At 35.3% G+C, this 57,671-nt stretch carries 55 protein-coding genes, 5 pseudogenes and 3 other annotated features (1 of these 63 only partly in view); of the genes and pseudogenes, 13 read left to right on the forward strand and 47 right to left on the reverse strand.

What is annotated here, in order from left to right; genetic code table 11:
• Positions 1-704: the 5' portion of an aspartate--tRNA(Asn) ligase gene (gene aspS, locus BAQ49_RS10275; RefSeq protein WP_071745231.1), read on the reverse strand. The gene continues 595 nt to the left of window position 1, outside the view; only the first 704 of its 1,299 coding nucleotides appear in the window; the start codon lies at positions 702-704; its stop codon lies beyond the left edge, outside the window.
• Between the two features lie 111 nt (positions 705-815).
• Positions 816-1,027, reverse strand: a binding site (T-box leader).
• Positions 1,028-1,093: 66 nt separating this feature from the next.
• On the reverse strand, positions 1,094-2,458 hold the full coding sequence (locus tag BAQ49_RS10285) for a UDP-N-acetylmuramoyl-tripeptide--D-alanyl-D-alanine ligase (protein WP_071745232.1): 1,365 nt from the start codon (positions 2,456-2,458) through the stop codon (positions 1,094-1,096).
• An 82-nt stretch (positions 2,459-2,540) separates the two neighbouring features.
• Between BAQ49_RS10285 and BAQ49_RS10290 the strand changes: the two genes are divergently transcribed.
• Complete coding sequence (locus BAQ49_RS10290; RefSeq protein WP_071745233.1) at positions 2,541-3,020, forward strand: YozF family protein; 480 nt, start codon at positions 2,541-2,543, stop codon at positions 3,018-3,020.
• A gap of 104 nt (positions 3,021-3,124) precedes the next feature.
• Here the strand turns inward: BAQ49_RS10290 and BAQ49_RS10295 are convergent, their stop codons facing one another.
• On the reverse strand, positions 3,125-4,633 hold the full coding sequence (locus tag BAQ49_RS10295; RefSeq protein WP_071745234.1) for a M36 family metallopeptidase: 1,509 nt from the start codon (positions 4,631-4,633) through the stop codon (positions 3,125-3,127).
• Between the two features lie 224 nt (positions 4,634-4,857).
• Here BAQ49_RS10295 and BAQ49_RS32180 point away from each other — a divergent pair.
• A pseudogene (locus BAQ49_RS32180) lies at positions 4,858-4,994 on the forward strand (DUF418 domain-containing protein); the annotation flags it as partial.
• 155 nt (positions 4,995-5,149) lie between these two features.
• Here BAQ49_RS32180 and ileS read toward each other — a convergent pair.
• The 11 genes from ileS to BAQ49_RS10350 all read right to left on the reverse strand — a co-directional run bounded on the left by ileS (position 5,150) and on the right by BAQ49_RS10350 (position 20,695).
• Positions 5,150-8,251, reverse strand: coding sequence for an isoleucine--tRNA ligase (gene ileS / locus BAQ49_RS10300; protein ID WP_071745235.1), 3,102 nt, complete (start codon positions 8,249-8,251; stop codon positions 5,150-5,152).
• A 54-nt stretch (positions 8,252-8,305) separates the two neighbouring features.
• Positions 8,306-8,544 (reverse strand) — a binding site (T-box leader).
• Positions 8,545-8,642: 98 nt separating this feature from the next.
• The gene (locus BAQ49_RS10305; protein WP_071745236.1) at positions 8,643-12,842 is read right to left on the reverse strand and encodes a C39 family peptidase; all 4,200 of its coding nucleotides are present in this window, start codon (positions 12,840-12,842) and stop codon (positions 8,643-8,645) included.
• Positions 12,843-13,124: 282 nt separating this feature from the next.
• Positions 13,125-13,928 carry an endonuclease/exonuclease/phosphatase family protein gene (locus tag BAQ49_RS10310; RefSeq protein WP_071745237.1) on the reverse strand — a complete coding sequence of 268 codons (804 nt, stop codon included), beginning with the start codon at positions 13,926-13,928 and terminating at the stop codon, positions 13,125-13,127.
• Complete coding sequence (locus BAQ49_RS10315) at positions 13,922-14,800, reverse strand: methyltransferase domain-containing protein (RefSeq protein WP_071745238.1); 879 nt, start codon at positions 14,798-14,800, stop codon at positions 13,922-13,924. Before BAQ49_RS10315 ends, BAQ49_RS10310 begins: the two co-directional genes overlap by 7 nt.
• Before the next feature lie 225 nt (positions 14,801-15,025).
• Positions 15,026-15,244 carry a hypothetical protein gene (locus BAQ49_RS10320; RefSeq protein WP_071745239.1) on the reverse strand — a complete coding sequence of 73 codons (219 nt, stop codon included), beginning with the start codon at positions 15,242-15,244 and terminating at the stop codon, positions 15,026-15,028.
• A gap of 29 nt (positions 15,245-15,273) precedes the next feature.
• A complete protein-coding gene (locus BAQ49_RS10325) occupies positions 15,274-15,603 on the reverse strand; it encodes a DUF2085 domain-containing protein (RefSeq protein ID WP_071745240.1) in 330 nt (109 codons plus the stop codon).
• 244 nt (positions 15,604-15,847) lie between these two features.
• Positions 15,848-17,536 (reverse strand): arginine--tRNA ligase, encoded by a 1,689-nt coding sequence (argS, locus tag BAQ49_RS10330; protein ID WP_071745241.1) that lies wholly within the window; start codon positions 17,534-17,536, stop codon positions 15,848-15,850.
• Between the two features lie 44 nt (positions 17,537-17,580).
• Positions 17,581-17,795: a binding site (T-box leader), on the reverse strand.
• A gap of 40 nt (positions 17,796-17,835) precedes the next feature.
• On the reverse strand, positions 17,836-18,612 hold the full coding sequence (locus tag BAQ49_RS10335; protein ID WP_071745242.1) for a class I SAM-dependent methyltransferase: 777 nt from the start codon (positions 18,610-18,612) through the stop codon (positions 17,836-17,838).
• Positions 18,613-18,662: 50 nt separating this feature from the next.
• Complete coding sequence (locus BAQ49_RS10340) at positions 18,663-19,097, reverse strand: BrxA/BrxB family bacilliredoxin (RefSeq protein WP_000063705.1); 435 nt, start codon at positions 19,095-19,097, stop codon at positions 18,663-18,665.
• Between the two features lie 83 nt (positions 19,098-19,180).
• Positions 19,181-19,564: a thiol-disulfide oxidoreductase DCC family protein gene (locus BAQ49_RS10345; protein ID WP_071745243.1), complete on the reverse strand. Its 384-nt coding sequence runs from the start codon at positions 19,562-19,564 to the stop codon at positions 19,181-19,183.
• 3 nt (positions 19,565-19,567) lie between these two features.
• Positions 19,568-20,695, reverse strand: a complete 1,128-nt coding sequence (locus BAQ49_RS10350; protein ID WP_071745244.1) for a conserved virulence factor C family protein — start codon at positions 20,693-20,695, stop codon at positions 19,568-19,570.
• A 258-nt stretch (positions 20,696-20,953) separates the two neighbouring features.
• On the opposite strand from BAQ49_RS10350, the gene BAQ49_RS10355 reads away from it, so the two are divergent.
• Together BAQ49_RS10355 and BAQ49_RS10360 are read left to right on the forward strand one after the other, a co-directional pair.
• Positions 20,954-22,087 carry an FAD-dependent oxidoreductase gene (locus BAQ49_RS10355; protein WP_071745245.1) on the forward strand — a complete coding sequence of 378 codons (1,134 nt, stop codon included), beginning with the start codon at positions 20,954-20,956 and terminating at the stop codon, positions 22,085-22,087.
• Positions 22,088-22,255: 168 nt separating this feature from the next.
• The gene (locus BAQ49_RS10360) at positions 22,256-22,846 is read left to right on the forward strand and encodes a TetR/AcrR family transcriptional regulator (RefSeq protein ID WP_071745246.1); all 591 of its coding nucleotides are present in this window, start codon (positions 22,256-22,258) and stop codon (positions 22,844-22,846) included.
• A 47-nt stretch (positions 22,847-22,893) separates the two neighbouring features.
• Here the strand turns inward: BAQ49_RS10360 and BAQ49_RS10365 are convergent, their stop codons facing one another.
• The 5 genes from BAQ49_RS10365 to BAQ49_RS10385 all read right to left on the reverse strand — a co-directional run bounded on the left by BAQ49_RS10365 (position 22,894) and on the right by BAQ49_RS10385 (position 27,100).
• On the reverse strand, positions 22,894-23,232 hold the full coding sequence (locus tag BAQ49_RS10365) for a single-stranded DNA-binding protein (protein ID WP_071745247.1): 339 nt from the start codon (positions 23,230-23,232) through the stop codon (positions 22,894-22,896).
• A 161-nt stretch (positions 23,233-23,393) separates the two neighbouring features.
• Positions 23,394-23,648 (reverse strand): DUF4318 domain-containing protein, encoded by a 255-nt coding sequence (locus BAQ49_RS10370; protein ID WP_071745248.1) that lies wholly within the window; start codon positions 23,646-23,648, stop codon positions 23,394-23,396.
• 105 nt (positions 23,649-23,753) lie between these two features.
• Positions 23,754-24,485: a Bax inhibitor-1/YccA family protein gene (locus tag BAQ49_RS10375; protein WP_071745249.1), complete on the reverse strand. Its 732-nt coding sequence runs from the start codon at positions 24,483-24,485 to the stop codon at positions 23,754-23,756.
• A gap of 75 nt (positions 24,486-24,560) precedes the next feature.
• Positions 24,561-26,456, reverse strand: coding sequence for an ABC-F family ATP-binding cassette domain-containing protein (locus tag BAQ49_RS10380; RefSeq protein WP_071745250.1), 1,896 nt, complete (start codon positions 26,454-26,456; stop codon positions 24,561-24,563).
• The gene (locus tag BAQ49_RS10385) at positions 26,453-27,100 is read right to left on the reverse strand and encodes an HD domain-containing protein (RefSeq protein ID WP_071745251.1); all 648 of its coding nucleotides are present in this window, start codon (positions 27,098-27,100) and stop codon (positions 26,453-26,455) included. Before BAQ49_RS10385 ends, BAQ49_RS10380 begins: the two co-directional genes overlap by 4 nt.
• A 109-nt stretch (positions 27,101-27,209) precedes the next feature.
• Between BAQ49_RS10385 and BAQ49_RS10390 the strand changes: the two genes are divergently transcribed.
• The gene (locus BAQ49_RS10390; RefSeq protein WP_071745252.1) at positions 27,210-27,977 is read left to right on the forward strand and encodes a hypothetical protein; all 768 of its coding nucleotides are present in this window, start codon (positions 27,210-27,212) and stop codon (positions 27,975-27,977) included.
• A 195-nt stretch (positions 27,978-28,172) separates the two neighbouring features.
• Here the strand turns inward: BAQ49_RS10390 and BAQ49_RS10395 are convergent, their stop codons facing one another.
• Complete coding sequence (locus BAQ49_RS10395) at positions 28,173-30,035, reverse strand: GMC family oxidoreductase (RefSeq protein ID WP_084667384.1); 1,863 nt, start codon at positions 30,033-30,035, stop codon at positions 28,173-28,175.
• Positions 30,036-30,195: 160 nt separating this feature from the next.
• Between BAQ49_RS10395 and BAQ49_RS10400 the strand changes: the two are divergent.
• The 6 genes and pseudogenes from BAQ49_RS10400 to BAQ49_RS10420 form a co-directional block, all read left to right on the forward strand.
• Positions 30,196-30,375 (forward strand): annotated as a pseudogene (locus BAQ49_RS10400) (SMI1/KNR4 family protein); the annotation flags it as partial.
• 232 nt (positions 30,376-30,607) lie between these two features.
• Positions 30,608-30,745 carry a hypothetical protein gene (locus BAQ49_RS32855; RefSeq protein WP_165616035.1) on the forward strand — a complete coding sequence of 46 codons (138 nt, stop codon included), beginning with the start codon at positions 30,608-30,610 and terminating at the stop codon, positions 30,743-30,745.
• Positions 30,746-30,961: 216 nt separating this feature from the next.
• Positions 30,962-31,309, forward strand: a complete 348-nt coding sequence (locus BAQ49_RS10405) for a hypothetical protein (RefSeq protein WP_016130140.1) — start codon at positions 30,962-30,964, stop codon at positions 31,307-31,309.
• Positions 31,310-31,453: 144 nt separating this feature from the next.
• Positions 31,454-31,648, forward strand: a complete 195-nt coding sequence (locus tag BAQ49_RS10410) for a DNA/RNA non-specific endonuclease (protein WP_244159088.1) — start codon at positions 31,454-31,456, stop codon at positions 31,646-31,648.
• Positions 31,649-31,651: 3 nt separating this feature from the next.
• Positions 31,652-32,134, forward strand: coding sequence for an antitoxin YezG family protein (locus BAQ49_RS10415; RefSeq protein WP_071745254.1), 483 nt, complete (start codon positions 31,652-31,654; stop codon positions 32,132-32,134).
• A gap of 166 nt (positions 32,135-32,300) precedes the next feature.
• The gene (locus BAQ49_RS10420) at positions 32,301-32,792 is read left to right on the forward strand and encodes a hypothetical protein (protein WP_071745255.1); all 492 of its coding nucleotides are present in this window, start codon (positions 32,301-32,303) and stop codon (positions 32,790-32,792) included.
• A 220-nt stretch (positions 32,793-33,012) separates the two neighbouring features.
• Here the strand turns inward: BAQ49_RS10420 and BAQ49_RS10425 are convergent, their stop codons facing one another.
• The 24 genes and pseudogenes from BAQ49_RS10425 to BAQ49_RS10530 form a co-directional block, all read right to left on the reverse strand.
• Positions 33,013-33,783: an N-acetylmuramoyl-L-alanine amidase gene (locus tag BAQ49_RS10425; RefSeq protein WP_071745256.1), complete on the reverse strand. Its 771-nt coding sequence runs from the start codon at positions 33,781-33,783 to the stop codon at positions 33,013-33,015.
• A complete protein-coding gene (locus BAQ49_RS10430; RefSeq protein WP_071745257.1) occupies positions 33,783-34,208 on the reverse strand; it encodes a phage holin family protein in 426 nt (141 codons plus the stop codon). Before BAQ49_RS10430 ends, BAQ49_RS10425 begins: the two co-directional genes overlap by 1 nt.
• Before the next feature lie 38 nt (positions 34,209-34,246).
• Positions 34,247-37,885, reverse strand: a complete 3,639-nt coding sequence (locus BAQ49_RS10435) for a phage tail spike protein (RefSeq protein ID WP_071745258.1) — start codon at positions 37,883-37,885, stop codon at positions 34,247-34,249.
• A complete protein-coding gene (locus BAQ49_RS10440) occupies positions 37,882-39,357 on the reverse strand; it encodes a distal tail protein Dit (protein ID WP_071745259.1) in 1,476 nt (491 codons plus the stop codon). The genes BAQ49_RS10435 and BAQ49_RS10440 overlap by 4 nt, the downstream gene beginning before the upstream one ends.
• Positions 39,358-39,399: 42 nt before the next feature.
• A complete protein-coding gene (locus BAQ49_RS10445; RefSeq protein WP_071745260.1) occupies positions 39,400-42,978 on the reverse strand; it encodes a phage tail tape measure protein in 3,579 nt (1,192 codons plus the stop codon).
• A 231-nt stretch (positions 42,979-43,209) separates the two neighbouring features.
• Positions 43,210-43,572, reverse strand: a complete 363-nt coding sequence (locus BAQ49_RS10450; protein ID WP_071745261.1) for a hypothetical protein — start codon at positions 43,570-43,572, stop codon at positions 43,210-43,212.
• A gap of 18 nt (positions 43,573-43,590) precedes the next feature.
• On the reverse strand, positions 43,591-44,154 hold the full coding sequence (locus tag BAQ49_RS10455) for a major tail protein (protein WP_071745262.1): 564 nt from the start codon (positions 44,152-44,154) through the stop codon (positions 43,591-43,593).
• Complete coding sequence (locus BAQ49_RS10460; protein WP_071745263.1) at positions 44,155-44,484, reverse strand: hypothetical protein; 330 nt, start codon at positions 44,482-44,484, stop codon at positions 44,155-44,157.
• A complete protein-coding gene (locus BAQ49_RS10465) occupies positions 44,481-44,828 on the reverse strand; it encodes an HK97 gp10 family phage protein (protein ID WP_071745264.1) in 348 nt (115 codons plus the stop codon). Before BAQ49_RS10465 ends, BAQ49_RS10460 begins: the two co-directional genes overlap by 4 nt.
• On the reverse strand, positions 44,821-45,186 hold the full coding sequence (locus BAQ49_RS10470; protein ID WP_071745265.1) for a phage head closure protein: 366 nt from the start codon (positions 45,184-45,186) through the stop codon (positions 44,821-44,823). The genes BAQ49_RS10465 and BAQ49_RS10470 overlap by 8 nt, the downstream gene beginning before the upstream one ends.
• A 1-nt stretch (position 45,187) precedes the next feature.
• Complete coding sequence (locus BAQ49_RS10475; protein WP_071745266.1) at positions 45,188-45,484, reverse strand: hypothetical protein; 297 nt, start codon at positions 45,482-45,484, stop codon at positions 45,188-45,190.
• A 5-nt stretch (positions 45,485-45,489) separates the two neighbouring features.
• Entirely contained in the window at positions 45,490-45,672 is a 183-nt protein-coding gene (locus BAQ49_RS10480; RefSeq protein ID WP_071745267.1) for a hypothetical protein, read from the reverse strand.
• 19 nt (positions 45,673-45,691) lie between these two features.
• Positions 45,692-46,849, reverse strand: a complete 1,158-nt coding sequence (locus tag BAQ49_RS10485; protein ID WP_071745268.1) for a phage major capsid protein — start codon at positions 46,847-46,849, stop codon at positions 45,692-45,694.
• A gap of 19 nt (positions 46,850-46,868) precedes the next feature.
• A complete protein-coding gene (locus tag BAQ49_RS10490; protein WP_071745269.1) occupies positions 46,869-47,651 on the reverse strand; it encodes a head maturation protease, ClpP-related in 783 nt (260 codons plus the stop codon).
• Positions 47,635-48,798 carry a phage portal protein gene (locus BAQ49_RS10495; RefSeq protein ID WP_071745270.1) on the reverse strand — a complete coding sequence of 388 codons (1,164 nt, stop codon included), beginning with the start codon at positions 48,796-48,798 and terminating at the stop codon, positions 47,635-47,637. The genes BAQ49_RS10490 and BAQ49_RS10495 overlap by 17 nt, the downstream gene beginning before the upstream one ends.
• A gap of 8 nt (positions 48,799-48,806) precedes the next feature.
• Positions 48,807-50,465, reverse strand: a complete 1,659-nt coding sequence (locus tag BAQ49_RS10500; RefSeq protein WP_071745271.1) for a terminase TerL endonuclease subunit — start codon at positions 50,463-50,465, stop codon at positions 48,807-48,809.
• A complete protein-coding gene (locus tag BAQ49_RS10505) occupies positions 50,462-50,824 on the reverse strand; it encodes a hypothetical protein (RefSeq protein WP_070142289.1) in 363 nt (120 codons plus the stop codon). The genes BAQ49_RS10500 and BAQ49_RS10505 overlap by 4 nt, the downstream gene beginning before the upstream one ends.
• 127 nt (positions 50,825-50,951) lie before the next feature.
• Positions 50,952-51,287 (reverse strand): HNH endonuclease, encoded by a 336-nt coding sequence (locus BAQ49_RS10510; RefSeq protein WP_071745272.1) that lies wholly within the window; start codon positions 51,285-51,287, stop codon positions 50,952-50,954.
• A gap of 299 nt (positions 51,288-51,586) precedes the next feature.
• Positions 51,587-51,817, reverse strand: coding sequence for a hypothetical protein (locus tag BAQ49_RS10515; RefSeq protein WP_071745273.1), 231 nt, complete (start codon positions 51,815-51,817; stop codon positions 51,587-51,589).
• 61 nt (positions 51,818-51,878) lie between these two features.
• Positions 51,879-52,046 carry a hypothetical protein gene (locus BAQ49_RS32860; protein WP_084667385.1) on the reverse strand — a complete coding sequence of 56 codons (168 nt, stop codon included), beginning with the start codon at positions 52,044-52,046 and terminating at the stop codon, positions 51,879-51,881.
• 158 nt (positions 52,047-52,204) lie between these two features.
• On the reverse strand, positions 52,205-52,591 hold the full coding sequence (locus tag BAQ49_RS10520; RefSeq protein WP_071745274.1) for a DUF3942 family protein: 387 nt from the start codon (positions 52,589-52,591) through the stop codon (positions 52,205-52,207).
• A 499-nt stretch (positions 52,592-53,090) separates the two neighbouring features.
• Positions 53,091-53,450 (reverse strand): DUF1259 domain-containing protein, encoded by a 360-nt coding sequence (locus BAQ49_RS34090; protein WP_341865884.1) that lies wholly within the window; start codon positions 53,448-53,450, stop codon positions 53,091-53,093.
• Positions 53,451-53,546: 96 nt separating this feature from the next.
• A pseudogene (locus BAQ49_RS34095) lies at positions 53,547-53,948 on the reverse strand (DUF1259 domain-containing protein); the annotation flags it as partial.
• Between the two features lie 388 nt (positions 53,949-54,336).
• A pseudogene (locus tag BAQ49_RS10530) lies at positions 54,337-54,542 on the reverse strand (IS4 family transposase); the annotation flags it as partial.
• Between the two features lie 69 nt (positions 54,543-54,611).
• On the opposite strand from BAQ49_RS10530, the pseudogene BAQ49_RS34250 reads away from it, so the two are divergent.
• Positions 54,612-54,704, forward strand: a pseudogene (locus BAQ49_RS34250) (ABC transporter ATP-binding protein); the annotation flags it as partial.
• Between the two features lie 146 nt (positions 54,705-54,850).
• Positions 54,851-56,230: an alpha/beta hydrolase family protein gene (locus tag BAQ49_RS10535; protein WP_071745276.1), complete on the forward strand. Its 1,380-nt coding sequence runs from the start codon at positions 54,851-54,853 to the stop codon at positions 56,228-56,230.
• Between the two features lie 133 nt (positions 56,231-56,363).
• Here BAQ49_RS10535 and BAQ49_RS10540 read toward each other — a convergent pair whose 3' ends face one another.
• The 3 genes from BAQ49_RS10540 to BAQ49_RS32865 are packed head-to-tail and all read right to left on the reverse strand — an operon-like array spanning position 56,364 to position 57,587.
• Complete coding sequence (locus tag BAQ49_RS10540; RefSeq protein ID WP_071745277.1) at positions 56,364-56,906, reverse strand: site-specific integrase; 543 nt, start codon at positions 56,904-56,906, stop codon at positions 56,364-56,366.
• A complete protein-coding gene (locus tag BAQ49_RS10545; RefSeq protein WP_071745278.1) occupies positions 56,906-57,388 on the reverse strand; it encodes an ArpU family phage packaging/lysis transcriptional regulator in 483 nt (160 codons plus the stop codon). Before BAQ49_RS10545 ends, BAQ49_RS10540 begins: the two co-directional genes overlap by 1 nt.
• A 28-nt stretch (positions 57,389-57,416) precedes the next feature.
• Positions 57,417-57,587, reverse strand: coding sequence for a hypothetical protein (locus BAQ49_RS32865; RefSeq protein WP_084667387.1), 171 nt, complete (start codon positions 57,585-57,587; stop codon positions 57,417-57,419).
• Between the last annotated feature and the right edge of the window lie 84 nt (positions 57,588-57,671).

A 57,671-nucleotide genomic window follows, 5' to 3' on the forward strand; every position in this document is an offset into this window, starting at 1 on the left:
AAATCATGAATAAATCCAAGCTCTACGTCTAACGATATATATTCATTCAAATGACGGGAAGAGTTGTGATGTTCCGCTCTGTAAACAGGTGCAATTTCAAAAACACGTTCAAGTCCTCCCGCTACCATCATTTGTTTATAAAACTGTGGTGATTGAGCTAAATAGGCTTCTTTTTGGAAATATGAAAGCTTAAAAACATTCGCTCCTCCTTCTGCCCCTTGCGAAACAATTTTCGGAGTAAATATACGTGTGAAATTGTTCTCTATCAGAAATTCACTAAAGCTCTGAACGAGTATGGATTTCACTTTAAATATCGCCGCGATTCGCTCATGTCTTAACGATAATACCCGCTCATTCAATAATTGATCTAATCCAACTTGTAACTTTTTTTTATTTATTTCAAATGGGAGTGATTCTGCTCCATTTAGTACTTTCACTTCATGTGCAAGTACTTCAACACCTAATTCTGTTTTCGGTGTCTCTACTATTTCTCCAATTATTTGGACCACACTTTCAACATCAACTTTGTATCCGGCTAACTCGTTTTCTAATACACATTGAATAACACCCGTTCGGTCCCTTAATAATAAAAAACTAACATTCCCTAGATGACGAATTTTTTTTACCCATCCTTGTAGTAATACAGCCCTTCCTACATACTCCGTACATTCTCGTGTGAGTGAACGCTTCATTATTTGATCCATTACATTTCCCTCCATTAATTTTATTTTTATTTACGTTATTGTTATTGTTGTCGTCGTCATCATCCACGGTCACTCACCTCCTTTCAAAGAATACAAAAATCCGCCCCTATAAATAGGGACGGATTTTTCCGCGGTACCACCCAAATTGTCATAATGACCATCTTAGCCCTGATAACGGTAGGTACCGTTTGCTTTTACTAATTATCACGTTCAAAGCAACACTCACAAGTGTCTTTCCATCATGCGGTATCGCAATCTTCCCAGCAACCGATTGCTCTCTGTAGACCTTTGCATCATGTACTTTTCCTGTTCATCACTTTTTATATTTACAGAGTATTCTATCTCTTCATTCTATAAAATGCAAGCACTTTTAAATATATTTTGATTTTTCACATCCAGTTTTGTACAATCTCCTCTAAAGCCATTCCACGTGAACCTTTCAATAAAACAACATCCTTTTTCGTTATAACTTTCAATACTTCCTTTGCTATCTCGGCTTTATTATCAAATGACTGTACTTTTCCTGTATGATAGTTCTTTCTTGCTTCTTCCGCTACAATTTCAGCTAACTCTCCATAAGTAAATACATAATGAATGCTCTCTTCATTTAACATTTTACCAATTTCTCTATGATATGTTTCAGCTTTCTTCCCTAACTCCAACATATCCCCAATTACTATGATTTTTTTCTGATAAACATTTAACTTCTCTAACGTTTCAATTGCAGCCTTCATTGAAGATGGACTAGCATTCCATGCATCATTAATAATAGTAAAACCTGTTTTAGCAGTTAAAAATTGAAAGCGCATATGAGTAATATTTATTTGCCGCAGTGCTTCCTTTATTTTTTCTGGAGAGACATTGTAAAATTGACCTACAGCGATTCCAACAATCGTATTTAAAATATTATGTTTTCCATGTAAGGGGACATCATACTGTAGTTTGGAATCATTTAATTTAAAATGAACACCATATTCATCTAATTGCACGTTTGTTGGAAACAAATTATTTGTATCCTTTTCACCAAATGACTTACATTTTAGACCTAGCACATTATTATTTCGAGAAAGTAATGTCTCATCACCATTATATAAAAACAGTCCTTCATCTTTTAATCCGTCTATAATTTCTAATTTAGCCCTCGCAATCTCTTCTCGTGATCCAAGTGTTTCTAAGTGAGACTGCCCAATCATTGTAATTATCGATACATCTGGCTGTGCTATTTGTGATAAGTTTCGAATTTGTCCTTTTTCACTCATTCCCATTTCAAGTATTAAAAACTCTGTATCTCGTTTCATTTCTAAAATCGTTAGCGGCAAACCGACTTGACTATTTAAATTCCCCTTTGTTTTATGCACACTATAAGTTGTACTTAAAATGCCTCCTATTATATCTTTCACTGTCGTCTTTCCGTTACTACCTGTAATACCGATTACTTTTACACCTAGCTCATTCCGATAAAATTGTGCCAATTGTTGCAAAGCAAACAAAGTGTCATCTACAAATATAATTGGTATCCCTTTTGGTGGAGTACCGTAAGACTTTTTCCACAAGGAAGCGACCGCTCCATTATCCATTGCCTCTTTCACATATTCATGTCCATCTTTCACCCTGATAATTGGAATAAATAAATTTCCTTCTTTAATGTTTTTTGAATTTATGCAGACACCATGTATTTCTATATGATGAAAAGATTCTTGTAATCCTTCTCCATCTACTACCTCTTCAAGTTTTTTCAAATTCATTTGAATCAAAGTATCACCTTCTTTCCATTTTATTACATAATTCCTATTTCATTTACGCATATTAATAAAAATTTTGTAGCGAGGTGTTTATATGAAAAAAGCGATTAGTTTCTTTCTCCTTTTGTTATGCCTAATTGTAGTGAATGAAACGCATGCTTATTCACCAAAATCTTTACCAATCTCTCAAAACTCTGATCAATGGCAAGTGAATATTGATGAACCGAAAAAAACAAACAAAAATATGCTTCAAGCTAAACAAAATGAATTTCAAACATATCAATTTTCAGTAAAGAATGTTGGAGAAAACGAAGTATATAACGTACAAGTTGAAGTCTTCCGAAATGAACCAAATATGAAAACAAAATATGAACTCTTCTCCCTAATAGAAAGTCGTCTAGCGAGTGGAAAAACTGGATTTAGACACGCTAACTTCCCTGTTTCTACAAAATCAGATGAGGTTGACGTATTAATCACTTGGCAAGAGCATCCTTTCCGATCTATGCGAAACGGCCAAAAAATTGAGTCTAGAAAATTTAAAGAGCATTTTGTTTTTAAAGAAGCAGTAAAGTAAACTTATCGGTATATGTACATTATTACCGATACCAATAATTTTTCCAGTACCAGTCCTTAAGCAAATTAAAAAGTCGTGGCTTATAAACGCCACGACTTTTTATATTAATTCGTACTAATTCCTCTCGCTGCCCAAATACGATCGATTTCAGCAGCATGTTGCCCGCCGTATAAAAGAGCATCTGCTTGCTTAATCGCTTTCGCTCCATCACGGAATTTAGCATTTGGCGTTAATGACCAATGTGATTGTAAAATAATTTTTGTTGCTACATCACGTCCAAAAGACTGCGCCATTTCGTATTGACCTTGAGCCCAAATTTCCCCATCATTATGCACTTCATTCGTTATATCTTTCGGGTATACTTTATTCGTATCTAATCGGCGTAAGCACGTCGGATCTGAACTAGAATAAGCAGTCGCATCCCATTCTCCAACACATGCTTTCCCGTATCCTGTCGTTGATACCGCATCTTCATACGTAGCACCTAAGAAGTCTCCAAACCCTTCTCCCATCGCTCCACCTTCTGGTGAACTTCCGAAGCCTGGTACTTGATTATCTTGAATAGAATGACCATATTCATGCGCGATAATGCCCGCATCTTCTGCGTCATCTACACCGCCAGTACCAAAAGTTAAAGCTTTCGTTGATGGAGAATAGAATGAATTATCGTCAGTTGTACCATTTACATTTACTTTAATCGAACGATTATTAATATTTTTAAAGCCTAATCCTTGAATGTAACGCTGTAATGTATCAATATGATAATATGACATAACATCTTCAAAACTATCATTTGCACGTGTATAGTTAAATTGTAAATTTGTAGATTTCGTCTTCGCTTTTGAAGAAATCGTGACATACTCCCCAATTAAAAATCCGCTACCATCTAAACCTTTTAAAGTAACGGTCTTCAATTGATTCGTTAGAGCTGTAGAATCTGCATCTTTATTATCCTTTAATCCTGCTAAACTACCACTTGATACGACAGGATTAGGTAAAAATACTTTCCCTGTTCCTTCTGCTTTTCGGTTTATATCAACCTTTTTAATTAGCTTTCCATTTTCCGCGTCAATAAATGTTTCCCATGCTCCGAAAGGTTTATTCGAATGGACTAAAACTTTATATACTGGGATAGCTACTCCATCCTCAATAACATATCCAAACTCTTTCTCTGTAGGAGCCCATAGATTTTGCTCACTTTCTCCTCCAACATACGCCATTGATTTTTGTTCAGCATCTTTTTCACTAATCTTATTCGCTATTTCTTTCACACTTTGAACTGCCTGGTAATCAGAAACAGCAAGTAATCCCTGCCCCTGTCCATTAATAGTAACTGTTATTTGTTTTGAAAATACAGGAGCACCATTGACCACTTGTTGGAATCTAACATATGAAGCTACTGGTGTTTCTGTTGTAGAAATATATTGTAAGTCTGAAAGGTCTGCCTTCAATCCATATTCCGTAGCATGTCCTTTTAAATATTCAATTGCTTTTTTCTGTGGTGAATAAGCTTCTACCTTTACTTGCTTTTTTTCCAATGCGGAAACTGTAGAAATCGTCCCCATTACTAATGGTACAGTCATTGCCATTGCCACCATTTTTTTGTTTAACATAAAACCACTCCCCCTAATAAATTGAAACCTTTATCCTGTCCCACCAGACTATTACTGTCCACAAGTATCGGGATAAAAATTGAATCTACGAGTAATTCTATATGAGTAAATACATTCCCTTTTCATTTAGGACAAGTGAAATTTTCTCAATATTTATGTATAAAATGAGAAAAATACTGTAGAAATATATTCCTTTATTCATTTCCTAAATCCTATACTTTTTAATAGAACATCAAACACTATTATTCGTTTTACTATTTGCTACTGGATTTTTCATTTTCAGTGTATTATTAGCGTTTTATGGAGAAATAAATTTTCTAGAGACCCTATCGAATGGAATGTGAGGAAATTGGCCGGATAAAGTAAAGCTTTAATCAATGGGGGTTTTGTCCATCCCCACTAATTATTAGCCCTCACCAATCGGGCTTTTACGGGAAGTCCGACTCCTACAAATAGCGGGATAATTTCCCAATCATACAAAAAGGAAGTTGGAATGATTCCAACTTCCTTTTTTCTTTAATTAGCTGTGCTTAATTTAATTCGGACTTTTGTCTCACCTAAAGAAAGCTCATCATCTTCACTTGTTAAGTGATCAAATGTAAATTGCTTAACGAGTAAGTTTTCTTCCAACAAATCTTTATGATTCGTTAACGTTTTCTGTAATTCTTCCTCTGTATCAAGAATAACATCCACTCTTAAATTAACTGGTAAATTCAACTGCTTACGATATTCTTGAACGGCGCGAATAAATTCACGTGCTACTCCTTCTTGTAACAATTCTTCCGTCACATTCGTATCTAACATAACCGTATATTGTCCGTTTGTCGTATTTGAGAATCCTGATTTCGCAACTTTCTCTACTAATACATCTTCAGCCGTCACAACTACTTCTTCCCCTGATGCAACTTCGTAAACTGCTTTTTCAGTTGATACAAAACTTTGTACTTCCTCTTGTGATAATTGTTTTAGCCAACCATTTACTGCATTCACATTTTTACCAAACTTCGGTCCCGCTGTTTTAAAATTCAACTTTAATTGATATGTTGTATACTTCGTTTCATCCAGTTCAACATGAAACGCTTTTACATTTAGTTCATCCATAACGATATCACGATAAGATTCCCAATCGATATTATTCTCTTTATTCTCAAGTAATACAAGCTCTGCTAACGGCTGTTTTACTTTTAATGAATGCTGATTACGGTTACTCCTTCCAAGTTCAACAACTTGTAAAACTGCATCCATTTCAGCTTCTAATTTCGGCTGAATAAGTGATTCATTTACAACTGGATAATCCTCTAAATGAACGCTACGTCCTTCTAAATTCAGATGAATATCTTCAGCGACAAATGGTGTAAATGGTGCAATTAATTTACTAATTGTTACAAGCACTTCATGAAGTGTTTCATACGCCGCTGCTTTCTCAGTATTCATACCAGATTCCCAAAAACGATTGCGTGAACGTCTTACATACCAGTTACTCACTTCATCTACAAGCGTGGCAATTTCACGAGCTGCATTTGTGAATTGATAATCATCAAGTGCGGTTCTTACCTTTTTCGTTGTACTATGCAATCTTGATAACACCCATTCATCTAATTTCGTACGCTTTACATCATACTTTTCTTTCGGATTATATTCATCTAAATTTGCATATAAAACATAGAAGCTATACACATTGACTAACGTATCTACAAATTTAGATTTCGCTTCTTGTACTGTTCTTTCAGAAAATCGTTTCGCATTCCATGGGGCACTGTCAACGAGTAGAGCCCATCTTAGAGCGTCGGCACCAAACTTCTCTACTAAATCAACTGGATCTAGTGCATTTCCTTTACTTTTAGACATTTTCTGTCCTTCTTCATCTAGAACATGCCCAAGTGATAACACTCGTTTGTATGGAACTTTTCCTGTATATAACGCTGATACTGCCAATAAACTATAAAACCAGCCACGTGTTTGATCAATTCCTTCTGCAATAACATCTGCTGGAAACTGTTCTTCAAATAACTCTTTATTTTCAAACGGGTAATGATATTGTGCAAACGGCATGGAGCCACTATCAAACCAAACATCGATTACTTCTGGTGTACGATTCATTGTACTTCCGCATTTTTCGCAGCAAACTTGTACTTCATCTACATACGGCTTATGCAATTCTAAATCTTCAGGTGTTTCTTTCGTACTATGCTTTCTTAATTCGGCAATACTTTTCGGTGCGAATTGATGATCGCAGCTTTCACATTCCCATACGTTTAAAGGTGTTCCCCAATATCTATTCCGGCTAATATTCCAGTCCACCATGTTTTCTAAAAACTTACCAAACCGTCCGTGCTTCATATGGTCTGGATACCACGTAACAGAATCATTATTTCGTAAAAATGTTTCTTTAATCTCAGTTGTTCGGATTAACCAGCTTTCTCCTGCATAATAAAGTAATGGTGAATCACAGCGCCAGCAATGCGGATAGCTATGTTCATATTTTTCTTTATGATATAGTAACCCTTCCTTCGCTAAATAACGAACGATATCTACGTCACAATCTTTTACAAATTTACCTTTCAAAAATGGTACTGCTTCTGTATACTCACCTTTTCCATCTACAACATGTAAGAACGACAATCCTTCACTTTGAACAACTCTATAATCATCTTCCCCATATGCTGGAGCGATATGAACGATTCCTGTACCACTATCTGCAGTTACAAAATCTGCTGCGATGACGTGGTACCCATTTGTAACTTCCTTCATCGGAAACGGTGCTGTGTAAGATGTATTTACTAATTCTTCACCTTTATGAACAGATAATACTTCATAGTTTTCTTTTAATACTTCTTGTACACGTTCTTTCGCAATAATGTATACATGACCTTCTTGTTTCGCTTTAACGTATTCCATATTTGAATGTACAGCGAGCGCTACATTTGCTGGAAGCGTCCATGGTGTTGTCGTCCAACCTAAGAAATACTCATTTTCACTATTTTCCACTTTAAACTTAACCGTTGCGCTTAAATCTTTAACCGTTTTGTACCCTTGTGCAACTTCATGTGAACTAAGCGATGTTTGACAGCTTGGACAGTATGGTGAAACTCTATGTCCTTTGTATAACAAACCTTTTTCATGAATCGTCCCTAAAATATGCCATACACTTTCGATATATGAATTCTTTAACGTAACGTATGGATCATCCATATCTACCCAATAACCGATACTTTCAGTGAATTCACGCCACTGCTTCTCATATGTGAATACACTCTCTTTACACTTTTGAATAAATGGCTCAATGCCGTACTCTTCGATTTCATGCTTACCTGAAATACCAAGTTGTTTTTCAACGCCTAATTCTACAGGTAATCCATGTGTATCCCATCCGGCTTTTCTTAACACTTTATATCCAGCCATCGTTTTATATCTCGCTACTAAATCTTTAATTGCCCGACCAAGTGCATGGCCGACGTGTGGTAAACCGTTCGCCGTTGGTGGTCCTTCATAAAACACAAACGATTGCGCGCCTTCTCTATTCTGAATTGATTGTTCAAAAATGCTTTGTTCGTTCCACTGCTTACGAATACGTGTTTCTCTCCCTACAGCTGACTCTTTTACATCTACTTTCTTCATCTACAATCACTCCTTTGAATGTTTTAAAAGCACACAAAAAACCCGTCCCCATGAAGTAGGGACGGGTTTACCCGCGTTACCACCCTAATTCTATTAGCTTTTCACTAATAGCACTTAGCAACGTACTAACATACGCGTTCTTTGTAACGGTAGACATCCGTCCGAGCTTACTTTATTCAGCCACGGCTCCTCGGAGATGATTTTCAAATAACGTCTGCACACCGGCTTTCAGCAATACACCGGCTCTCTGGAGAACAGCTCACTATTTTACTCTTTCTCGTCTTCAGATTTGTATACTTTATTAGAAGTTATTTTATGCCATTGGGCAATTAATTGTCAACTAATTCAAAATATATTTTTATTTATATCCTTTTTATCTATTTCTATACAATTACTTTTCAAGTTCTCGTAATCCTGCTAAACCTTCATCTTCCTCTGCAAGTTCAGCAAAGAATCCTGTGTCATCTTCACGAAGCACAATTTCAAGTTCTTCTTTCGCCTCTTCAATTCTGTTTAATAATGCTAAGTAGCAAGCATGATCGTATCTTGCTAACAAGTGTGTAGCATCAATTTCTAATATATCACTTGTTATTTTTTCTGCTTTGGTAGTTCCCCCAGCTCTATGATACGAAGATGCTAAAGCAATAAGAATTGCCGTTTCATTAGGATGATGTACAGAAGCATCTTCTAATAAATGAATCGCATCCTCAAACCTCTCTTGACTTTGGTATATTTCTGCTAAAGTAAGGAATCCTCTACTTACAAACGATGTTTTCTCCGTTAATTGTAAACATATTTTTTCTGCTTTTCTTTCTTCCCCAGCTTTCAAGAATACTTGTGCTTGTAAAAGAAGCGTATCATAATCATCCGGTAGCTCTCGAACCATTTGTTTCGTTAATTCCAACGCATCTCGTAACATGCCTTCTTCATACTCAATGAAAAGATTTACAAGTTGCTTCGCTACATCATAATCCCATTTATTTTCTAGCGATGTTTGCAATACTTCTATTGCTTCTTTATTCATTGCCGCATTCTCGTAAAATAGTGCAAATCGCTGCGCTGCCATACTATTTTTTGGATTTAACTTTAACGAAACTTCATATAAATCAATGATTGTAGTAATCATTGAAATTTCTTTCGCGCGGTTTTTCATACGATAAAAAGCTCTCGTAAATATAGATTTTTTCGGTTGTTCATTTTGTTGACGTTCAATCCATCTTTCTGTAACCGCAGCTGCGGCATACATAAATGCCATACTTCTTTCTGCTTTTTTCACCTTTAACGTATGAAGTGCGTCTCGTATTTGAGATATTTTTTTATGTTGTTCTACTGCTTTTACATATACATCAAATATACGTTCATTATTTAATTCTTTATGCATTACTTTCATTGCAACTTCAATTGCACTCGCATCTCTTTTTTTCACTAATACTTTCGCATAATGATATAGAACTTCTGTGTGTCCCTCATCTAATTGTAGCGCTTCTTCAATTCGCACCTGTTCTTTATCTATTTCATTCATCGCACCATATACATATGCAATCGCATCTAAACGCCATATTTCGGGTACTTCTCCTGCTAATTGATCTAGTTCAGTCAGCAATTCTTCATGAAGATTCAAATCTACTGAAAGCTGTGCCAAATATTCCATATTAATATGCAAAGGCTCTTCTTTCATCGCCTGGACCATATGACTTTGTTCTTTAGAACGATTTTCTTCTTTTTCGTATATTTCTGCTAGTTGCAAATGTACACCTGCGAAGTTTTCATCCAGCTCTAAACATATTTCATACGCTTGCTTTGCTTCTGTCAATTGTCCTAATACCATATATGTTTCGCCGATTCGATAATATGGCAAAGCAGTTCTCTTTTGTTCGATTGCCTTATTGTATCTCTTCATTGCCTGATCATACTGTCCAATAGATTCATATAAAATACCAGCATAACAACCGTATTCAATTACTTCCGTTTTTTCTTTTTGTAGCGTTCTTAAAAACGCTATGCCTCGTTGCACGAAAGCTGTTCCTTTTATTCTATTTACATACTCTTCTAACACGTTCTCTATATTACTATATAACTTACGTATACCGTCCTCTAATTTAGAAAGTGCCGTTTTCAACTCAGCTTCATTCCCGCCTAACGCAATTTCAGCATCCCACAGCACCATGCCAGCATTCATAAGAAAATCTTGATTGTCCTCAAATTGCTGATTGATACTAACAATATAATTTTTTGCATCCTCATATTGTTCCTTTGCCATGTATACTTGAATTAAACCAAAATGAGAATATACATCTTCATTATTTTCTTCTAAAGAGCGCTTATATATAGTTTCCGCTTCTTCAAGTTCATCATTTTGAAAATAAAAATCTCCTAAACGAACATATAAAGACGCCTGATCTTCACAATATCGAATTCCTTGTAATAAAATTTCCTTCGTACTTTTCTCATCATCCAAATCTGATTCATAGATTTCCGAAAGCTTCGTATATAAATAGGCTGCTGTTTTATCTAATTGAATTGCTACTTTAAGTCCTTTTACCGCCAAATACACTTTTCCTAAATGTTGAGCACATCTTGCACGTTCATACCAAATGTGCGCTTCATACTTATATTCTTTTAATAAATCATTAAAGAATCCATATGCTTCTTCATATCGTTCTAAATCTATTAAAATTAAACCGTGATTTACAAGTGTAAACCTTTCTGGGCTACGTTCTATAGCTGTTAGCGAATACTCTAGCCCCTTTTCGGATTGATCCATATACATGTATGATAATGCTAAGAAACTCCACGCAACTGGTTGGTCTGCATCCAGTTGTAATGATGAACGAAAACTAGAAATCGCTTCTGCATAATTATCTTGCTCAAAAGAATAACGTCCATTTATAAAATGATACAACGCTTGATTGCTTTTCTTCTCCACACTTTGAAGCATATGTCCTGCTTTTTCCATATCTTGCAGACGAATAAAACACTGTGCACTATGCAATTTCACAAAGTCAGAGCTTGGAAACTTTTCCATTAATTTTTCTATACAAAATTGAATAAAATCTTTATCTACTTCAGCATCTAAATGTTTAATCGTATATAGCCAAGTGTTTGGATTTTCACTTGTTTCTTTTAAAAATAATACTAACTTTTCAATTCCCTCTTTATCTTGCTCAGCTAAATGATCAGTAAGAGAAAAAATTGATTTATAATAATTATGTTCTTCCTCATCTAAAAATAAAAGTTGTTCCCTTCTATCTTTTGGTGTAAACGTAATAGCTAAACAATCTGTATAACGATATTTTTCTTGCAACTTATCATATTCCACAAGAATCGGTTCTAAGAAATTCGGATCTTGAATATAAAAAGCTTGCAGCACGTCGTCATAACCAGAAAGTACTTGTACATGGGAAGCGTGCTCAATATCTATACTTAATAAAACGGGAATACCTTGATCAAGTAATCTCTTATAATTTTCCTCATTCCCCTGAAAGTAACGATATTCGTAACCTTGCTCTTCTATATATGTAACTGTATCTGAAAACTTAGAACCTGTTACATCAAAAATATGTTGTGCAATTTCATCTTGCGTACGTTTTTCTCCCCATACCCCTAACATCATTTCCAAACTTGTCGGAACGCAATAGTTATCCTTTTGTACAACCGGAACTATTGGTAAACGAACCTTTTTTCCATCAGGATTTTTTTCTATATGATGATATAGAGAATTTTTCAAACTCTTTTCACTTTTCAATAGTGCTTGCAAATCGTGAATATTATTTATTTTATAAAATGCTTCTGCACGTAAATGTATAAAATAAGTTGTATATGCATGATGCGGAAGCATGTGATTGATTTCATCTATTACCGCTAACATTTCTTCATAGCGCTCTAGATCTAATAAATATTTTACTTTTTCAAAATAGAAATATGGTACTTGAGGGAACTTTGCAATCGCATCATTTATGAGTTGTAATGCTCGCTGCTGTTCACCTTTATATGCATATAATTGCGCCAATAAGTACGTAGCTAACTCTTCACAATCTTTATGCTGCTGACCGGATAAAAGTTGTTCCTCTGCTTTCTCCCACTCACCAGTCTGTATATATAAGTAACCCCATTTATCAAAAACTGCACGTGTACTATACTTTTCCGCCTTTTGCATATAGGCATAAGCCTCTTCATTACGCTTCATATCTAACAAACATCTAACTAACGTAAAATATGCTTTCGTTAAAACATCCGCATCAGTTTCCTCTTCATTTACCTCTTCCAAAGAATCTTTTAATAATTGTTCAGCATCAAGGATTTTACGCTCATCAATTAACTCATCACAATATAAAGAGAGCGTTCTCATATTTGGGAATTTTTTATAAGTATAACGAATTAAAAAGGAGCTATATTGATGCATCAAACCTTCATCAGCAAGGCGAATTAATGTATCAAACTCTGTAAATGATGAAACGTTAGAAAGCCAGTTCTTCACGTATGATAACTTATTCGTTTCTTTTATATGTGCAATTTCATTATTTATCTCCTGTAATCCATCTGCAAATCTCTTTTCTTTCAAACAAATCTCTAATTGCTTAAAATCTAGCATGCATTCACCTCAAATTATTATTTATACTGCCATTTGCAAGCAGTATTCTAACCTACTTGCTTAGATTTTACACATCATATAGTATGCATTCAACTAAAACCTCATATAATGAACGATATTATTTAATATTATTCAAGTTTCTCACTAAATATCTTAAAAACATTGATTTTTATGGGGATTTCGTTTAATTTGATGAAATAATGTATAATCTTATTCCAGTAAATGAAATTATACCGACGATAATTGATATATATCAATCGGCTCTTTTATTATATCAGCGATTCACTCATCAAATTTTAAATCTACAAAAACACCGTAATGATCACTTGGAAATACGTGTGATGAAGTTAATGCTGAATCTCCAAATACAGATACATTTTCTATATTTAGAGATTCAAACGAATCATTCTCTTGTATCAATATCCAATCATATCGTTCTTCTTTCTTTACATTCCCTATTAAATTTGTATTCTTTCCATAATCTAAAGTTGGCTGAGCCAAAGTGCAATCATGTTCTTCTTTAAACTGAGCTACATCTATCCATTGGTTATCTACTAAGTATTGATGAACACTCGAATCAGGATTGGCATTAAAATCACCACAAAGTACTTCATATGTACTATTTTTACTTTTACTCTTAATCCAATTATGTACTGTGCTAATTTGTTCTTTCCTTATCATAATTGACTTCCAATTCAAATGAACATTTGTTATTCCGAGTTTGCAATCTCTATATTTAAATGTAATTCTAATGGCACAATAATTAGCTTCCTTTGTATCAGTTTCCCAAATAGCCTCTTCAATTAATATAGGAACCTTACTTAAGAAAGCTAATCCTTCATCTGGAGAATCTGGATATTCTTTAAATATACAAAATGGATAATTTACTTGCTCCGCAATATATTGTGCAACATTTGTCTTCTTTCCTTTATTATTAATACAACTTCGAACTTCTTGAATTGCTAATATATGTGGAGCAATATTTTGGACTTCTTCACAAATAGCCTCTAACCTTTCAGACCACAATGTTTCATGATTCCAAATATTAAAAGTAGCAATTTTCATTATATCGCTACTTTTTAACATTGTATTTCGCCAAATGTAATTTTCATATTCGGAGCATAAACTAAAGATGAATGCATATGAAATGCTTTAAAAAACCGTAGTTCCGCTTCATATTGAGCTAGCGATTCTTCATATGTTAATCCTCTAGCCATTAAAAGTTCTATAAATTGCTGTTTATCACCTGGATTGCCCGCAATTCCCTCTTCTTTTAATGAATGATACAAACTATATTTATCATTATGATACATATTAGAATCTAAAAAGTTCACTTTATCACTTACTCTACACTCGATATTTTTCACACCTAATTCACTTAAATACGTAGGTATTTTCATACCGATATTTCCATCTTTACCGTTTCTCTGTGTATCCCTTTCAAATAATTTCTGCAAAACACCTAGCTGAATAATTTCCGATTGATTCTCTCCATCTAATACGTATGAAGACATATTTGACATCCAATGTGGTTCAAAACAGATTATTTTACCACCTTGTTTAATTGAATGTATCATCTTCTCTAGCATCGTTTTCGGGGAACTCATATGTAATAAGAAAGCCTGACAGGTTGCTATATCATATTTATTTTCCAATTCAATTTCTGTAGCATCTCCTTCAATAAATTCTGATTCATATGGAAGCGAACGAAACAACTCTCTCGCTTCAGCCATTAATGCTTCCCCGCTATCAATACCTGTATACTTTGATCCATTTGGAAGTAACGGCAACAAAACTAAGCCTAAATATCCATATCCACAACCATAATCAACAATATGTACCGGTTCAGTAATCTTCCAAACTGTATTCACTAAAAAACTTAAATAATCATCGTTATAATATAAATCTCTCGTATTTCTTAAATACGCTAGCTTACTATTCCAATCATATTTTTCCAAAACCCACGCCTCCTTTTATATACAAAACTATAGTTCTCCATTTAATAAATGTATTCCTATGTTTCTAAAAATTTTAGAGATGTTTAATTTTAATTAATGCGTTAAATTGTACATGTTCTTTACTCTCCCACCTATTTGACAAACTAATCTTAAAAAAATAAAAAGGACTACATACCTGAAACGATATATAATCCTTTTCATAATAATATTGGAATAAACAGAAGTTTAGTTAGTACAATCACAATCTGAGCAATCGGTACAATCTATTACGTCACAATCTAAATTCCCCTTTTTTTTGCTTCTTTTTAAATAAAAATATAGTAGCACCATAAATAACACGCAAATAACAAAAGCTATTGTTGCTTCTATATATTTTTCATGAATGATAAAACCAATTCCACTTCCACCTGATATAAAAATTAGAATTATGTAAATCCAAAACATGTAAGTAGCTACCTCCGTTGATATTTGGTTTAAGATGTAATCCATATAATACTAGATACAATAAATAGTCCCATACCATTACCGCTTAATAGGCCGGTAGTTACTCTTAGCAAATTTGTGCTGCTTCGCCATTTCCACTTTTGGGTGAATCCATCAATTATTAATGGAATTTGGGCAAAAAAGGATAGCATTAATGAGAGACTAAACGAAGGTGTTATTAAAAAGTAAATTGGAAACATACAGAAACCAATTAACATACCTGTGCATCGCGCACATAAAGGCATGTATTTTTGTAATTTAAGAAAACTCCTTTCCGGTAGTCTATGACAAGGAATATGTAAAATGAAACCTCGAATCAATACGGACCATCCTCTCTACAAATATTTTAATTGATTTCGCAACAAAATTATAGAGTTCTTACACTTCACAGCGTATAACTCTATATAGATAAGAGTTTATTTAAGAAAATACAAAAAGACAAAACAGGCTAATAATCGCCTGTTTTGTCTTTTTGTTACTCTATATTACGCTTTAATTTGATCTGCAGTTTATTAGTAAAGTGATGTGAATATTTCTCTCTGCGCATAAGCACAAAATTATTATTTACATCTCCTCAGGTGCCTCCACCCCAAGTAAACGTAATCCCTCTTTTAATACAACTGTCACAGCATAAGCTAATGCGAGTCTACTCTCTTTTTCTTCGTTCTCTTCTAAAATACGAACATTTCCATAATATTTATTGAACGCTTGTGCTACATCTAATACGTATTTTGAAATAATAGATGGCTCATTTTTGTTGAAGGCCGCTTCAATTACTTGCGGGAATCTGTTGAGTAATTTTACTACACTCCAGCTATAATCGTCTTTTAATTCAAAAGTACACGTTTCAAATTCTACACTTTCTTTTCTTAAAATTGAACAAGCACGCGCATGTGTGTATTGTACATACGGTCCTGTTTCCCCTTCAAATTTCAACATATTTTCTAATGAGAATTCAATATTATGCATACGCTCATTTTTTAAATCGTGGAAGATAACTGCTCCCACACCTACTTGCTTTGCCACTTCTTCTTTTTGTTTTAAATTCGGATTTTTCTCTTCAATATTTTGTTCCGCAAGTGCAACAGCTTCTTCTAGTACTTCTTCTAATAAAATAATTCTGCCCTTACGTGTCGACATTTTCTTGCCATCTTTTAATATAAACCCGAACGGTACATGTTCCATTCCATCAACCCAAGTGTAGCCAAGCTTTTTTAATACAGTGAAAAATTGATTAAAATGCAAGCTTTGTTCTGGTCCGACTACATATAAAGCTTTATCAAAATCGTATGTGTTTTGGCGATACAATGCCGCTGTTAAATCACGTGTTGCATAAATAGTCGCACCATCTGATTTTCTAATTAAGCATGGCGGCATACCTTCTTCTTCTAAATTAACGACTAATGCGCCTTCTGATTCTTCAAGCAAATCATTTTCTTCTAATATTACAATGAAATCTTCCATTAAATTATTATAGAAAGCTTCTCCTTGAAAATTTGTAAACTCCACACCGAGAAGTTCATAAATACGTGAAAATTCTTTTAAAGATTCGTGACGGAACCAGTTCCAAAGCTCGACTGCTTCTTCATCACCTTCTTCTAATTTTTTAAACCAAGCGCGTCCCTCTTCTTCTAGTTCCTCGTTCTCTTTTACCTCTTCATGGAATTGAACATATAACTTAAATAACTCACGTATTGGATCCTCTTTAACTACTGCTTCATTTCCCCATTTTTTATACGCGGTAATTAACTTCCCAAACTGCGTGCCCCAATCGCCAATATAATTGATTCCTACAACTTCATAACCACATTTTTCAGCGATACGTTTCAGTGAATTACCAATCATTGTAGAACGTAAATGCCCCATTGAAAAAGGTTTCGCGATATTAGGAGAGGAATAATCGATAACTACCGTTTTTTCACATCCAAAGTAATTTTGACCGTACTCTTCTTTCTCAGCTAAAATCGTTTTTAATACTGCATCACTTACAGTTTCACGATTGAAAAATACATTTACATAAGGACCAACGGCCTCTACTTTCGTAAAGAACGGATCATTTAATTTCTCCGCAACTTCCTTCGCTATAATAGCCGGCGATTTTTTATATTGCTTCGCTAGTGAAAAGCATGGGAACGCTGCATCTCCGAATTCATCTTGTTTTGGTGTTTCGATTAAATCTAAAATTTGATTTTGCGTTAATTCATTCGTAAAAATATTCGATAAACTTTTTGCAAACTGCGTTTTATAATCCATAATACAACCTCCTTATTTTTTGAATACAAAAAACTCGTCTCTAAAAAAGAGACGAGTTTTAACCCGTGGTACCACCCTTGTTGTTCATTACGAACCACTTTCCCGTTTATAACGAGGACAGGGGACCTCGGCTTACTCTACTATTCATTCAAGAAGCATCTCCGAAGTGCGCTTCATCTTTTTCTTCCGCACTAGGCTCACACCATCCCTAGCTCGCTTTCCTTCTGAAAAAGACTACTCTCTTCATCACCGACAGTATATTTAATTGATTATTGCTTATTATACATCTTTTCAAACAATTAGCAAGGGTCAATTACACCAAAGTGAAACTTAGCACTTTTTCTTTTGTATACGTGAAAATTATGTTTTTCAAATCTAGAACTACGAAAATGATCTTTCAGAACGACACGCTTTCTCGCCACACGCTTCGCTTCCGCAATTGTTTCGTCAGTAATATCATGATACAAAGCGAAGTGTTTTAATCCTTTTATTCCATCTGATTCTATGACAGTTTCTTCAAACATCGGATCAAGGTAAACAACATCGTAACTATTGTCTTCACATTGCGTTAAAAATGCGAAATGCTCTGTTTGCTTTACATCGATTCTTTGCATTGCCTCATCAATTTCTGCAACAGACGAAGACCAAGTTTGCAAGCCTTTTCCCATGATATAAGCCATATATTCATTTCCTTCAAGTCCTGTTACTCTTCCACTTTTACCAACAATATAACTAGCTACAATACTATCTGATGCCATACCGAGCGTACAATCTAACACTGTCATTCCGCTCTCTAATTTAGCAGCTTGTACAAACGGATCGTGTTCTCCGCGCATTAATCTTTTCACACGAAACATTGCTGAGTTTGGATGAAAGAAAAACGACTCTTCCGTTCCTTTTGGATAAATGGCTAAACGATTTTTTCCTACAACAAGTACATCTTGTTCATACTGTTCATGCAATTTATGTACAGGTATATCATTACGTATAACGAAAGAACTATTTAATTCTTCTGCTACCTTATTTGCATAAGCTGTCATTTCTTTATTTGTTCTTCCTGCTGTTGTTACTATCATTGTTTCACCTCTATATAAAGAAAAGAGGGAGATTCACTCTCCCCCCTACTTTAGCAATTCTTTTCGAAAGCTTGTTCTAAGTTCGTAATAATTTCGTCCATAGTTGCACCTTCAATTTCATGACGATGAATGAAGTGAACAACTTCTTTTCCTTTTAGTAATGCCATAGATGGTGAAGATGGAGGAATTTCTCCGAAGTATTCACGCATTTTTGCAGTAGCATCTTTATCTTGACCTGCAAATACAGTTACAAGATGATCAGGTTGTTTTTCAGCACGTACAACCGCTTGACCTGCTGATGGGCGTGCTAAACCAGCTGCACAACCACAAACAGAGTTTACAACTACTAAAGTTGTACCTGCCGTGTTTTCCATAAATTCTGTTACAGCTTCTTCTGTAGTTAACTCTTCAAATCCAGAACGCACTAATTCTTGGCGCATTGGAATTACCATTTGACGCATGTATTCTTCATAAGCATTTGACATCTTGTAATCTCTCCTTCAACTTTCATTCCAAATTCATCATATCACGCTCTATTAATAGGTGCAAAAGAAAGATAACGATGATTTCATTTTTTTGTAGGGATTTCACAAACCCCTTCACGGCAGTGTCCAACTGGGACGAGTTTTCTATTGTTAGCGATATAATCGTATACTTTACTTCCAAATCCAAGTACGATAGATAGCTTTATAAAAGGCACTGCAAACCAATAAGATGGAACAGCCTTTGCTAATACGTTAATGCTATGAATTCCATCATACCACTTATTATTTTTTAAAATATACAATCTTTGTTCCATCTTACTTTGTAATTCTTGAGAAAGTTCATACTTCTCAACTACATCTTCATCTCGAAATGAAACAAATTTCATCTTACCCTTTTTATCTAATCTTTTCATACGCTCTGCAACTGCTGTACACATCGGACACCAACTATCATAGAAAACAATCATAAACTATTCCCCTTTACGAGACTCCGTCATTTGCTTCCATACTGATCCTTTGGCTTCTTCGCCGCCTTCAATACGTTCTAAAGCTAAACGCGCTTGCATCGCCACTTCAAACTCTGGATCATCTTCTGCTGCTTTTAGTGCCGGAATTGCACTTTCATCACCAAGTTCAAATAAGAACATTGCTGCACGCCAGCGTACTAATTTACTTGAATCTTTCAGAGATTTAATCATAACGAACATCGCAGCTGGATCACCTACATCTGATAAGCAATCTCCTGCTGTACGGCGGACACTTACAGAACGATCTAATAGCGCTTTATATAATAACGGCAATACTCCATCACCTTTTACCATACCTAAATACGCTGTTGCTAAACGGCGGATAGATACTTTCTCATCCTCTAATGCCATTTTCAATATCGGCATATCTTCTTCAGTAGGATCCATTTGTTCTAAAGCCGCAAAACGGTTTTTCCAGTCAGCATCTTTCATCATCTCTTCTGTTACTTTATATGGCTCACGCTTTTGAATCGTTACTTCAACAGCACCCGCTTGATTCAATAGTTCTTTAACCGTTTCATTTACACGTTCTTCTGAATAAGCAGCAACAATTTCTTCTACTACTTCTTTCCCGATTTCTTCAAAATTACCGTAACGTGTACTTTGCTCTACCCATTTGCGCTCTTTCACAACGTTAGGTGCAGACATTTGCACTTTCATAATAGATTCTTTAAAACGATCAGGTAAGCCTACACGCTCTTCCGATGTTCCATCTGTTAACTTCACTTGCATCGGAATAGTAAAGAACATTTGAACAAACACTTTCACTTCTCCAAAATGAGAAAGTTGTTGTTCTTCGCTTTCTCCCACTATTTCTTCACCAAAAACGGCACGAACTTGTTGTAATAAAACTTTCCAGTCATACTTCGCATTTCGCTCCACTGCTAAAAAGTCTGCTACATGGTATACACCTTTAATGCCTTCTATTTTCAAAATTTCTTGCACTTGCATTGGTGCTTGTTCTTTATTTTCATTTGTATAATTATTACGCGCTCCTGATGGTAATACTTCATTCAAAATAACTTTCATTGTATTTGGACTTGGCGTTGGTTCAATTGCTTTAATTTTCACGTAAAAATACTCTCCTTTATTGCGTGTTCTTAGCTGTATTGTAACATGTTATTCCTCTATACTCCTACTCGGATGCTTAATTTTACTAATTCCTCTTCCACATTTTTAGAATTTCAATTATTACTATTTTCACCTAATCGTTCCGGAACTATAGTTAAAAGTCTAATTGACAATAACAAAAAAAGGTATTAATCTTAACCCATAAAATGACCGTAGTCATTTTATGATCAAAGTCATTTAAAAGTGGAGGGATAACAAATGAATAATGTCATGATTATTGGTGGTGGTATCGCTGGTCTTTGCGCAGCAATCTCCTTACAAAAAATAGGATTAGATGTAAAAGTGTATGACAAAAATATTGAATCTACTGTTGCTGGTGCAGGTATTATCATTGCCCCAAATGCAATGCAAGCACTTGAACCATACGGAATTTCTGAGCAAATAAAAAAATTCGGCAATGAAAGTGACGGTTTTAACCTTGTATCCGAAAAAGGAACTATATTTAGTAAATTGACCATTCCAGCTTGTTATCCAAAAATGTACTCCATCCATAGAAAAGATTTACATCAATTGCTACTTTCCGAACTACAAGAAGGTACTGTCGAGTGGGTAAAAGAGTGCGTAAAAATAGAACAAAATGCAGAAAACGCCTTAAAAATATTATTTCAAGATGGTAGTGAAACATTCGGCAATATACTCATTGCTGCTGATGGTATTCATTCTGTCGTCCGAAAACAAGTAACACAAAACGATGGTTATCGTTATGCCGGATATACGTGTTGGCGTGGTGTAACTCCAACTCATAATCTATCTCTAACAAATGATTTTATTGAAACATGGGGAACAAACGGTCGATTTGGCATTGTCCCTCTTCCAAACAACGAAGTATACTGGTATGCGCTCATAAACGCTAAAGCTAGAGATCAAAAATATACAGCTTACACAACAGCAGATTTATATAATCATTTCAAAAATTATCATAATCCCATCACAGCTATTTTAAAAAACGCATCTGACGTTAATATGATTCATCGTGATATTGTAGACATCACTCCAATGAAACAATTTTTTGACAAACGCATCGTCTTTATTGGAGATGCTGCCCATGCACTTACACCTAATTTAGGTCAAGGGGCGTGTCAAGCAATTGAAGATGCTATCATCCTTGCAGAATGTATCAGAAAAAATGCCCACTATCGTCAAGCATTTATAGAATACGAACAAAAAAGACGAGATAGAATTGAAAAAATCTCAAACACTGCATGGAAAGTTGGAAAAATGGCGCAAATGGAAAGTAAACCTTTGATTATAGTAAGAAACGAAGTAATGAAACATATTCCGAAATGGGTTTCTGAAAAGCAAGCACATGAACTATATAATTTTCATTTATAACAAGAAACTACAACGCTACATCCACAAAGGGTTTTCAAATACAACACGACCTAAAAACTCCCATGATTGTATTAAACTTCATTAAATAGTAAATTTGTTTATGAAATACAATTTCGTTTGAGATTATCTAATAAACAGATATAATTGTTTATGTTAGGAGAAGATAATATGCTTAGAGAAACGAGAAAAAAAGAATTAAAAGAACTTATATTCCTAAAAGCAGTACAACTCTTTCAAGAACGCGGGTACGAAAATGTAACGGTTCAAGATATTACTACTGCATGTGGGATTGCAAAAGGAACTTTCTTCAACTACTTTCCGAAAAAAGAAAACATATTATTATTTTTAGGTGATTCTCAAATTGAACTATGGAATGAAAGTTTAAAAACATATTCAAATGTGGAACATCCGAAAGAGCGAATCAAACTTGTTTTAGGAGATTTACTGGATCGATTTACTGGACATGGTGAATTAATGAAGCATGCCGTCTTTGAAATTATTAAATCTAACTACTTAGTAGAAAATGAATTAAAAAGTATACACCAGCTACAAGAAAGTTTGTCTTCTATTATTACAGAAGCGAAAGAGACAGGAACATTACACAGTCCATGGGATACAAATACCATCACTTCTACTATTATGAGTACTTATTTTTATACACTAATGTCCCACTCGCTATTACATGCTAATGAAATAAATACGAAAAATTTACTCAATCAACAGTTAGATGTTGTTTGGGAAGGTATCAGTCAAAATTAAGAGGGCTATACTACATAGCCCTCTTAATTATTAATGCTCTTTACGTTTTATTGTGATGCACCCTCACGTCTTCTCTCCAAAAATGTAATGCTCTCAATCACTACTTCAGTTCTATATATTCTCTTTCCTTGTTCATCATCGTAATTACTCGTATGAATACGCCCTGTAATCCCAACAAGTGAGCCCTTCGTACAATATTCTGTTACATTTTCCGCCGACCTTCGCCAAACAACACAATTAATAAAATCTACTTGTTGTTCACCTAAACTATTTCGAAACCCCCTATTCACCGCAACACATATCCGTGCATAAGCGACACCTTGTTTTGTGTAGTATAATTCTGGCTCCTTTGTCAATCTACCGATTAATACAACTCGATTCATCATAAGTTATACCACCTCACATATTTTTCTTCATTGTAAGGAAAAATTTGCGCAGGGTAAAACGTGCAAAATGATATATTTTCAAGTGAAAAGTACTACTTTATATCTTTTAAAAGTAAAAAAGAAACCTTACATATTTCAAACATGTAAGGTTTCCAAAAATATTATACTTCACTGCAAGAGATGTAATATCCTCCGCGAGCCATCTTTATTTCAGCGCTAAACAATACATCTTCTAAGTAGAATGTAATCGGTTTAACTTTACTCTCAAAGTTTAGCTGTTCCTTACATTCAGTTGCATATCCCTCAATAGCTGCACAAATGAATTTTGCTGACGGATATGTTAAAGCATCATCTAGTTCTATGAAAAAACTTTTAGAAAATAGTTTTTTCATAATCCCTTTCTTCTCTTTCATCATATTCCATCCCCTTCCATTCAAGCTTTTAACATCCCATATTATACCATGTATTCAATTTATCTTTGAAAATAAAAAATCCTGCACATTTCATGCAGGATTTTTTTATTAGTCATTTTTCGTAAAGTAAGAAACAAAACGAAGAATTTCTAAGTATAACCATACTAGAGTCATCATTAGACCCATTGCACCGTACCACTCCATATATTTTGGAGCTTGGCTACGTGCACCGCTTTCGATTAAATCGAAATCTAGTAATAAATTTAATGCAGCAACTACAATAACAACCGCACTAATGATAATACCAATAGTTCCGCCTTGGTGAATATATGGAACAGTTACACCGAACATGTTTAATAAGAATACGATTAAATACATAACCGCAATTCCCATTGTCGCTGCTATTACACCTGTACGGAATTTATCAGTTACTTTTACTACGCGTGTTGCATATAAAACTAACATCGCAAATAGAATTGAGATTGTTAGTAACACAGCGTTTAAAACAATAGTATCGCCAAATTTCATTGTATAAACCGCTGAAATACTTCCTAATACAACCCCTTCTACCGCTGCATAGATTGGTGCACCAATAGGTGATATGCGCGGGAAGAATATAGACGCAAACGCAACGATTGCCGCAATAACTAAAGCACCAATTAATACTGGCATCTTCATCGTTCCTTGCGTCATCTGTATGTATGAATAGACAGACGTTGCAAGCAGCAAGATAAGCATGATAAACGTTTTGCCTACTGTTCCGCCAATAGTCATCGCAGAAGCATTTGCTCCTTCTTTACGGAATGCCTCTTTTTTCAACATTGGATTAGATGTTCTCATTTTTTCCCTCCTAAAATAGGTTCTACCAATAGTGTAAAGTTTTTCTCTTTACTTTTCAATATATGCAGCTTGTTTTTATTTTAATCCTTCAACGATGTCTGATAGTTCACTCCATCTTTCCATCGTTTTTTCTAGCTCTTCTTCTGTTTTCTGCTGTGCTTCAGATAATTCTTGTGCCTTTGTGAAGTCAGATCCAACTTTCGTAAGTTCTTCTCCTATTGACTCAATTTTCTCTTCTAGTTCGGCAATTGTATCTTCAATCGTTTCCCATTCACGCTGCTCATTGTATGAAAGTTTACGTTTACGTTGTTGTTTTGGAGCTTCTTCTACTACTTTTTTCTCTTTTTGAACTTCCGCTTTCTCAATAAGTTCTTTCGTTTTTTCCATTTCTAAATAATCTGTATAACTACCTAGGAACTCACGCACTTCGCCTCCGCCAGTAAAGATGAACAGTTCATCTACTACTTTATCTAAGAAGTAACGGTCATGCGATACAGTTAAAACGACACCTGGGAAATCTTCTAAATAATCTTCTAGTACTGTTAATGTTTGTGTATCTAGATCATTCGTAGGTTCATCGAGTAATAGTACGTTTGGTTCTCCCATTAAAATACGTAATAAATATAAACGTCTTCTTTCGCCACCAGATAGTTTACCAAGCGGTGTACCATGTGAATGCGTCGGGAATAAGAAACGTTCTAACATTTGAGATGCACCAATTACTTTTCCATCTGTTGTATGAATAACTTCTGCAATCTCTTTAATGTATTCAATCATACGCTGATTTAAATTCATCTCTTCATTTTCTTGCGTATAATAAGCAACTTTTACAGTTTGTCCTACTTCAACTTCACCACTATCAGGAGATAATTTGCCTGCAAGCATATTTAATAGAGAAGATTTCCCGCTTCCATTCGCCCCAATAATTCCGATACGATCGCCTGGTTTCACAATATGATTAAAATTATGTAGTACCGTCTTATCGCCAAAGTTTTTCGTTACATCTTTTAACTCAAGTACTTTTTTTCCTAGACGACTTCCACTTAGTGCAATATCAACTGACTGTTTTGCAGCTGGTCCTTCTTGTCCCTTTAGCTCATCAAATCGCTGAATACGCGCCTTTTGTTTCGTAGAACGGGCTTTTGCACCACGGCGAATCCAAGCAAGTTCACGACGATATAAATTTTGGCGTTTTGATTCTTGTGCCAATTCTTGCTCTTCACGAAGTGCTTTCGCTTCTAAAAATGTACTATAGTTTCCTTCGTAGCTATATAGTTTACCATTATCTAATTCAAAAATACGATTCGTCACACGATCTAAGAAATAACGATCATGGGTTACAAGTAATACCGCACCTGTATATCTTGCTAAATATTCTTCTAACCATTCAACTGTTTCATGGTCAAGATGGTTCGTAGGCTCGTCTAAAATTAATAAATCAGGTGTTTCAATAAAACATTGCGCCATTGCGATACGTTTTTTCTGTCCACCAGATAAATTCCCAACAGTTGCAGTGAAATCTGTAATTCCTAATTTCGTTAGAAGTGATTGCGCATTTGCATTTGCTTCCCATGCACTCATTGCATCCATACGTTGCTGCACTGCAAATAATTGTTCCTGTACTTTTTCATTACTTGGATCTTTTTCGATATTTAATAGTGCTTTTTCATAATCACGAAGAAGACGAATTAAAGGTGTATCACCATGGAACACTTGCTCTAATACTGTTAGTTTTTCATCAAACTCTGGTTGCTGTGATAAATAACTAATTGTATATCCACGTGAATGCGTCATATCACCTGTATCAGGAGTTTCTAATCCTGCAATAATTTTTAATAATGTCGATTTACCAGTACCGTTTACACCAATAATTCCGACACGTTGTCCTTCTGTAATACTACATGATAATCCATCAAATAACGGTTTTTCTCCATATGATTTCGATAAGTTCTCCACAGTTAACATTTTCATATTTGTGCATTCCACTCTTTCATAAATTGTTCAATAAACTGTTCCATATAACGATGACGAACTTCAGCCTCTTGTTTTGCCGCGTTCGTATTCATTAAGTCTTTTAATTTTAAAAGTTTTTCATAAAAATGATTTAAAGATGGATCGTTATTTTTTCTATACTCTTCTTTCGTCATTACTTCACGCGGCGGAATAGTTGGATCATACATCAATCTCCCTTTCGCTCCGCCATATGCAAATGTACGTGCAATTCCAATTGCTCCAAGGGCATCTAAACGGTCCGCATCTTGAACAATTTTCCCTTCAACTGACTCAACTGCGCCGCCATGCCCACCCTTATAAGACATATTGGCGATGATATGAAGAATATGTTTACTTTCTTCCTCATCTACATGTAACTCTTCTAACCAATCAGAAACTTTTTTCATTCCTGCTTCTTCACTTTCATTTAACTTTTCATCTGCCACATCGTGAAGTAATGCTGCCATTTCAATTATAAAACGATTTCCTCCTTCTTGCCCGGATAAAGAAATCGCCAGTTTATGTACGCGCTCAATATGATACCAATCATGCCCACTCGCATCTTTTTCTAAAATATTTTTTACAAAAGTAATTGTTTTTTTAATCTTTTCTTGTTTTGTCATTTTATCTTCACCCAGTTTCTTATTGTAACACGCCCGCCTTTTTTCATCACATATTTTCTTGTCCGCCCATACACTAGGTGGTAGGCATCATCATGAAGGAGGAATAAACATGTTCTATAATAATCAACCGCCTTATCCACAACAACCATTTTACCCTCAGCAACCGGAACAAAGATATACAGAACAATATGAGGAACAAGAATTACAACAGCAACAGCAAGAACAACAATACGAACAAAATCCATACGCAACACCGCAAAATCAAGAAGCTGAATATCAACAAAATCCATATGACACACGTCCAAATTATGAATATCCTCAAAATCCATATGCAGCACCGCAAAATCAAGAACAACAATATCAGCAAAATCCATATCCAACACCGCAAAATCAAGAACAACAATATCAACAAAATCCATATCCAACACCGCAAAATCAAGAACAACAATATCAACAAAATCCATATACAACTCAGCCACAACAACCGCAATACCAACAACAAATGTATCAACCACACTATGACCCACGTGTCTCACCTCCAGCACCACCAACTATTGATCCTACGCAACCTCAAATTTTACCGCCTGGACCTACACTCGATATTACGCAGCCTCAAATTTTACCACCTGGACCTATTACAGAACCAACGCAACAACAAATCCAACAAGTTGTCGGTACACAGTTTTTACCTTTAAAGAAACCTGTCCTTGATTTCGTAAAACCTTGGGTAGATTACGGTTTAAATGAAGCGAAACATACATCACACAAACATGCTTTAACAGAAGTTGCTGCGATTATGTTCTTAGTTGGTAAAGGATTTAATCCAACGATTGCACATTATATTGTGGAATCTTGGGAGAAGAATGAGCAGTTTTAAGTGTGTTCATATTGTTTAATATAAAAATAAAAAGTGCCATAAATGACTGTTAAACAAGCATTTATGGCACTTTTTATTTATTTCACTATATTTTACTATAAAAATTCATTTCATATTTTTTCACGTGTTTTTATATAATTTGTGAGCAAAATGTGAGCAAAAAATTAGAATAAAACCATTGAATAAATATTTAATTTATGTTTTTTTAATCTGATTTTCATAATCTTCAAGTTCATAATCTGTCATTACATATGAGGAGGGATCCTCTTTTATAAACCGTACCGCATTTAGCCCGATCATCTGAGCAGCGGCGGACGGCTGACCATCTGGTAAAATAGGCGAAATAGATAGATCGGCAACCTTAAGATTTTTGGTACCAAACACATTGAGGAATCCATCGACAACCCCATCTTGAATCGTCTGTCCCATCCGACACTGCCCGCCTATAGAGAAGTTCGTGTAAGAGGCTTTGACATAATTCTCAAGCTGCTTTTGTTTGTTAGGATCGTTATCAGGTAACTGGAATATACTCTCTGGAGGATATACAACTTTCCCGATGCCGTTATTTGGGTATTTCAGTGGATCTCTAGCCTCTACAATAATATTATAAATTCTCTTATATTGATCGACCATATACGTTAGGTCATTAGGATCTTCCAACGGATTGAAGTTAAGGGATGGATAAGCCTCTGGATCGCTATGTTCCACTAGCACTGTACCCCGGCTTTTTGTTTTCACGTCTACCATACCAAAACTCATGATACTTGGAGTGGTTTGGAAAGTTAAATCTAAACTCCAACCATTGCTGATCACATCTGAAGCAGGGAGAAAAAATGGGAGAGGAGCTCCTATCAGTTGGAGACGACGACTTTCTAATAGATTCATTGGATTCTCTGCTTGGAAAGCGCCTAGGATAAGTGGATAGTTGGGGTCAGTAAAAAATATCGGAAGAATTTGGGCGGTATCTATCTCAACCCCTAATCCAATATAATTCTGGGTTTGAAGATTGTGCCCCACATTTGGACTCTCTATCAATGTTGGTATACCTGCATTAGCCAAATCATCCGATTTTCCGATTCCTGAACGTTGTAGAATGACTGAGGAAAAAAATCCTGCAGAGACGATAATACCCTTTCTTGCAAACCTTCTATGTGAAACGCCATCCTTGACAAATTCAACACCAACAGCAATGTTCAAACCATCTTTTTTCTTAAATAAGATTTTGTTAACGGTTGTTTTAGCTAAAATAACCAAATTTCTTCCACCAACTCCAAATTCATCTGGATTGGACTGGTTTCCTTGGCTGACAATATGGTCATTTAAATAGCCTGTTGCCGTTGAGGATCGGACAAATTGGCCAGGGCTAACCTCTTTTTGAATATATTGCGTTTTATAAAATGTACAATCCCTTATGCCCGTATTATAGTCCTCAGCAATCGGTGTTCCCAATACAGTGTTTGTTGCTTGAACTAACGTATTGATCAATCCATTAGGGGGAATATTCTGCTGTCTAATAAAAATCGGCCCTTGTGTTCCTCGTTCATTAGGGCTTTGTGTCGATCCTGTATAGGTTTCATTTTTTACAAATAAAGCGCTAATCTTGTCGTAACTCCATTGATCACCAACTAGGCTTGCCCACTGGTTATACAACTCTTTACTCCCACGTACGGCGTACATGTCACTAATTTCTGAGCTTCCCCCCATGGCGCGACCATGTGTTGCAATAAGTGTACGTGCAATAGTTGACTCTAGTTCAGAAGTAACATTAAAGCTAAACCTGTTACCGCGGGTTGTATTAATGGCGGCAAGAACGCTAGGGTTACTTAGCTCATTCGTCATATTTGTTCCTGCTTCAAGCACTAGTACAGAAGTACTTTTGTCATCCGTTAATTCTTTGGCAATTACTCCTCCAGCAGTTCCAGCGCCAATCACGATATAATCAAATTTGGTAGGGTCTATTGGTTTTATAGGCTCTGGAACTGCACAAGGAAATGCACAAGGAAATAATGAATAGGGAAATTCATGAGGATTGAAACAATTTCTTTTTTTTGATGGCATGAATAATCAAGCTCCTTTTTTGCATTTAGTATATTAAATGTAAAAAAGAATTTGTTTCTTGTACCAATGTCTTTACTTTTTTAAAAAATGTATGCTCTATACATGTAAGGTTAACATAACGAAATTTCTATTCATTATCATATGAAAGGATTGACTATTAATGAATATTCTAGAAAAATTAAATGGGGCCTTCACATTAGAAGCTCATGAATCACTAGCGAGTAAAGAGGCTATTCAAGAATTACAAAAGTTCTCATCAATAGATGTACCATTAGATTATTTAGAAGTAATCCAACATTGTACAAATGCAGAGATTAATGTACAAAATGAACTTTACATACTTTTTATCTTAAAAACACTTTTTCTTACTATTAAAGTGTATACCTATTTTTAAAACAAGCCCACACGCTCCACTATACTTTTGGTATATAATACCACATGAGATGTATATCAATATATGTTTCTCACTTGTTATGATAGTTGATTTTTTTATGCTCAAACAGTTACAAAATATTGAATAAATTTCAATTAACACCACAGGTTATATATATTAAATTGGAGGTGATGATATTATGAGTAAGGATAATGATCAAAAAAATGATTCAAGTAATAAAAATAACAATTCCTCTACTTCCTCCCAACAACCACAAGAAAACTTATCCCAACAAGGATACACAAAGAAAAAAGGTTGTGGCTGTGAAAAAAAATAAAAACCTTCATTTTGGATAACAAAATCCAGTCAGGAATATATTTTTATATTGATTCTTTATAAATAAATGTGTACTTAAGAGTGACCTCCTTGACCAAGAGTGCACTCTTTTCATTTCTTACTTCACATACACATTGATGGAAATGGGAAAATCATCTCTGCTTTCCCATCGGAATAAATTTTATTTTTAGTATAAAGGAAAAGGAGTACAATAGTAATGAAATATCCATATAGCTTTGAAGTACTTACCAACGGAAAATTAGTTATGAGGCTTCCTCAAGAAATTAAACTTATTGAAACTTTTTTAGGCGTTGAAGTTTCTGCATTTGGAGATTGGATTTTAGAAGAAATACATAGTGTTTTAAATGGGAAAGAAGATTACGTAGTAGTAAATGGCAACATTTGCGGTTTAGAAATTCGGAAAGATACAACCACTGTCCTAGACAATTTGGCCGAAGATGGTAAGGGAGAATTTTGTGAGATAGAAACGATTGAATTAGTAGACTTAATTCATATTTGGTTAGATAAACAAAAGGAATTTAAAAAAGAAAGAACAAAGAAGTAAAATAATAAAAAAGGCTGATTTCATGTAGATGTCAGCTTTTTTTATTATTTTACTGTTAATTGGCCCGGTACAAGCGTTCTTGTAACGCTTTTGTTGGTATGAGTTCATTTAGAGATATCGCCAGCATTTTGGAAAAATTCACAAATAAATCGTTCTGGTGGTAAATGGTATAGTCTTGAACAAGAGTGGGCAAAAGCTTTAGCTGATGGCAAAACTGTGAAAGTAAAAATAGAACCTAAATATGCAGGGGATAATATACGGCCAATATCATTTGATGTAGAATATGAAATTAATGGTATAGAAAAATTCATGCGAATGAACAATCAAAATGGGGGTTAAACCATGGAAACAAAAGAAATGGAAATCGTCTATCAAGAAATAGGAACAAGAGTTGACGAGATTATCCCAGGTGATTGGGAAAAAATTCATCTATATGCAGAAGTATTAAATGACTCAACAGAAGTATTCTTCTACTTTTCTATCCCTACTAAAGAAGGATTCATTTATTCAAATGATATCCCCAAAGTTTATAATGTTGATAGAAAAATTTATAAAGAATTACTATTTGAGCTATTTGATAAATTTGAAGAATTGCGTGAAGAATTTAGAAAAAACGAACAGGAATTATGGACAAATTTGACTTTAACGATAGAAAATTCTGGTAAGTTCAAAATAGAATATAATTATGAAGATATTTTATCTTCAGAAATAGGAAGTATGGATAGACAAATAATATGGATGTATAAAAACCTAGGTATTTTACCAGATAATGAAATCGATAAAAAGTTTTTAGATAATTATCTTAAAAATATAGAAGATAAATAAAAATATTGATAATTGTGTGTTATGTTACCCTCTATGAATTATCATTCATAGAGGATTTTTTTATAAAATTTAATGGTTAAAAATGAATAATTCTCATACTTAATTATATTTCCTTTATTAATAACGATCATCACATTTATTATAACAAATGAGAGGCAGGAAAATTATGATATATCAAAATGAGAAGATTCGTAGAAAAAAAGCATTAATCAGTGCCAAAAAAGTCTTTAGCCAATTTTCAAATTTAGAACTTATTGAATTTGAAAATCCCGATTCTGAATGGATAAAACTGTTCGACACAGCATTGAAACAGTTTCGTAATATAGACTCTAATCCAACATTTCACATTCCTATTGGTGATGTTAAAAGTAAGTATATTTTATGGATTGAAAGTTCTTTAGGTTCTTTAAGTTTTTCAAATCATAAAACAGAATATTTTATATTAGTTCCTAATTGTTTAGAGCAGGTATGGGCAAATGTTAGAATATTGAATTTCACAAAATCTATCGAGGAACTTTGGGACATTTCTGAAACTAATGAATTTATAATTGCTGATAAGAGTACAGGGCAAATTGCACAAATATTTTCTGAAGAAGAATGTTATGAAATTCACTTTAAGCGCTGCAACACAGACCTAATTGACTCTTTAAAAAATTAATTTGTAAATTAATATTAGTATTAGGAATTTAAGCCTTGATTAGCTAAATGTTTTTCAAACTTTCTGAATAGATGAGTATAGCAACTTGTGTAAAGTGATTGAGCAAGCAGTAAAAAATATATTATACAAAAGAGCATCCCTTAATTAGTGAGTGCTCTTTTGTAACTCCTACTTCACATATACAAAGGCTTCATTTGCAGTACATAGTATGTTCTGACAGTTATTTAAGGTACTCGTACCACCAGTTTTTCTCATCCATCCAAGCTGTAATCTTATCAAGTTCACCGTTTGGCAATACTTCAGTTTGTAAGTACGCTAGGCCAGTTAATGGATCAGAAACAACTTTCCCTTTCGTTCCACGCGCGTTCATAGCGTTTGCGACTTCTTGAACCATTGAGATGCCAAACCCACCTGATTTAACGTATTGATAGCCACCGTTATTACTTACGTTACCACCAGATTTATTAGAAGTGCCTGATACTGATTGTCCAGTTAAAGCGAAAACGATTGAATTAGCAATCTTATCTACATCCCATTTGGCCATATCAGATTCGTTATCGATGAATCCAAGCTCAATAAGAATGGCAGGTGCTTTAGTGTTAGCCAATACATATAGCTCTTTTCGTTCTTTAGCACCTCGATTGCTCCATCCAATGTCTTTAGACAGTTGAGTTGAAACTTTAGAAGCAAGAGATTGCTGATCATAATAGCAAACCTCTACACCGTTAGCTGTGCCATTAAATGCGTTTAAGTGAAATGAAATAACAAGATCCACATCATGAGAGTTACAATTCCGAACGATGTTTGATAAGTTTTGCGCTTGAGTTGCTCCTGCTTCGTCTGTATCATCATAAACTGTGTGTCCTAAAGAGCGTAATTTTGTAACAACTGCATCCTTCACCTGACGATCCATAATATGTTCTTTTCCATTTCCGTAGTTAGCACCTTGTACAATACTGTTATGTCCACCATGTAAACTATATTTAGCCATTACTCAACCTCTCCTTTTTTAACTTCATGTTTTTGTTTACCACCTAATATTTCAACTGCATTTGTTAAAGCTGTAGGTAATTTAATTCCCATACGACCAGCGTTTTCTAAAAGTGATAGCAATTCATTACCCATGAAGAAAAAGATTGTTGCTTCACGAATAGCGCTGTTACTTCCAAACGCTGTATCTAATTGCGCTGCCACTCCAACCAAAAGAAAAAGCACCACCTTTTTGGCGATGCCTTTAAAACCTACTTTACTTTTTAACTCTCCGTTGTATCCTGCTGCTATCATGCCAGTTAAATAATCTATAACTGCCATCGTCACTAAGATTTTCAATGTTGCATCCCATCCTCCCAAGAAATACCCACAGAAGCCACCAAACGTAGCTATAAATGTTTTCATTAATACATCAATACGATCCATCTTTTCCTCTCCTTTTTATGTAATAAAAACAGACCAGCTTATGGCTGCTCTGTTTGAGTTGTGTTTTTAGTTGTTTGCGCGTCATTTAACAATTTCTGAAAGGCTTCTTCTAGTGCTGCAATTCTTTTATCTTGATCCACCTCCTTAAGTTTTTGCGCTTCAAGTTCTTTCTCTAATTCGTCTACACGCGTGTTTGTAACGCTTAAAGTCTCTGTTACGCTATTTAAATCTATAGAATTTTGATTTACTTTCACGTCTACCTCTTGAATAGCCTGGATAGAAATAGAAACCGAGTTATATAGACTAATAGCAGTTTTATTTTCATCAGTGAATACTGAATCTGTATCGTCAGCTATCATGCCGTAATAAGTAACTAACTTGCTCAACTCTCCTGCTTCATATGCCTCTACATCATTAATGAAGTTGTACTGTTGAATTTTCACACCATTAATTTTTTCTAAAGCTGAGAACGAAAGATCTGTAATATTTGTTTTTAACTCTCTTGCCGATGTAGGATTGAATGCTTTCGCCCACATTTGACCAACAGCACTTATATTTTCTTCTGCTCGTAGTGTTCTTAGTTTAATGTCTCGAAAAGCGTCACCTGTTGCGCTTTTAATCTGTAATCCATCGCCTACATAATCAGGGTGTCTTGCAACCCTGAACATAATCTGATTAGCAAATGTAAAGTCAACATCTCCTTGATTAGTTGGAGCTAAATCTTTAATTATCATTGAGGGGAATGACTTGTTATCACTTGTATAAAAATTAAAGTAGCCACGTTTAGCAGTAAAGTAGATATCTTTAGAAGCACTCATAGTTATAAATCCTGTAGTATCACCTGTCGAACTAGCATTAAGATTAACGTTACCGTCCGTGTTAGTTAAGCTCATATCCCCTACCGAGTTAATTTGCATAGCTCCATCATATCTGTAGAAGTTGATATAAGATGATTTAATTACGTCATTTCCGTTACGACCTGTAGCAATCCCAATTGAAGCTACGGAGTTAGTGAATACGTTTGAATTGATAGTAGTTTGATCAATTACTAAAGAACCGTTCAGAGTTCCTGTATTCTCATAATCATTACCAAGGATTAAAGCAGACTGAACATTCCCATCTGTACGCTCAATGAACCCTAAATAACCTCTACTACGTCCACCGCCGTATACAGTTAAATTCTGTGCATTTAAACGAATTTGATTGGCACCTGAACCTGCAGGAGCAGTTTGAATGGTAACCCCTTGCAAAGTCTGAGCTTTAAGGTGTTTCGCTTCAATATAACCGTTCAAGTAAATCTTATCAGCTTGAATCAATGCAGATTGAGCTGTTAAGTTAAGCGCAGAAGCAATATCACCTTCTTTAACACGTAGACTTATCTCCTGGGAGTTTAACTCTATTTGTGACTCATGCCGTTCCACCATAGCTTTATCTCCATACTTACCGTCTGAGTCTACTTTATTGTATACATCCTCAGAGGAAGCTTTAAGAGTGATAGCTTGAGAGTTTTGTTCAATCTGAGTATCCATAATTGAAATCTTTTGATTATACTCTGACTGGGCCACTTTACCTGCTATAGTGTCAATCATCTCCCCATAGTTTGTAATATCCTTAGGGTTTGGCATGAAAGTAGAAGGATCGATACCTTGTTGGAATTGAGGCTGAGCTACCCATAGAGCTCCATTCTTTTCCACGGTAAAGTAAATCTTAGCGCTTGTAATTGCTGTAGAGGGAGCTTGCACTTTTAAGGTAGCAAGTTGCCATTCATTGTTTTTAAGAAGTGGCTTTAAGTCTATCTGTTTTCCGTCTACTCTGTTTCCGTCATTGTAGAAAATTACGTCAGCAGTTACGCCTCCATCTATCGCAGCTAAATTGTTTGTGTATATCCGTGTAGATAAAACATAGTCGATAGCTCCAGCGGCAACTTGCACTGTTTGATACACGTTCGCATAAACTCCAGAGGTTTGACCGCTTGAGATAATACTTACCGAGTTGCTACCACTAAAGTTTTTTACCTTATCAGCTTTAACTGTAACACCTGATATAGCTCCTGCGTTCGTCTCCCATTTCTCAATAGACGGCTCACGGCTTAATACATTACCGTAGTTATCAATCGTTTTCTTCTCAAATATAGAGTTAATTAATATGTTAGTAGTTCCGAGATTTCCTATATAGTCATGCATCTGCTTATCCGATATCTTAGAAGCTAACTTCTCATTAGTTAATTCTAGTTCGCACTGTATTTCTTCGACGTCCGGAACAACAGTTTCCCATATCGTACCTGTCCATATTTTTAAAATACCAGGTCTACCACCACTAATATCACGCCATAATGTCTTATTAGGTTTAAGGTCCGTGGTAGGAGGATTAACGCCTTCTATGATATCAACCATATTTTGATCCATGTACTCTTTTGTAGCATTCGCTAAATCTTTGGCGGTTTGTGATTCTTCTACTGCTGTATTCGCTTTATTTTCTGTTTCAACTACTTTTTCTTCTAAAGCATCAAACCACTCCTTAGAGACTTTATCTTGAATCATTGTAAGCATTTTTTGATACATTTTACGTAATTCTTCACTTGAATCAATAATCTCTCGATAGTCACCAAACACATATTTATCTTGTGTAGGGTCTTTAAAGGATTCATCACCAGCAATAGTACGCGCTTCAAGATATAATTTAGGTGTGAAACCTGTATCTATAATTCGGATTTTATCTCCTTCATTGATTAATTCATGTACTAGTCCGAATGTTCTCCATATACTTTGAGCTTGAACTTCGTATGAAACAGAAGTATTCACAAGTTTATTCATTTCCGTCTTCATCAGAGTCATAAGTCTTTGTGGAGTCATAAGTCTTTGTGGAGACATATCTTGGTCTTCTGTTTGTGGAGTATAGAAAGCAAATTTATGTTTTCCTTTTTCATTCCACCGCTGAAAAGCTGCATCATCCACAAGATACGGAACACCATTATTTATTTCTGAGATCGTAATGAATTCTCCATTTTCTTTTTGCACATAACCTAATAAGGCGGTACAAATATTTTGAGAGTTTTCAATACGTTTAATTCCTATCAAATCTTTACCAATAGTTATTTCTTTTCTTGTATCTCGTCCTCTTTTCTTAACCATATCAACATAACGACCAACAATTTGAGAGCCCCTAACTTCAGCGTGGTATTGAATTTCTAATTCAAAAGAAGCGGCAATTTTTTTTAGTAAATTCAACGGATCAATAAATTCTTCAATTACTATTGAATGCGCTCCATCATGTTCTGTTTTACCTATTTCCCACTTCGTCCCTTTGAGGGCTATTTCCATGCATTGTTTCAATGTTTTACTTTCAATTTTTTGTGGTTCAATAATTCCTGCTTTAGCAAGCTGAATCCATTCTCCTGATGCATAAACCATTAATGACCTATCATCAGAATCTTTTTCAGCTTCAGTAATGACATAAGGAACGATTCTACCACCACGTACTTCTTTCAAAACTAAATTTTGCTGCATAAGTGTTGCCGCATGATCTGTATTCTCAAACACTCTAAACTCTAATGTATCGATATTATTCTTGATTTCCCAACGCCTTTTATCATCCCAATAGTCTTTTGGCTGTATATTCGAAACGATTTGACTTGTTTTAAAATCAACAACATGTAAGTCCCCACTTGGTGTTCTCATCTAAAACGCTCCCTATATGTTATTTGCGCAGTACCTATATTTAAAGGGCGTACAATAATTTTATTTTGCCCTCGCTTTACAACAGGGAATGAACTGAATATATCTTTTAATGCAATTGCGTTTGTTCCGTTGATCGTTACTAATGATCTTTCTGTATCTATTTGAATTTTGTCTCCTACATCGAAAATATAAGGAGTTTCGTCTACATTCAAAATGTTTATTTTCCAAAACTTAACATCTTCAATAAATGCAATATCGGCAGGTGGATTATCACCATAAGCAATACACCCTACAGCTATCTTTGCTACTGGCCTAGCTGTCATAGGATTACTGTCAGACTCATCTCTCCATGTACGAACAAAACTAGCATCATCTATCTCAGTATTTTTACGATACTTAGCAAAATAGAAACTCCATTCTTTTCCCCTGCGAGCTACTGATACATGTCCTCTAAAGTCATTAAATGTATCAGAGTGCACTCCCATCTCGTCAGAAATCCACTTTCTGGAACCTCCTGAATCAATAATTGCTTGTGCTGTTGTCATTTCATGACTCATATACTCATCAGCCATTGCTAGTTCAACTATTACGTTGTCGTTAGCATCTAAAAGCATTACTACAGTTTTCCCCATTCTGTTCCAGTGTTCGGACTGGAAATTCATTTGCACATCAAGTCTAAAGTCTTGGATAACGCCCCCTGAATTAGGAATAGTCCGCTTCACAAAAGGACCATGCCACTCAGTATCCGTTCCCGTTCCGTATGAGTCAGGTGTAAAAGCATACCCTTGCCACACCTTCATAGCTCCCGAACTTTTGTAAATTCCTATTTGTCCAGTCACAGCAGTCCAAGTAGCTAAACTTTTCATTTCATCCCATATAAGCCGTTCGTCTTGCTTCACAACCTTAGTTTTAATCCCTGTAGGATAACCAAGTCTGAAATATTCATCGCCGTTCCAAACGTCTAAGAAAGGGCTCTGAATGCCTGTTACAATATCGATAACTGGGGTCGTTTCTACAGTACCTTTGTTTTCAATATCTGCTTGGAAATTACCATCGACGTTATTAACAAATTGTTTCGTTTGTACTGCCCCTAACTTATAAGGCATTGGGCAAATAAATTTAAGGATTCCTTTACCCAGAGTGACGAATTCATCTGGATCAAACCCCTCGTCCACAACAGCTAGATATGTTCTGTTTGGCTCTACATCAAAAATAAGCTCTACTGGCTGTTCTGTAATTAACCAATCTGCTATTTCTTCTTTCAATATCTCTAAATCCAATCCATCAGGGACTATAATTCCAACAGGAATCGAAAGAACACGTATGTCAGTTTGTGTGTTTAATAACCTTGCCCCTGAATAACCTGGAACACTTAGAAAATTCCGTTTCAATGGTGCCCATGCTGGTCTTTTCCATCCTTTTTCTATTTGAACAAAGTTTTTTCGTTGATTGTTAAATGTAAAAGAACTCATGTTAACACCTCTTTTCTTCAATAAAATAAAAGAAACCCTAACCTAAAAGGCTGAGTTTCTATTTGCTTCTCTATCTTGATACTCGGTTGTATATTTGAAAGTACCACGTGCTACATCTCGTCCTTCCAAAATAACAGGAACTTCAATTACTAAATCACCACCTTGTGTTGGTATCGCTCCATTAAAACCAGATTGACCAGGTGAATAATTGAATACTTGGTTTGCGGTAGTATTTGTCATGGCTTGTCTGCTATTTGACATACTTCCATACACACCACTCATAACAGTTTTTAAGCCTGATAACTGGCTCATAGAACTATCCATCATGCGACTCATATCACCCATTAATTGACTCATAGATCCGGTAGTCCCAATCATAGTTTTAGCAATGCCTTCACCAATGTCTCCAAGTGTCTTTTTATTTAATGGTAAAACCGCTTCCGGTCCAGCTTCACCAGCACCTTGCAAGTTTCCACCATTCATCCCAAAGATAGTCGGTTTAGTGAAGATACCGCCTTTCGCGCGCCAGTCAATATTGATTCTGGATGGATAAGTAACATCTTTTCCTAAAACGTTTTTCGTGCTTGTTTGTAAACTGAAATGTGGAAGAGGTGGCATTTCAGGCTTTGGAATTTTTAATTTTAGATTAGTAAAGAATCCCTTAATTTTCTCAATAAATTTTTCTACTTTATCCACTGCATCTTTTATTGGATCAATAATAAATCGTTTAGCTGCTTCAAATTTTTCCTGTGCTGCATTCTTCACAGAATCAAATTTTTCTTTAGCTAAATTATATAAATCGGTGAATTTTTGTTTCGCTGAATTATAAGCTTCAGTTACTGGATCAATCACATATTTCTTCACCAAATTCCAAGCTGCAAGTGTATAGGATTTTATTTTTTCCCAATTTCCTAATATCCAGTTTGCTAAATCTCCAAGTTTTTCTTTTGTTGTATTCCACAATTCTTGAACTGGCTGAATAACATACTGTTTTATTAAATTCCATCCTGCTTGTGTGTAAGACTTCGCTTTTTCCCACTGTGAACCAAGCCAAGAAACTAAATCACTAAACTTTTCTTTCACTAAGCTCCAAGCTTCTTGGACAGGCTGAGTAATATATTGCTTAAATAATCCCCATGCAATTTGCGTTATAGCCTTTGCAATTTCCCATTGTTTACCCAACCAATTAACCAATTCACCGATTTGTTTACTTACCCAATTGTAAGCTTCTTGGATTGGTTGAATGATATATTGAGATATTGCCGCCCAAGCGATTTGTGCACCTGCCTGTATTAATAGCCACCCTGCTTCAAGAACCGTAGAAATTAACGAGATAATTGGATCTAAGAATGTAAGAATAGATTGCCAGGTTTCCATCCATTTTTGGAACAATTGCATAAAAAATTGAGATGCTGTTTCGACCATTGAAGAGAACCAACTTGATACAGATTCAACCAAAGAAGACAACCACCCTGTTGCTGTATCAACTAGAGAAGATAGCCATGTGGAAGCCGTCTCAACTAAAGATGACCAATAAGTCGATGCCGTTTCAACCATTGATGATAACCATGTTGTCGTTGATTCTACTAGAGAAGACCACCAACTAGACACTGATTCTACAAGGGAAGATAGCCATGCTGATGATGTTTCGACTATTCCGCTCCACAATTCAGATAAATATTCTCCAATAATATTAAAGGTATCTATCGTCCATTGTTTTATAGATTCCCAGTTTTGATAAATTGCTACACCTAAAGCGACTATAGCGGCTATGATAATCGGCACAATGGCAACTATCCCAGCCGCTGCAGCCGCTCCAATCCCGAAGATACTCATGACCGTCACAACTATTGGCGCAAGTGCCATAATCGCACCTGAAATTATAGCAATGGCAGTTGCAACTGCCGCTAATGTTGCCGCTAATTTAGGATTATCAGAAATCCATTCAGCAAATTTAGAAATAAGATCGGCTACAACGCTAAGAACAGGCTGGAGCGCAACTTGTAAATCTTGCATAGCCTTTTGAAACTTTATAGCTGGGTTTGCATCCATTTTTTTGATAGATTCATTTAAGTTCTGTTGGTTCTTATCAAAATCAACTACTTTACTTTGCGCTCCAAGTAGCGCATATGTTATGTTTTCACCTTGGTCTTCGTACATTGTACCGAAAAGTTTAACACCTAGCTCATTTCGCTTCGTTTGATCTTCCACATTGGCTAAAGCCGCTGCAATCTCTGTCATAGCGGCAGACCCTTCTTTTCCACCTTTAGAAACAGATTGTCCCCATTTTTGTAATTGTTCAGCTGAGATATTAGTTCCTTCCAGTGTTTCCTTCATAGCCTTATCGACACCTTGACCGAACTCAGCCGCTTTGATGCGCCCTTCTTTCAAACCATCTAAAAGGTTATCAATATTCCATGTTCCTGTTTCAATCCCAGCTTCCATAATCGCTTGGACTTCTTCAGCGTTATAGCCTGCTCGTGTTAGCTGCCCGCCATATTCAGCAATAACGTCTAATTGTTCTGGTGGAAAACCTATTTTAAGTAAAGCGTTCGTCATACCAAGGGCGCCTTCTTGCGAAATCCCTAATTCATTGCCTATTTCATTCACTTCTTGAATTAATTCGGTGAAATCAATACCTTCATATGATTGTGCGATTGCCGCAGCTCCTTTTACAACTGCTGCATTTGCTTCATCACTTACACCTTTATTCAAAGCCCACTGCCTACGTACACCTTCTAAAGACGCTTCTGCATCCACACCATAAGCGGTTATACCACGCACAGCTTCTTCTACTGATTTTTTTGAAGAATCCGGAACATCGAAAGTTATATCGATTTTTGTTTTTAACTTTGACATATCCAACGCTTTTTCAATTGTTCCTGCAATACCGCCACCAGCTACCATAGCTCCAAGAACATTTTCTAAACCGATATCTAATTCTTTAAATTCTCTTTCTGTCCTTTGGGCCTCTTGCTGTAAATCTCTTAATTCATTTCGGACTTGTTGTATTGAGTTACCATCATCCACAGAGCGAAGCGCACGTTGTAACTTTTCAATATCTGCTTCTGTCCCTAATGCTTCTCGGCCGATAATTCCAATTGCTTGTTCTAGCTGTCTACTTGTAGCCGTTCCACTTTTAATTGCATTCACAAGACGATTTCCTAACGCGCCTGCAAAATCATCAACACTTTTTCCTGTCGCTCTAAACAATGTTTCTAGTTGTCTTGTGGAACTAGCTACATTTTCCTGTTCAGCTTTCATGCTTCCAAGCTTATTTTTCAGACCATTAAGTGACCCTTCTGTAAATTCAATTTCACGCCTAAACGCACGATATTGCTCTTCAGAAATTTTTCCGTTTTGAAATTGAGCTTGTACTTGTTGTTCTGCTGCCTTTAACTTATCTAGTTTGTCAGTTGTATTTTCAATTTGTTGAGTGAGTAATTTTTGCTTCTGAGCTAATGCTTCTACATTACCAGGATCAAATTTTAAAAGACGTTCTACATCTTTTAACTCTTTTGCTAAATCATTGCTACGTTTATTTACGTCCTTTAAAGCATTTTGTAAACCAACGGTATTACCGCCAATTTCAACCGTAATTCCCTTAATTCTTCCTGCCATATTTTCACCTCATTTCTTAGAAAGAATCGTAATCTTTTTGATTCGCTTTTCTTACTTTTTCTTTATCTGGATTTTCCATTTCAGCAAATTCAGCAATATAATCAAAGCAATCACCAACGGTCATTTCTTCCAAATCGCCATGTGTTAACTTTGCTTTATAACAAAGAGCAAGGAACGTATCGGTTGTTAACTCTTCATCACCGAAAGTCCCTTGCTCTCCATTATTTTTCTTTATTTTTTTTTTGCTCCCATAGTAACTTGAACTAATTCCATGACTTCTGGCATAATTTCTTCAATCGGGAATTCCTCAAATCCATCCAGCCACGTCATAGGATCAGGAATATTTGAATCAGCTGTTTTAGCGTATAACCAAGTCAAATCATAAATAAGTTCAAAGTCTACTTTACTTATATCAACATTTGACATATCAATAGGTTGTTCTGATCCATCTGATGAAGTTAAAGCATTAATCGACCCTAACCCCATCAAATCTGCAAATAAATTGCGTCTAAATTGCGCTTTATAACGTTTAACCGTTGCCGCAGTAGCTTTTAATCTGACTTGTTTACCATCAATTGTAATTGTCTTTTCCATCTATTTAAGCCCCTTTTATTATTTCTTTTTATAAACTTCTGTGTTCCAACCATCATAAATAGCTTGAGTAGTATTAGAAGTTGTCTTTGTTTTAACTACGCGTTTTCCGTTCAGATTGATAGGGCTGGCCACAAATTTCAATTCATTTGTATTAGGTTCAGCAGAGTTTGTTTTCGTTTTAGATGCAAGTGTTGGACGACTCGCTGAACAGTTATACATAACATGACGCGTTGCTTTTTTATCACCATCAAATTCAAATAGCAATGCGAAAGATTTTCCTTTTGCATCCGCTAACTCATTTAATACACCATCAACTTCATCTAGTTGCTCACCTAATGCATCGATAGCAAATTTCTCTGGAATACTAGCAATACTTAACGTACCATCATAACCTTGGTTATTACTTGCAGCGTAATAAAGCATATCGTCTGCATAGAATTCAATTAAATCTCCACGTGGTTCAAATGTCAGTTCAACCCCACCAGGAAGAGGAGTTGGCGTTTCAAATGTAACCACACCGTCTTTTTCATCAAATGTTGCATAATGAACATTTTTTAAACCAAATTGCACTTTGTTCTCCATCTATAACAACCTCACTTCATATGTTTTTTGATACATTTTTTCAGATTCAATAAAAGCCTCAAATGATTCATAAGGTATCTCATGATCATCTAAGGCTTTTTCTAATTTGGATTCAGCAACTAAATCCTTTTTAATTGTGTAAAGCTCAATACTTACATCACTTATCTCGTGATAAACCTTGTTATCGGCTGGCATATTAGGAGAGCCATCCACAAGATAACAAATATAAGGTGGTTTAGGTACTGGTTTACCAGGCGTTGCTGTAAAATGCGAATAGGCCACAGGATAACCTGTAGCATCAAGAATTCCCTTTAATTCACTTAATGTCATTGTTGAATCGCCCTTTCCACAAGTTCGGTGAAGTCGTTTATCGCTTTTTCTTCAGATGGACGTATGTGAACTTGAGCTGAAACACGACCACCACTCGCTTTTGCATGACCATTCTCTAATAAATGTGTAACTTGTGGCTTCAAAGCATTGTGGACGATAATTGCATCGCCATCTTTCTTTTTACGCCAACCTTTAGCATATTTCCCTGTATCTTTAGGGCTTTTTTGCTTTAATTCCCCCACAAGATTATCCGCTACTTTTTCTTTTGCATCTTCCATATCTTCTGCTACTAAATTTGCATATCTTTGCAATTCTCTAGCAATCTCACTAGCAAAATCATTCATCTCCCACACTCTCCTTTGCAATGATGGTCAATGTTCGATTCATCTCATCATCATTCATAGGCGGTTCGATAATATCAAAGATACGCCCTTTTAAATTAATCCGCATTTCTTCTGTAATTACAGAAGTAAATGGGATAACAAAACGATATGTTTTTGTCGCTTGTGAAGCTGAAGCTGCAATGTATTCAGAGCCTTTTAGCGTTTTTATCATAGCCCACGCTTTTTTTAACTCTTTCCACGTTATTTCATCTTCACTTGTTTGACCTAATTCATCTTCTATCGCTATTGGTTGTTCGATAATAATTCTATTCCTAAAATCACCTGTATTTAATGGCTTCTTATACTGAAAAGGACGCATATCAATCACCGTCCAATACAATTTCTTCTAATGCTTTTTCAATGCTGAAACTATTAATCATCGTTAAAAAATTACTATTAAAATATTCAAGTGCATCATTATAGACATAACGAGAGCGCTCAAAAACTAATTCTTTGAACGCTTCATCATTATTTATGTCATAAGATCCACATATTCTTATTAATTCTTTATTAGATGCAGAAAGGATACGGTTTAGATTAGCATCTTCATCATCACCTAATCGCATCCTTTCCTTAAATTGAATTAATATTTCAGATGAAATAGTTGTGATGCTCATTTACATCACTCCTCTTTTTCTTTCACTTCTTGAATAAAAACGCATTTATGTGTTTGGTGTTCTTTCGACAATTCATTTAATCGTTTTTTAGGTGGTTTATAATCACTTTTAGGATATTTTTCGCCCGCTTGATATAGTAGATTATTATCCTCTTTATCCCTAAATGCATTAATTACTACATAAGACATAGTTTATTCACCTTCCTAATTAAACTGTTGGAGCTTTAGGGACGAAAGAAATCTTTAAATCATAAACAAGAGCCGCTTTATTATCTTTTGGTTTACCGTTAGCGAACTGTTTAATTGTATAAAGCGTAGCATCTTCAATCGCTAATGTTTGGTCGAACTTTTTAAGTTTATATCCACCAGCGATTGCTGCAATATATTGATCTTTAACAAAGAATAACGCTTTACCAACTGGTACTTCTTCAGATTCCACAGTTTGAATGTTATAAGGTAATGCCATAACCCATTGACCAGTTGCTGTTTGGATTGTGTTACGTGCTTGTACACCAATAGCATCCACAGGATTTACAGCCATTACAATTTTATTTAATACTTTACGCGATTTCCCTTTTGCATCAGTAGATAATGCCTTTACTACTTCATATAGTTCTCCAGCCACAACTTCACCGAATTCAGAAGGAGCAAATGTTAATGTACCTGATGATGTTTTATTAGTAACAGCGCCTGTAGTTGGATTTACATCTTTCATTAAACCAACAGGCTGATGTGCAACAGAACCACCACCATTTACAAACCCAAACTCTAAACCAACTGAATATGTTTCTACTAATAAAGTTCGAACATAGCGTTCAACCCATTCTGGCCCAAGTTCTAACATATCGTTTGGAATAGCTGCGAATGCAGTTAATTTAAGTTGGCCAATTTGTTCAGATCTAAATGCAGCATTAACTTGTCCTTTGATTTCGCCAAATAGTTCGCCCCATGCATACGCTTTTGTTGCATCAGAATAAATGAACTTAGTAACCGCGCCTAAATCTTGTAGACCTAAAGCATCAAGTAAAGGATGTTCCTTAACTAAATTTTCAAATACGCGTTCTTGTGTAGTAACTGGAAGAATAGAACCATCTTTAAATCCACCATCTTGTACAACTGCGTTAAAGAATTTTGTTTCCGCTGCCGTTAATACATTTTGACCGCGTTGTTGAAGAATAGAACGATCTAACATTTCATCATTTACTTGATTACGTACCGTGTTAATTACATCCGTTTGCATTGCATCAAAGAAATTTTCAAAAGCAGTTGATTGTTCCTGTTCTGTACTTTCTGCATTAGTTAAAGCATCCGTTAATTTTGTTTTCGCTTTACTAAATGCTTCAGATTTATTAAATTTAATCGTCATTATGTGTTTCCCCCATTTTTTATAATTTTAAAAAGAGCCCTTTAATCCCACCATTTTTTACAGGTTTCGGATTCGGCTCTTTTGGTTTTGGTTCTGTATTAGTTTGTAAATCATTCAGTATTTCGTTTTTTAGCCCTGATAATGCAGCGTTTAAATCTTCTTTTGTAATCCCTTCAGTTTTACCTTTATTAAGTGTTCCATTTCTAAAACCATCGATTACTTTCTGTGGAAGCATGGCAGAAGTGACAGCTGAAGCAGTCATTTTAACCGGATTATCCATAAACATGATTTCATCCACAAAATTATTCTCTAATGCTTGTTGTGGGCCCATCCAAGTTTCTTCAGCCATCATATTAAGTAGTTCCTCTTCAGATTTACCACTTTTAATGACATAAGCATTTACAATTGCTCGATCTGTTGTTTTCAACATCTCAGCAGCTTTTTCCATGTCACGATGATCTCCACCGTTATACATAGAAGCATTATGAATCATAATTTGCGCTGTTGGTGAAATTCGAACTTTATCACCAGCCATTGCAATAACTGAAGCCGCGCTTGCAGCTAAACCAACAATTTGAACTTCCACATTACCCGGATAATTTTTTAATGCTGTATAAATCTCTGATCCTTCGTGTACATAACCACCAGGACTATTAATTGATACGATTAAATCCTCACCATTGGCATTAGTAAGTTCTTTTGAAACCTTACCTGGGCTTGCAGCATCCATTTCAAACCAATCATAAATCCAGGCTTCATCATTTGAAATAATTGGCCCTTTAACGTCAATTTTCACCGTCATTTGTATTCTCACCTCCTTTACTTAAATTCGTTTCTGTATAGTTTTTCGTAATGTAATGTTTGTTTAAATTAGGATCATCAGAAACTTCATACCCTACTTCTAATCGAATTTCATTTCCTGTAAATGCACTTGAAGAAATAAGTTTATCGATACTTGTTGCAAGGTCGAATATGTTTTGATAGGAAATAGCTTTAACTTCAATCTTTTGTCCTGATAGATACTCATTCATTTCAAAGAATTTAACGTTTGCTTCATCTGAAATCTTTTTTAATAAAGGATTTACTGTAAAAAGCATGTAATTCTTCGTTTGCTTATCTACATCGGCCATTTCGCCATATAACAAAGCTGTCGGAATACCAAAAGCCATTGCTACTTGGTTTAAGAAGCCGTTCGTTACTTTGTTTATTTCTTCCACACTTTGACCAGAGTTCCCACCGCCCGATGTTTCAGCGTATTTGAATCCAGGTTGTTGTGGAATGATAGCAACATCTTTTTCTCCAATCGCTTTATACATGTTATCAATGAACTCTTGCAGCTTTGATTGATGTTCTTTACTCTTTGCAGCAAGCATGTCCATATCAACTGTTCCGCGAATTTGATTTTTACGCTTTTGTGAGTTTAATATTCTACCGAATAAATCACCATAATCAGCAAAAAGACCATCAATGAGTGGTGATAATTTATCATTCCGATATCTTAAATGAATGACTTCACTTTGTTTAAAGCTTCTTTTAAACTGATAATCTTTTACTGTGACATTTGTAAAAGTATCTTCAAACACAGCGTATTCATTATGTTCAAAATCATCAGCGATAAGTAGATTACCATCATCAGCTTGTATAATTAGAGCTTCATTATCATAAATAAGTTTGTAAATGAATCTCTCCCAAAAGGTACTTGCTGTCATGTTCTTATTAGGCCTAACATTTAATCGGTAATAAAGTTCATCCTTTTCAAATGTTTCACCGTTTTTCACTCTAAATTCTGACTGGCTAATTGTTCTTCCTAAAAAAGAAATACAGGTATCAATCGCTAGTCGCTTCATGTGGACTCTGTTTGCCTTTTCAATAAACATTTCTACATCAAACATAAATCCTAGTTCACTATTTCTTTTAAATACTGTATCTAACCATCCAATGGTTATCACCCCCTTTATTAAAACTTAATACCATCCAGCATAAAGTCGAATTCATCCACAAGAATGTTATCCGCTTGCCATAGTGCATGAATGAAAGCTTGGAATCCATCTGTTTTACGCTTAAATTCATCTTTTTTCAGATATTCTTTGTTGCCGTCTTTTTTGATGTGGACGTAGACGTTGTTGGTGTACCAACGCATTAATGGATTATCTCCAAAAATAATACGATTGTTTGCAAATAATGTTTCAACTCTTGGTGCTAATAAAGAATGAATAGCTTTTGGATTACGAATATATAACAATATGAAACCTTCAGCTTCAAGTGCCGTTTTAACAAGATCAAGACGGAATGTATCAGCTACAATCGTATTAACCCCATATAACTCACGCATTTTTACAAACCAATCTACAATGTGAGAGATATTAATAACCGGTTCATCTAGAATAGTAAGTAATCCTTGTTCTTCCCATTCTTTAATAGGTACTTTTAATTTCACTTTATCCAAGAATCCTTTTCGTACAAAGGAGTGTGTTTTCCAAATGTAATCCTCACCATTCTTGAACAATAACCCTACTGATGCGAAGTCTTTGATGCTGGCGAAGTCGAGGCCGCCCACAGCTGTTTTATGTCTTAGATCTGGAATTTCTCTAAGTGTTTCCCCATCTTCTTCATAACCAGTACGAATTATTTCTTCCCACGGAGCAACAGACTTTGTTAAATCTGTTTCAGGGTAGTTCATACGTTTCGTTATAAATTCTTCACGATTAGATGGATTGTTTGCTAACTGTTTATATTGAGTTAATACCTTTTTAAATAAACCTTTAGCATAGGCGCTTCTCGGCTCGCTAAACATCGGGTTCGCTTTTTCCCACACTTCTGGATTATCAATTTCTTCTGGATCATCAATCTTACAGATAAAAGGAAACAATGGATCTTCTAAATCTTTTCCTTTAAGAATATTCATCGCTCGTTCTTTCGTCTTGTCTAAGAATCCATCACGAACAAAACCATCTGTACCAATAAAAAATTCTCTAGCATTTGGTACTTTTCCAAGTCCACTAGAGAATACATTTACTACATCAAAATTTTCATATCGATGTATTTCATCATAAATAACACAACCGTCACGAAGTCCATCTTTAGAACTTGCATTAGATGTGTGATATTGCATAACGCTTTTTGTATCATTACCAAGTATTTCAACCTTAGTGCGGTAAAACATGTCTTCTAATACTTCTTTACCTTCAATTGAATCATACACTTCACGAAAAGAAACTTTTGCTTGCTTCTCATTGTTGGCCACAATAGAAACATTGTAGCGATCTATTCCATGTAATGGACTAATAAAGAAATGGCATAACGATGAAATCAAACCATTTTTACCACCACCACGAGCCATCATAATTAAAAATTGCTCGTAAAATACAGAATCATCTTCTTTATAAAAGAGGAAGACGAATGCTGTTAGGAATTTTTGAAATGGCTGCAATTTGAAATACCATTTCTCAGTGAATTTTATATAATCCTCATGCATTTCAGTATCGAAATATAAATCGTCACGAGTTAATATATATTTCTCCAGGTACTCCATTAGCATTATGCGCTCTTTGTTTAGCTTAATTTTCTCTGTTCGATACATTTCTATATATTCACTGACATATTGATTCTGAATCATGTTAAATCTTTAGCTGAGCGCTTTGTTTTTTGTTTTTCATTTTCAGCAATTTCTTTTGGTAATAAATTAAACAGTTTATCACATGCAACCGTATAACGATTAATCATCGTATTGTATGATTTTTGGGAGGGGTTTTCCACGGTCATTTTTTGTGAACCATTCTCATATTTAATGGTTGGACCCTTTAGTTTAATTTCATCTTCTAGTATCTCAAGAGTAATTGTCATAAAGGCCACACGTTCAATTAACCTTGTGGCTGCTTCACGTTTTTCATTCGAAATATCTTTGAAAATTTCATGCCATTTTTTAACTTCTTCTGCAATCATTTCGTCTTGTTTTGATCTACTTAATTTAGCCATTCATGGGTACCCCCTCCCTCATGCGCAATATTGCTGATAAATTTGGAAAATCGACCCCCTCCTCCGGTGCCCCTTAGACGAAAAAAGGTGAAATATTTTAAGGGGGGGTATTGTTTCTGAATCATTTTTACCACTTCTCATCATTTTCCCATTTGTTTATTTTCTTTTTGAATGTTCTACCGTGTTCTTTATTGTGGCAATCCACACAGATTGTTTCTAAGTTATCTATTTCTAATGCAAGCGCTGGATGATGTTCTAATTCTTTTATATGATGGACAACGAGTTGTATCTTCTTACGCTTGGCACTCTCACTGTATTCGTTTGTATCAGTTTGAACACGACCGTTTCGTTTACACTCTTGGCATTCATAGTTGTCTCGCTTCTTTACTTGTTCACGTAACTGTTTCCATTCACCACTGTCATAGAACTTACGCTTCTGTTGTTTGGTTTTGTATTCATTCACTATCCTTTACCTCAATCAAACCTGTATCAATCCGCTTCTCTCGATGTTGAATATCAAGGCACTTCTCACAGTAGAAAGTAGCAGAGATATCCAAGCCATAATGTTTAGCATCAGAATAGAAAGAAGTAGTCTCACTATCTAATACTTGATGCTTATGCTCACACATCTATCCTCACTCCTTATCAATCTAATTCTTCTACTTCCTTAGCCTTAATGAACTGAATCATAATAAGTAAGCAGAGTGTCATTCCTACACAATATCCAATAAAGAAGCTCAACCACGTCATTCCCTCACTCCTTTAATCTATTTCTTTCACTTCTTCAATCGCACATACGATAGCTTCCAAAATGTCTTCTTCACTTATCTTTCTTCTTAGATCATTTTGTAAATTAACAAGTGCCTGTTTTAATTCTTCCACAGTGACCGACAATTCTTTTATCGATTCCTTTAGCTCTTGATTTTCTATAGCTAAATTAGATAAATATTCGAGTTTCTTTTTCAATTTGATGTTTTGTAACATTGCATCCATTACTTACACCACCTTTTGAATCCCATAATAAAAAGCACCCGAATGGATGCTTAGATTAAACTTATTCATTATTACTTTCTCTACTTTCATCATTATCTGATTTCGGGTCTAACATGCTTCCTATATCAGGCGGCAAAGTTAACTCTATACCAGCTACTGGTTGATTATCCTCATTAAAATAATACTTCTTCACCTTATTCAATTCTTCATTTTTCTTATTTTCACTCATATTACCCCACCTTTTATGTATGATATTAAACACTTTACTTAATATTTACATTGAGAAAGATAATATACTATTTTTTCAACTCTCACACGACTTATACACTTTTTCCATAATAAAAAGCACTCCATAAGGAATGCTTTAATTTTTAACTGTATTAACACTTAATCTAGAATTTCTGCAAAAACTTCTTTTAAATAACTATTAAATCGCCATTCAGAAAATCGCATTCCACTTCTTGAAGAATACAATTCATTTTCCAATAAATATAACTCATCTAACTTAGTAACACCCGTACCAGATCTTTGTTCAACGTCTATCACTCTTTTTTCTTGATTAACTACAAAACGAAGCACAGTATCTTCAATCTTAATATATTTACTATCCTTTAGATTAATTATTAAATTCTCTTTTTCACCGCTCAGTGGAAACTCATCACACATTTTTTGAAAAAGCGGAGATAGTTCATCAAACTTTTCGAATAGCATATCTTCTTCTACTTCACCAATATAAGACTTTAACCTACTAATAGTCGCATCTAGAGTCATCATTTTTTATACACCTCTGTTAAAATTAAATTTAGAATCGTTGTCAAATGTTAATTTTAACATAAGCAACATATATTTCCTCTTTAAAACTATTAAAAAGAGCAACCGTGCACCAGTTGCCCTTTCGTCAAAATCTTATTTTATCACTATATAAATACGGTAAATGAAGTTTTATTCTTCTTCCAATCGCCTAATGCCGCTACATTTATCTGCTCCAACAATATTAAGTAACTGGAAGAAGAGCAAAAGCTCTTCTTAATAACAGTAGCATTCAATCAGTACCATCTGCTGATTTCGGATTTTATGTGCCATCATTATGAAACCGTTTAGACATACAGATTATAAAGGAGTCTTTATGAGTCGTGTTTTCCGCCACTGCTCACAATACAAATATATCACGTTGATTCCAAAACAACCGGCACATTTACTGCCAAAAAGCGGTCACGACTCTGCCAATTATTATAAAATAGCAAGGTCTTTTCATTAACAACCATTATTAAAACTAACCCAAAAACGCAAGCGCATTTTTCGATTTTCTCGCAAATGCAAGAGGATCATCTAACGCTTCCCAGTGAACATATATTAAATGAGGATCGTCTTCTAACCAGTGATTGTGAAATGCTGAAACTATGAAACCAACTTGACGAAGATTTGAAATCAATTGATTGGTCTGCTCTTGATTCGTTGCAGTTTCACCTAAACAAAGTGCAACTTCCGATGAATCAAGGGACTCAAACGAAAAGAGTTGATGATGCACTAGAGGTGAATTTGTAGTTCTTCCTAAGATAGTCGCTTCAAAATTTAAAGGTCGCATAACAAAACATACGGGCCCTGATTCAATTTCACCTTCACCACCTAACATTGTAGTAAATGCATCACATAATTCTTGAAATTCTGGAGATACTACAGGTGGTGGTAAATCTGGTGGTAATACTGGACCTAAGAAATCAATAGCTTCTCTTGTTTTTCTCGCAAATGCAATAGGATCATCTATTGATTCCCAGTGAATATAAAATAAACGGGGATTTTCATCTATCCAGTGATTATGCAAACCTGATACGGTAATACCGCGATCACGAAGATTAGAAAGGAGTTGTTCAATCTGATTTTCAAAAGCTGCAGTTTCACCTAAACAAAGTGCATTTCCTGATTCATCAAGAGATTCAAACGAAAAAAATTGATAATTAACCAAAGGTGAATTTGATTTTCTTCCTAAAACTGTTGCATCAAATATTCTAGTTCGAGTTACAGTACATACAGGTCCTGGATCAATTGAATGATCAGTACCTCCTAAAATATCAAAAAATCGTTGGCATAAATTCCCAAATACTGGTTCTACTATTCGTATGTTTTCTTCCATATTATATTCCTCCTAAAATTTTATAGGATTATCTTCCTTAAATTGAAGAAGACAATATATGCTATTCTAGCAATCCATTATTAGCTTGGACAATAATGAAAAAATTAATAGAAAATCATAGCTTGTATCAGATTTCTCCCAATTACTCATATCTTATATTGTGTGTAACTGACCCATTCGTTGAATCCCTTGCTATCATTGACTTAATTAAATTTTCTCTTTTGAGTTACACAGTACAAAATTTATGAGTAACTATATAGGGGTACCACCACAACCTAAGATTAAGTAAAGTCCGTTCAACTAGATTTTTTCTGTTTTCTAAAGAGGTGATATCAGCTATCTAAAAATCTGTATACCAAATAAACCCTAACGGGTTTCATTTTTTTAATTAAGCTACATGATTATGATTAACGAAACAATTGTACATGACACCCAATATATCAAAGACTTTTTCTTCTCATATCGATGAGATTCCCTTCCGTTTTTCTGCAAAAAATTAAACAAACGAAGCAAGATTTTTGATAGTTTTCGAGTATCTTTTTGTAGAGATTGATAAAGAAATAGAAAGTGGTATTTTACAAATTTTATACACTTAAGGAATTTGTAAGGATCAAGTAAGAAAAACGAGAGCTTTGTTTCGTATAATCAAAATATAAAGTGAAGGAAGAGAGGTTAGGAATTACCAGAGCGATTACGACAAAACCAGAACTGTTGGTTTTAGATGAACCTATCAATGGTTTAGACGATTTTGCTATTCCATACTGATCATCACGGCCTTTTTTAGATTAATAATATCAGTATGTCCAAGTTTGGGAGATTACTTGCAGATATTTTGAAGTTTTTGCACCAGAACCCTAATTACCATACCTGTTTTTTTACCATCACATATTGGAGGTTAAAACATGAATAAAAAAAAGAAAATACAAAAATCAGCACTTTCCTTTATCCTACTCTTTTCTTTAGGCGTTTCATCTTTCCCGCTTACAACAGCTACTCACGCAGATACACGTGAGGAACAATCTGCAGAAAAGAAATTAGTCCCTTTAACGGAGCGTACATCATTATTTTTTGAATATCTCCAGCAAGGTAAGTATGCAGAGGCACTCCAGTTGACGTCTGCTGCTTTTCAATCCAAGTTTACAGCAAACACATTACAAAACTGGTGGACACAAAGTGGGATAAAAATCATGGGAACACCTGTAATAAAAGAACGAAACTTGGTCCATCAGACGGTGGAAATTCCAGGAGCCATTAAAGGAACTACCATACCGTTACTCATTAAATTCACACCTGGCGGGAAAGTAGATGAAGTTGGAGAAAGGCCGCCCCAGGAATCTTATACCATCCCGCATCCTAGCTATGATCAACCTGCTTCCTATCAAGAACGTGAAATCGTCATTGGAAATTCTACATATCCGTTACCAGCCACATTAACGGTTCCGAAACATAAGCCTGGTGAAAAGGTACCCGTCGTTGTTCTTGTTCATGGTGCTGGCATCCATGATCGCGATGCTACATACTTGGGAACAAAAATTTTACGAGACCTTGCGGTGGGCCTTTCATCCAACGGAATTGCAGTGTTGCGTTATGAAAAACGTACCTTAGAACACGCATTAAAGATGAGTGCAGAACCTGTTACGTTAGACCGTGATACTACAGATGATGCCATATATGCAGCAAAATCAGCAGCGCAGCAGGAGGGCATTGATCCAAATAATATTTTCATTCTCGGACATAGCCAAGGAGCTGGCACAATGCCGCGTATACTGAGCAAAGCGCCTTCCTCACTTGTTCGAGGAAGTATCTTACTCGCACCACCTGCACGCCCTTTGACTGACACTGCCATTGATGTGAGTCAATACCTTGGGGCGCCAAAGGAAGTAATCGATGAACTAAAAAGACAGTTCGCTTTTATCCTGGATCCTACTTTCAATCCTGACCATCCGCCAGCTGGCTACAATTTTCCGTTTCCGTCCCCTCATTTTATGTATGATGTTACTAGGTGGCGTCCAGTTGAGGAGGCAAAATCACGAAAAGAGCCTTTACTGATTCTGCAAGGGGCACGCGATTATCAAGTAACAGTAAAAGATGAATATACAAAATGGCAGGAAGGACTTTCAAACCGCGGGAATGTTCAGTTCAAAGAATACCCGAAATTGAATCATTTCTTCACGGAGGGTGACGGGGAATTGAGTCTTCCAAGTGAGTACGAAATCCCTGCCAATGTTCCCGAGTACGTCATCCAGGACATTATTACATGGGTCAATGAGACAAAAAAATAAGAAAACATCAAAAGCCTTCATGCAATCATCATTGCGTGAAGGCTTTTTTGAAACTAATAATTTCATCCAAGTGATTCAGACATATCTATTATTTGCCTTGTTACCCCTAGATTTAAAAAGAAAAAAGCAATGATTAGATTTTAAACCTAGTCATTGCTTTATCCATTGCATCTTGGTTTACACCTATATAACGTAACGTGACCTTCTCTGACGAGTGATTGAATATCTCCATAAGTAATGCTATGTTTTTCGTTTGCATGTACATATGATACCCGTACGTCTTTCTCAGTGTATGTGTGCCTATTTCATCTAATCCGAATTCTGCCGCAGCTCCGTTTAGTATCTTATATGCCATGCTACGACCGATTGGACGATTCCTCCCTTGTCTACTTTGCAATAGGTAGTCATTATCTTCTCTTTCTTCTATAAACCATTTAAGCTCTCTTTTAAGAGATGCGGTAATTTGTATTCTTTTTTGTTTCCCTGTTTTCTTTTCCCTCATAGATATATGACTGCCCTTGACATCTCCTACCTTCAGTTTCAAAATATCTGAGATTCTCAGGCCTGTATTAATGCCCATAATGAAGAGAATGTAATTACGTAAGTTCTTTTCCTTAAAATACTCTTTTAGCTGCTGTATTTGCTCTGGCTCACGTATCGGTTGAACAAAATTCATTATTCATTACCTCCAGTTTCTTCTGTCTCGTAAACTTCTAATCCAAGCGCAAAAGCAAGTTTATAAAATGCTTTGGACTTCCAACGTCGATAAGTACGCTCTGACATTCCAATTTCGTTATAAACCATGTAATCACATACATCCTCTTCTTCTAAATAACGTTTACAAATAATATCCCTTTGAATACTTCCTGCACGTCCATTTCCTAATCGATTTAGAAATTGATCAATACGTAATGAAATTCTTTCAAGCCACTCTTCTCTCTTACTTTGTTGAATGTTTTCCATAGCAACATCTTCTAAAGGCTTACCAACTGAATATGTAGGGCCATGTTCTCTTATTTCATAAGAAGGAGTGACTTTCATTTCTTTACGCATCATCCCAAATTGTCTATAAATACGTACACTTTCCAACACGCCTTCTAATTCCTCTTGTGTCGCTGTTCTATCAATTTTTGGTAAGAAAGATAATTGTTTAGTCATGTAAGACCACTCCTTTTTTATTTTTAGATTACTTTTGTCTTATTGCTCCACGTCTTCGTTCATAACAAGTTCTATGCATCCCCATTAAATCCTCAATGTCACGAGTACTTAATTTCTCTTTTTGTTTTTTCTTATTTTTCTTCTTTCCTTGCTTGGATTTCTTTTTCCATTCACGTAGTTGATCCTTTAACACCTTCATTTCCCCATCTCCCTTTTCAAAATAAAAAGGACACCTATTCGTAAAACAGCCATAATTGCTGCTTTAATGAACTGGTGTCCTCTA

It is taken from the genome of Bacillus proteolyticus (assembly GCF_001884065.1).
In the GTDB taxonomy this organism is placed as follows: domain Bacteria; phylum Bacillota; class Bacilli; order Bacillales; family Bacillaceae_G; genus Bacillus_A; species Bacillus_A proteolyticus.

What these genes read in the sequence shown, in the direction of transcription:
- BAQ49_RS10290 (WP_071745233.1), top strand. Translation starts at nt 2,541, where the DNA reads ATGAAAAAAGCGATTAGTTTCTTTCTCCTTTTGTTATGCCTAATTGTA.
- BAQ49_RS10295 (WP_071745234.1), bottom strand. Translation starts at nt 4,633, where the DNA reads ATGTTAAACAAAAAAATGGTGGCAATGGCAATGACTGTACCATTAGTA.
- ileS (WP_071745235.1), bottom strand. Translation starts at nt 8,251, where the DNA reads ATGAAGAAAGTAGATGTAAAAGAGTCAGCTGTAGGGAGAGAAACACGT.
- BAQ49_RS10305 (WP_071745236.1), bottom strand. Translation starts at nt 12,842, where the DNA reads ATGCTAGATTTTAAGCAATTAGAGATTTGTTTGAAAGAAAAGAGATTT.
- BAQ49_RS10310 (WP_071745237.1), bottom strand. Translation starts at nt 13,928, where the DNA reads ATGTTAAAAAGTAGCGATATAATGAAAATTGCTACTTTTAATATTTGG.
- BAQ49_RS10320 (WP_071745239.1), bottom strand. Translation starts at nt 15,244, where the DNA reads ATGTTTTGGATTTACATAATTCTAATTTTTATATCAGGTGGAAGTGGA.
- argS (WP_071745241.1), bottom strand. Translation starts at nt 17,536, where the DNA reads ATGGATTATAAAACGCAGTTTGCAAAAAGTTTATCGAATATTTTTACG.
- BAQ49_RS10335 (WP_071745242.1), bottom strand. Translation starts at nt 18,612, where the DNA reads ATGATAGTAACAACAGCAGGAAGAACAAATAAAGAAATGACAGCTTAT.
- BAQ49_RS10340 (WP_000063705.1), bottom strand. Translation starts at nt 19,097, where the DNA reads ATGTCAAATGCTTATGAAGAATACATGCGTCAAATGGTAATTCCAATG.
- BAQ49_RS10345 (WP_071745243.1), bottom strand. Translation starts at nt 19,564, where the DNA reads ATGATTGTTTTCTATGATAGTTGGTGTCCGATGTGTACAGCAGTTGCA.
- BAQ49_RS10355 (WP_071745245.1), top strand. Translation starts at nt 20,954, where the DNA reads ATGAATAATGTCATGATTATTGGTGGTGGTATCGCTGGTCTTTGCGCA.
- BAQ49_RS10360 (WP_071745246.1), top strand. Translation starts at nt 22,256, where the DNA reads ATGCTTAGAGAAACGAGAAAAAAAGAATTAAAAGAACTTATATTCCTA.
- BAQ49_RS10365 (WP_071745247.1), bottom strand. Translation starts at nt 23,232, where the DNA reads ATGATGAATCGAGTTGTATTAATCGGTAGATTGACAAAGGAGCCAGAA.
- BAQ49_RS10370 (WP_071745248.1), bottom strand. Translation starts at nt 23,648, where the DNA reads ATGATGAAAGAGAAGAAAGGGATTATGAAAAAACTATTTTCTAAAAGT.
- BAQ49_RS10375 (WP_071745249.1), bottom strand. Translation starts at nt 24,485, where the DNA reads ATGAGAACATCTAATCCAATGTTGAAAAAAGAGGCATTCCGTAAAGAA.
- BAQ49_RS10380 (WP_071745250.1), bottom strand. Translation starts at nt 26,456, where the DNA reads ATGAAAATGTTAACTGTGGAGAACTTATCGAAATCATATGGAGAAAAA.
- BAQ49_RS10385 (WP_071745251.1), bottom strand. Translation starts at nt 27,100, where the DNA reads ATGACAAAACAAGAAAAGATTAAAAAAACAATTACTTTTGTAAAAAAT.
- BAQ49_RS10390 (WP_071745252.1), top strand. Translation starts at nt 27,210, where the DNA reads ATGTTCTATAATAATCAACCGCCTTATCCACAACAACCATTTTACCCT.
- BAQ49_RS10395 (WP_084667384.1), bottom strand. Translation starts at nt 30,035, where the DNA reads ATGCCATCAAAAAAAAGAAATTGTTTCAATCCTCATGAATTTCCCTAT.
- BAQ49_RS32855 (WP_165616035.1), top strand. Translation starts at nt 30,608, where the DNA reads ATGAGTAAGGATAATGATCAAAAAAATGATTCAAGTAATAAAAATAAC.
- BAQ49_RS10405 (WP_016130140.1), top strand. Translation starts at nt 30,962, where the DNA reads ATGAAATATCCATATAGCTTTGAAGTACTTACCAACGGAAAATTAGTT.
- BAQ49_RS10415 (WP_071745254.1), top strand. Translation starts at nt 31,652, where the DNA reads ATGGAAACAAAAGAAATGGAAATCGTCTATCAAGAAATAGGAACAAGA.
- BAQ49_RS10420 (WP_071745255.1), top strand. Translation starts at nt 32,301, where the DNA reads ATGATATATCAAAATGAGAAGATTCGTAGAAAAAAAGCATTAATCAGT.
- BAQ49_RS10425 (WP_071745256.1), bottom strand. Translation starts at nt 33,783, where the DNA reads ATGGCTAAATATAGTTTACATGGTGGACATAACAGTATTGTACAAGGT.
- BAQ49_RS10430 (WP_071745257.1), bottom strand. Translation starts at nt 34,208, where the DNA reads ATGGATCGTATTGATGTATTAATGAAAACATTTATAGCTACGTTTGGT.
- BAQ49_RS10435 (WP_071745258.1), bottom strand. Translation starts at nt 37,885, where the DNA reads ATGAGAACACCAAGTGGGGACTTACATGTTGTTGATTTTAAAACAAGT.
- BAQ49_RS10440 (WP_071745259.1), bottom strand. Translation starts at nt 39,357, where the DNA reads ATGAGTTCTTTTACATTTAACAATCAACGAAAAAACTTTGTTCAAATA.
- BAQ49_RS10445 (WP_071745260.1), bottom strand. Translation starts at nt 42,978, where the DNA reads ATGGCAGGAAGAATTAAGGGAATTACGGTTGAAATTGGCGGTAATACC.
- BAQ49_RS10450 (WP_071745261.1), bottom strand. Translation starts at nt 43,572, where the DNA reads ATGGAAAAGACAATTACAATTGATGGTAAACAAGTCAGATTAAAAGCT.
- BAQ49_RS10455 (WP_071745262.1), bottom strand. Translation starts at nt 44,154, where the DNA reads ATGGAGAACAAAGTGCAATTTGGTTTAAAAAATGTTCATTATGCAACA.
- BAQ49_RS10460 (WP_071745263.1), bottom strand. Translation starts at nt 44,484, where the DNA reads ATGACATTAAGTGAATTAAAGGGAATTCTTGATGCTACAGGTTATCCT.
- BAQ49_RS10465 (WP_071745264.1), bottom strand. Translation starts at nt 44,828, where the DNA reads ATGAATGATTTTGCTAGTGAGATTGCTAGAGAATTGCAAAGATATGCA.
- BAQ49_RS10470 (WP_071745265.1), bottom strand. Translation starts at nt 45,186, where the DNA reads ATGCGTCCTTTTCAGTATAAGAAGCCATTAAATACAGGTGATTTTAGG.
- BAQ49_RS10475 (WP_071745266.1), bottom strand. Translation starts at nt 45,484, where the DNA reads ATGAGCATCACAACTATTTCATCTGAAATATTAATTCAATTTAAGGAA.
- BAQ49_RS10480 (WP_071745267.1), bottom strand. Translation starts at nt 45,672, where the DNA reads ATGTCTTATGTAGTAATTAATGCATTTAGGGATAAAGAGGATAATAAT.
- BAQ49_RS10485 (WP_071745268.1), bottom strand. Translation starts at nt 46,849, where the DNA reads ATGACGATTAAATTTAATAAATCTGAAGCATTTAGTAAAGCGAAAACA.
- BAQ49_RS10490 (WP_071745269.1), bottom strand. Translation starts at nt 47,651, where the DNA reads ATGACGGTGAAAATTGACGTTAAAGGGCCAATTATTTCAAATGATGAA.
- BAQ49_RS10500 (WP_071745271.1), bottom strand. Translation starts at nt 50,465, where the DNA reads ATGATTCAGAATCAATATGTCAGTGAATATATAGAAATGTATCGAACA.
- BAQ49_RS10505 (WP_070142289.1), bottom strand. Translation starts at nt 50,824, where the DNA reads ATGGCTAAATTAAGTAGATCAAAACAAGACGAAATGATTGCAGAAGAA.
- BAQ49_RS10515 (WP_071745273.1), bottom strand. Translation starts at nt 51,817, where the DNA reads ATGGATGCAATGTTACAAAACATCAAATTGAAAAAGAAACTCGAATAT.
- BAQ49_RS32860 (WP_084667385.1), bottom strand. Translation starts at nt 52,046, where the DNA reads ATGAGTGAAAATAAGAAAAATGAAGAATTGAATAAGGTGAAGAAGTAT.
- BAQ49_RS10520 (WP_071745274.1), bottom strand. Translation starts at nt 52,591, where the DNA reads ATGATGACTCTAGATGCGACTATTAGTAGGTTAAAGTCTTATATTGGT.
- BAQ49_RS34090 (WP_341865884.1), bottom strand. Translation starts at nt 53,450, where the DNA reads ATGTTAGGTGGTGAAGGTGAAATTGAATCAGGGCCCGTATGTTTTGTT.
- BAQ49_RS10535 (WP_071745276.1), top strand. Translation starts at nt 54,851, where the DNA reads ATGAATAAAAAAAAGAAAATACAAAAATCAGCACTTTCCTTTATCCTA.
- BAQ49_RS10540 (WP_071745277.1), bottom strand. Translation starts at nt 56,906, where the DNA reads ATGAATTTTGTTCAACCGATACGTGAGCCAGAGCAAATACAGCAGCTA.
- BAQ49_RS10545 (WP_071745278.1), bottom strand. Translation starts at nt 57,388, where the DNA reads ATGACTAAACAATTATCTTTCTTACCAAAAATTGATAGAACAGCGACA.
- BAQ49_RS32865 (WP_084667387.1), bottom strand. Translation starts at nt 57,587, where the DNA reads ATGAAGGTGTTAAAGGATCAACTACGTGAATGGAAAAAGAAATCCAAG.